General features: G+C 54.7%; 56 protein-coding genes. 24 read left to right on the top strand and 32 right to left on the bottom strand.

Annotated features, from left to right (window positions below; all coding sequences use genetic code 11):
- On the top strand, positions 1 to 577 hold a 577-nt coding region (locus PanJK_RS23305), incomplete at its 5' end, for an AraC family transcriptional regulator (RefSeq protein ID WP_265303422.1).
- 244 nt (positions 578 to 821) lie between these two features.
- Positions 822 to 1,262: a GNAT family N-acetyltransferase gene (locus PanJK_RS23300; protein WP_265303421.1), complete on the top strand. Its 441-nt coding sequence runs from the start codon at positions 822 to 824 to the stop codon at positions 1,260 to 1,262.
- 133 nt (positions 1,263 to 1,395) lie between these two features.
- Here PanJK_RS23300 and PanJK_RS23295 read toward each other — a convergent pair whose 3' ends face one another.
- Entirely contained in the window at positions 1,396 to 1,770 is a 375-nt protein-coding gene (locus PanJK_RS23295) for a VOC family protein (RefSeq protein ID WP_265303419.1), read from the bottom strand.
- A gap of 355 nt (positions 1,771 to 2,125) precedes the next feature.
- Between PanJK_RS23295 and PanJK_RS23290 the strand changes: the two genes are divergently transcribed.
- The gene (locus PanJK_RS23290) at positions 2,126 to 2,473 is read left to right on the top strand and encodes a cupin domain-containing protein (protein ID WP_179452957.1); all 348 of its coding nucleotides are present in this window, start codon (positions 2,126 to 2,128) and stop codon (positions 2,471 to 2,473) included.
- A gap of 289 nt (positions 2,474 to 2,762) precedes the next feature.
- A complete protein-coding gene (locus PanJK_RS23285) occupies positions 2,763 to 2,978 on the top strand; it encodes a YdgH/BhsA/McbA-like domain containing protein (protein ID WP_008102115.1) in 216 nt (71 codons plus the stop codon).
- Between the two features lie 105 nt (positions 2,979 to 3,083).
- On the opposite strand, the gene PanJK_RS23280 is transcribed toward PanJK_RS23285, so the two are convergent.
- Together PanJK_RS23280 and PanJK_RS23275 are read right to left on the bottom strand one after the other, a co-directional pair.
- Positions 3,084 to 3,440 carry a DUF4440 domain-containing protein gene (locus PanJK_RS23280; RefSeq protein ID WP_265303418.1) on the bottom strand — a complete coding sequence of 119 codons (357 nt, stop codon included), beginning with the start codon at positions 3,438 to 3,440 and terminating at the stop codon, positions 3,084 to 3,086.
- An 89-nt stretch (positions 3,441 to 3,529) separates the two neighbouring features.
- Positions 3,530 to 4,000: a DUF1203 domain-containing protein gene (locus tag PanJK_RS23275; protein ID WP_265303417.1), complete on the bottom strand. Its 471-nt coding sequence runs from the start codon at positions 3,998 to 4,000 to the stop codon at positions 3,530 to 3,532.
- 643 nt (positions 4,001 to 4,643) lie between these two features.
- On the opposite strand from PanJK_RS23275, the gene PanJK_RS23270 reads away from it, so the two are divergent.
- Complete coding sequence (locus PanJK_RS23270; RefSeq protein ID WP_265303416.1) at positions 4,644 to 6,344, top strand: ABC-F family ATP-binding cassette domain-containing protein; 1,701 nt, start codon at positions 4,644 to 4,646, stop codon at positions 6,342 to 6,344.
- A gap of 26 nt (positions 6,345 to 6,370) precedes the next feature.
- Here PanJK_RS23270 and PanJK_RS23265 read toward each other — a convergent pair whose 3' ends face one another.
- The 3 genes from PanJK_RS23265 to PanJK_RS23255 are packed head-to-tail and all read right to left on the bottom strand — an operon-like array spanning position 6,371 to position 8,238.
- Positions 6,371 to 7,162 carry an anti-sigma factor family protein gene (locus PanJK_RS23265; RefSeq protein ID WP_265303415.1) on the bottom strand — a complete coding sequence of 264 codons (792 nt, stop codon included), beginning with the start codon at positions 7,160 to 7,162 and terminating at the stop codon, positions 6,371 to 6,373.
- On the bottom strand, positions 7,159 to 7,674 hold the full coding sequence (locus PanJK_RS23260) for a sigma-70 family RNA polymerase sigma factor (protein ID WP_265303424.1): 516 nt from the start codon (positions 7,672 to 7,674) through the stop codon (positions 7,159 to 7,161). Before PanJK_RS23260 ends, PanJK_RS23265 begins: the two co-directional genes overlap by 4 nt.
- Before the next feature lie 27 nt (positions 7,675 to 7,701).
- The gene (locus tag PanJK_RS23255; protein ID WP_256698594.1) at positions 7,702 to 8,238 is read right to left on the bottom strand and encodes a tetratricopeptide repeat protein; all 537 of its coding nucleotides are present in this window, start codon (positions 8,236 to 8,238) and stop codon (positions 7,702 to 7,704) included.
- 207 nt (positions 8,239 to 8,445) lie between these two features.
- Here PanJK_RS23255 and PanJK_RS23250 point away from each other — a divergent pair, with 207 nt between their 5' ends.
- Positions 8,446 to 9,621, top strand: coding sequence for an efflux RND transporter periplasmic adaptor subunit (locus PanJK_RS23250; RefSeq protein ID WP_265303414.1), 1,176 nt, complete (start codon positions 8,446 to 8,448; stop codon positions 9,619 to 9,621).
- Positions 9,618 to 11,555 carry a MacB family efflux pump subunit gene (locus PanJK_RS23245; RefSeq protein WP_265303413.1) on the top strand — a complete coding sequence of 646 codons (1,938 nt, stop codon included), beginning with the start codon at positions 9,618 to 9,620 and terminating at the stop codon, positions 11,553 to 11,555. Before PanJK_RS23250 ends, PanJK_RS23245 begins: the two co-directional genes overlap by 4 nt.
- Positions 11,556 to 11,612: 57 nt before the next feature.
- Here the strand turns inward: PanJK_RS23245 and PanJK_RS23240 are convergent, their stop codons facing one another.
- On the bottom strand, positions 11,613 to 12,440 hold the full coding sequence (locus tag PanJK_RS23240; protein WP_265303412.1) for a MurR/RpiR family transcriptional regulator: 828 nt from the start codon (positions 12,438 to 12,440) through the stop codon (positions 11,613 to 11,615).
- A gap of 154 nt (positions 12,441 to 12,594) precedes the next feature.
- Here PanJK_RS23240 and PanJK_RS23235 point away from each other — a divergent pair, with 154 nt between their 5' ends.
- A complete protein-coding gene (locus tag PanJK_RS23235) occupies positions 12,595 to 14,154 on the top strand; it encodes a PTS transporter subunit EIIC (protein ID WP_265303411.1) in 1,560 nt (519 codons plus the stop codon).
- Positions 14,151 to 14,840, top strand: a complete 690-nt coding sequence (locus tag PanJK_RS23230; protein ID WP_265303410.1) for an N-acetylmannosamine-6-phosphate 2-epimerase — start codon at positions 14,151 to 14,153, stop codon at positions 14,838 to 14,840. Before PanJK_RS23235 ends, PanJK_RS23230 begins: the two co-directional genes overlap by 4 nt.
- A gap of 208 nt (positions 14,841 to 15,048) precedes the next feature.
- Here the strand turns inward: PanJK_RS23230 and PanJK_RS23225 are convergent, their stop codons facing one another.
- From PanJK_RS23225 to PanJK_RS23205, 5 genes are all read right to left on the bottom strand, one after another.
- Positions 15,049 to 15,360, bottom strand: a complete 312-nt coding sequence (locus tag PanJK_RS23225; RefSeq protein ID WP_256698588.1) for a cupin domain-containing protein — start codon at positions 15,358 to 15,360, stop codon at positions 15,049 to 15,051.
- 142 nt (positions 15,361 to 15,502) lie between these two features.
- On the bottom strand, positions 15,503 to 15,718 hold the full coding sequence (locus PanJK_RS23220; protein ID WP_007890153.1) for a YdgH/BhsA/McbA-like domain containing protein: 216 nt from the start codon (positions 15,716 to 15,718) through the stop codon (positions 15,503 to 15,505).
- Positions 15,719 to 15,913: 195 nt separating this feature from the next.
- On the bottom strand, positions 15,914 to 16,129 hold the full coding sequence (locus tag PanJK_RS23215) for a YdgH/BhsA/McbA-like domain containing protein (RefSeq protein WP_007890154.1): 216 nt from the start codon (positions 16,127 to 16,129) through the stop codon (positions 15,914 to 15,916).
- Positions 16,130 to 16,250: 121 nt separating this feature from the next.
- Positions 16,251 to 17,144: a dihydrodipicolinate synthase family protein gene (locus PanJK_RS23210; RefSeq protein ID WP_265303409.1), complete on the bottom strand. Its 894-nt coding sequence runs from the start codon at positions 17,142 to 17,144 to the stop codon at positions 16,251 to 16,253.
- 118 nt (positions 17,145 to 17,262) lie between these two features.
- Positions 17,263 to 18,351: a YncE family protein gene (locus PanJK_RS23205; RefSeq protein ID WP_265303408.1), complete on the bottom strand. Its 1,089-nt coding sequence runs from the start codon at positions 18,349 to 18,351 to the stop codon at positions 17,263 to 17,265.
- Positions 18,352 to 18,801: 450 nt separating this feature from the next.
- Here PanJK_RS23205 and fhuE point away from each other — a divergent pair, with 450 nt between their 5' ends.
- The gene (gene fhuE / locus PanJK_RS23200; protein WP_265303407.1) at positions 18,802 to 20,955 is read left to right on the top strand and encodes a ferric-rhodotorulic acid/ferric-coprogen receptor FhuE; all 2,154 of its coding nucleotides are present in this window, start codon (positions 18,802 to 18,804) and stop codon (positions 20,953 to 20,955) included.
- 62 nt (positions 20,956 to 21,017) lie between these two features.
- Here the strand turns inward: fhuE and PanJK_RS23195 are convergent, their stop codons facing one another.
- Positions 21,018 to 21,569, bottom strand: coding sequence for a C40 family peptidase (locus PanJK_RS23195; RefSeq protein ID WP_256698584.1), 552 nt, complete (start codon positions 21,567 to 21,569; stop codon positions 21,018 to 21,020).
- 239 nt (positions 21,570 to 21,808) lie between these two features.
- Positions 21,809 to 22,786 (bottom strand): isopenicillin N synthase family dioxygenase, encoded by a 978-nt coding sequence (locus PanJK_RS23190; RefSeq protein WP_265303406.1) that lies wholly within the window; start codon positions 22,784 to 22,786, stop codon positions 21,809 to 21,811.
- A gap of 507 nt (positions 22,787 to 23,293) precedes the next feature.
- Between PanJK_RS23190 and PanJK_RS23185 the strand changes: the two genes are divergently transcribed.
- A complete protein-coding gene (locus PanJK_RS23185; RefSeq protein WP_414858964.1) occupies positions 23,294 to 24,262 on the top strand; it encodes an ABC transporter substrate-binding protein in 969 nt (322 codons plus the stop codon).
- A 7-nt stretch (positions 24,263 to 24,269) separates the two neighbouring features.
- Positions 24,270 to 25,685 carry an amidohydrolase family protein gene (locus tag PanJK_RS23180; RefSeq protein WP_265303405.1) on the top strand — a complete coding sequence of 472 codons (1,416 nt, stop codon included), beginning with the start codon at positions 24,270 to 24,272 and terminating at the stop codon, positions 25,683 to 25,685.
- 5 nt (positions 25,686 to 25,690) lie between these two features.
- On the opposite strand, the gene PanJK_RS23175 is transcribed toward PanJK_RS23180, so the two are convergent.
- On the bottom strand, positions 25,691 to 27,211 hold the full coding sequence (locus PanJK_RS23175) for an MDR family MFS transporter (protein WP_265303404.1): 1,521 nt from the start codon (positions 27,209 to 27,211) through the stop codon (positions 25,691 to 25,693).
- Positions 27,212 to 27,290: 79 nt separating this feature from the next.
- On the opposite strand from PanJK_RS23175, the gene PanJK_RS23170 reads away from it, so the two are divergent.
- From PanJK_RS23170 to yahO, 8 genes are all read left to right on the top strand, one after another.
- On the top strand, positions 27,291 to 27,956 hold the full coding sequence (locus tag PanJK_RS23170) for a TetR/AcrR family transcriptional regulator (RefSeq protein ID WP_265303403.1): 666 nt from the start codon (positions 27,291 to 27,293) through the stop codon (positions 27,954 to 27,956).
- A 149-nt stretch (positions 27,957 to 28,105) separates the two neighbouring features.
- Positions 28,106 to 28,348, top strand: a complete 243-nt coding sequence (hipB, locus tag PanJK_RS23165) for a type II toxin-antitoxin system antitoxin HipB (protein WP_256698578.1) — start codon at positions 28,106 to 28,108, stop codon at positions 28,346 to 28,348.
- A 20-nt stretch (positions 28,349 to 28,368) separates the two neighbouring features.
- Entirely contained in the window at positions 28,369 to 29,655 is a 1,287-nt protein-coding gene (locus tag PanJK_RS23160) for a type II toxin-antitoxin system HipA family toxin (protein WP_256699126.1), read from the top strand.
- A 93-nt stretch (positions 29,656 to 29,748) separates the two neighbouring features.
- Positions 29,749 to 30,315: a peroxiredoxin gene (locus PanJK_RS23155; RefSeq protein WP_265303402.1), complete on the top strand. Its 567-nt coding sequence runs from the start codon at positions 29,749 to 29,751 to the stop codon at positions 30,313 to 30,315.
- Between the two features lie 15 nt (positions 30,316 to 30,330).
- Positions 30,331 to 31,560 carry a protein-disulfide reductase DsbD family protein gene (locus tag PanJK_RS23150; RefSeq protein WP_265303400.1) on the top strand — a complete coding sequence of 410 codons (1,230 nt, stop codon included), beginning with the start codon at positions 30,331 to 30,333 and terminating at the stop codon, positions 31,558 to 31,560.
- A 17-nt stretch (positions 31,561 to 31,577) separates the two neighbouring features.
- On the top strand, positions 31,578 to 32,135 hold the full coding sequence (locus tag PanJK_RS23145) for a sigma-70 family RNA polymerase sigma factor (RefSeq protein WP_256698575.1): 558 nt from the start codon (positions 31,578 to 31,580) through the stop codon (positions 32,133 to 32,135).
- A complete protein-coding gene (locus PanJK_RS23140) occupies positions 32,122 to 32,754 on the top strand; it encodes a DUF1109 domain-containing protein (RefSeq protein ID WP_265303399.1) in 633 nt (210 codons plus the stop codon). Before PanJK_RS23145 ends, PanJK_RS23140 begins: the two co-directional genes overlap by 14 nt.
- 99 nt (positions 32,755 to 32,853) lie before the next feature.
- Positions 32,854 to 33,123: a DUF1471 family periplasmic protein YahO gene (gene yahO, locus PanJK_RS23135; RefSeq protein WP_256698573.1), complete on the top strand. Its 270-nt coding sequence runs from the start codon at positions 32,854 to 32,856 to the stop codon at positions 33,121 to 33,123.
- A 155-nt stretch (positions 33,124 to 33,278) separates the two neighbouring features.
- On the opposite strand, the gene PanJK_RS23130 is transcribed toward yahO, so the two are convergent.
- From PanJK_RS23130 to PanJK_RS23120, 3 genes are all read right to left on the bottom strand, one after another.
- Positions 33,279 to 34,415, bottom strand: a complete 1,137-nt coding sequence (locus PanJK_RS23130) for an HlyD family secretion protein (RefSeq protein WP_265303396.1) — start codon at positions 34,413 to 34,415, stop codon at positions 33,279 to 33,281.
- 3 nt (positions 34,416 to 34,418) lie between these two features.
- The gene (locus PanJK_RS23125) at positions 34,419 to 34,733 is read right to left on the bottom strand and encodes a DUF3302 domain-containing protein (RefSeq protein ID WP_008101941.1); all 315 of its coding nucleotides are present in this window, start codon (positions 34,731 to 34,733) and stop codon (positions 34,419 to 34,421) included.
- A gap of 472 nt (positions 34,734 to 35,205) precedes the next feature.
- Positions 35,206 to 36,273, bottom strand: a complete 1,068-nt coding sequence (locus tag PanJK_RS23120) for an SDR family oxidoreductase (RefSeq protein WP_265303394.1) — start codon at positions 36,271 to 36,273, stop codon at positions 35,206 to 35,208.
- A gap of 100 nt (positions 36,274 to 36,373) precedes the next feature.
- Here PanJK_RS23120 and PanJK_RS23115 point away from each other — a divergent pair, with 100 nt between their 5' ends.
- The gene (locus PanJK_RS23115) at positions 36,374 to 37,276 is read left to right on the top strand and encodes a LysR family transcriptional regulator (protein ID WP_256698570.1); all 903 of its coding nucleotides are present in this window, start codon (positions 36,374 to 36,376) and stop codon (positions 37,274 to 37,276) included.
- A gap of 117 nt (positions 37,277 to 37,393) precedes the next feature.
- On the opposite strand, the gene PanJK_RS23110 is transcribed toward PanJK_RS23115, so the two are convergent.
- The 7 genes from PanJK_RS23110 to PanJK_RS23080 all read right to left on the bottom strand — a co-directional run bounded on the left by PanJK_RS23110 (position 37,394) and on the right by PanJK_RS23080 (position 45,524).
- The gene (locus tag PanJK_RS23110) at positions 37,394 to 38,044 is read right to left on the bottom strand and encodes a methionine ABC transporter permease (protein WP_265303392.1); all 651 of its coding nucleotides are present in this window, start codon (positions 38,042 to 38,044) and stop codon (positions 37,394 to 37,396) included.
- The gene (locus PanJK_RS23105; protein ID WP_265303390.1) at positions 38,028 to 39,128 is read right to left on the bottom strand and encodes a methionine ABC transporter ATP-binding protein; all 1,101 of its coding nucleotides are present in this window, start codon (positions 39,126 to 39,128) and stop codon (positions 38,028 to 38,030) included. The genes PanJK_RS23110 and PanJK_RS23105 overlap by 17 nt, the downstream gene beginning before the upstream one ends.
- 2 nt (positions 39,129 to 39,130) lie before the next feature.
- Positions 39,131 to 39,937, bottom strand: coding sequence for a MetQ/NlpA family ABC transporter substrate-binding protein (locus PanJK_RS23100; RefSeq protein ID WP_265303388.1), 807 nt, complete (start codon positions 39,935 to 39,937; stop codon positions 39,131 to 39,133).
- 20 nt (positions 39,938 to 39,957) lie between these two features.
- Positions 39,958 to 41,319 carry an LLM class flavin-dependent oxidoreductase gene (locus PanJK_RS23095; protein WP_265303386.1) on the bottom strand — a complete coding sequence of 454 codons (1,362 nt, stop codon included), beginning with the start codon at positions 41,317 to 41,319 and terminating at the stop codon, positions 39,958 to 39,960.
- A complete protein-coding gene (locus PanJK_RS23090; protein WP_265303385.1) occupies positions 41,316 to 42,518 on the bottom strand; it encodes an SfnB family sulfur acquisition oxidoreductase in 1,203 nt (400 codons plus the stop codon). The genes PanJK_RS23095 and PanJK_RS23090 overlap by 4 nt, the downstream gene beginning before the upstream one ends.
- A gap of 9 nt (positions 42,519 to 42,527) precedes the next feature.
- Positions 42,528 to 43,733, bottom strand: a complete 1,206-nt coding sequence (locus tag PanJK_RS23085) for an SfnB family sulfur acquisition oxidoreductase (protein ID WP_265303384.1) — start codon at positions 43,731 to 43,733, stop codon at positions 42,528 to 42,530.
- 366 nt (positions 43,734 to 44,099) lie between these two features.
- The gene (locus PanJK_RS23080) at positions 44,100 to 45,524 is read right to left on the bottom strand and encodes a hypothetical protein (protein ID WP_265303383.1); all 1,425 of its coding nucleotides are present in this window, start codon (positions 45,522 to 45,524) and stop codon (positions 44,100 to 44,102) included.
- Between the two features lie 276 nt (positions 45,525 to 45,800).
- Here PanJK_RS23080 and PanJK_RS23075 point away from each other — a divergent pair, with 276 nt between their 5' ends.
- Positions 45,801 to 47,195, top strand: a complete 1,395-nt coding sequence (locus PanJK_RS23075) for an amidase (RefSeq protein ID WP_265303382.1) — start codon at positions 45,801 to 45,803, stop codon at positions 47,193 to 47,195.
- Between the two features lie 118 nt (positions 47,196 to 47,313).
- A complete protein-coding gene (locus tag PanJK_RS23070) occupies positions 47,314 to 48,261 on the top strand; it encodes a helix-turn-helix domain-containing protein (protein WP_265303381.1) in 948 nt (315 codons plus the stop codon).
- Here the strand turns inward: PanJK_RS23070 and PanJK_RS23065 are convergent.
- The 7 genes from PanJK_RS23065 to PanJK_RS23035 form a co-directional block, all read right to left on the bottom strand.
- Entirely contained in the window at positions 48,250 to 48,828 is a 579-nt protein-coding gene (locus PanJK_RS23065; protein ID WP_265303379.1) for an ANTAR domain-containing response regulator, read from the bottom strand. The genes PanJK_RS23070 and PanJK_RS23065 overlap by 12 nt on opposite strands.
- Positions 48,829 to 49,113: 285 nt before the next feature.
- Positions 49,114 to 49,818: an ABC transporter ATP-binding protein gene (locus PanJK_RS23060; protein WP_265303377.1), complete on the bottom strand. Its 705-nt coding sequence runs from the start codon at positions 49,816 to 49,818 to the stop codon at positions 49,114 to 49,116.
- Positions 49,811 to 50,542, bottom strand: coding sequence for an ATP-binding cassette domain-containing protein (locus tag PanJK_RS23055; RefSeq protein ID WP_256698559.1), 732 nt, complete (start codon positions 50,540 to 50,542; stop codon positions 49,811 to 49,813). Before PanJK_RS23055 ends, PanJK_RS23060 begins: the two co-directional genes overlap by 8 nt.
- Entirely contained in the window at positions 50,539 to 51,570 is a 1,032-nt protein-coding gene (locus tag PanJK_RS23050; RefSeq protein ID WP_265303373.1) for a branched-chain amino acid ABC transporter permease, read from the bottom strand. Before PanJK_RS23050 ends, PanJK_RS23055 begins: the two co-directional genes overlap by 4 nt.
- Positions 51,570 to 52,439, bottom strand: a complete 870-nt coding sequence (locus tag PanJK_RS23045; protein WP_265303370.1) for a branched-chain amino acid ABC transporter permease — start codon at positions 52,437 to 52,439, stop codon at positions 51,570 to 51,572. Before PanJK_RS23045 ends, PanJK_RS23050 begins: the two co-directional genes overlap by 1 nt.
- 11 nt (positions 52,440 to 52,450) lie before the next feature.
- Complete coding sequence (locus tag PanJK_RS23040) at positions 52,451 to 53,692, bottom strand: ABC transporter substrate-binding protein (protein WP_265303368.1); 1,242 nt, start codon at positions 53,690 to 53,692, stop codon at positions 52,451 to 52,453.
- Between the two features lie 326 nt (positions 53,693 to 54,018).
- On the bottom strand, positions 54,019 to 55,131 hold the full coding sequence (locus PanJK_RS23035; protein ID WP_265303366.1) for a lactonase family protein: 1,113 nt from the start codon (positions 55,129 to 55,131) through the stop codon (positions 54,019 to 54,021).
- A 389-nt stretch (positions 55,132 to 55,520) separates the two neighbouring features.
- Here PanJK_RS23035 and PanJK_RS23030 point away from each other — a divergent pair, with 389 nt between their 5' ends.
- The gene (locus tag PanJK_RS23030) at positions 55,521 to 56,159 is read left to right on the top strand and encodes a LysE family translocator (protein WP_265303364.1); all 639 of its coding nucleotides are present in this window, start codon (positions 55,521 to 55,523) and stop codon (positions 56,157 to 56,159) included.
- The last annotated feature ends 128 nt before the right edge of the window (positions 56,160 to 56,287 follow it).

Below are 56,287 nucleotides of genomic sequence, written 5' to 3'. Positions count from 1 at the left end.
TGGAATGCAGGGCCTGGGTAAACTGATGCCGCAAGCCATCGTGGTTGAGGCAAACGAACAAATTTATCCGGGGCTGGTTCCCGTTCTGGGCGCGATGAAATCGGAAATCTGTTCCGGACGCGCAGGCTTTGCGGGCATTCTGGCACGCCTCGCAGAAGTGGCGGCGGCCATGATTGTGCGTGGATGGATCGAAAACGGTAGCGAGAACGCCGCAGGCCTGATCGCTGCGTTACGTGATCCACGACTTGCCCGCGCCATTCTGGCCATTCATCGTGATACAAGCCGGGAGTGGTCTGTTGCCGAGCTTGCTGCCCAGTCGCATGTGTCGCGTTCTGTTTTTGCTGAACGCTTCAAGTCAATCATCGGCATACCTCCCCTGCGCTATGCAAGAGAAGTGCGAATGCGCATCGCGGGTCACTGGATTACTCACGATAAGATCTCAATTGACACCGTTGCTCTACGTCTTGGCTATGCCTCGCAGGCAGCGTTTAGCAGAGCGTTCAAGCGCATCAATGGCTATCCGCCGGGCGCTATGCGTCAGCGATCAGAGAGAGGCGCTAATACTGTAAATGAGTGAATGTTATTTTTATCATATGCTGGGTTAACTTTAGGAGGCCGTTCTCTACATTAAAAACTGAGCGGTTCAATAAGTGTGTTGCATCCATCGGTTGAATTCACATCACAAAGCGGCCAAGCCCGAGGAAAACGACGTCTGCTGTGAGCGAAAAGCTGACATAATTTGCCGCCTTAAAGTGTATATTCCGTTGATTTTTTTTTGACATTATTATCAAAATTATTTCGTCATACATGGAGTAAGACTAATGAGTTTCCACATAAGAACAGCTCGACTTTCTGATATCGAGGGAATGTTCGACGTCAGAACATCGGTAATCGAGAATCACCTGAGCCGTGAAGAGATGCGGCAGATGGGTATTACCGAAAGCGTGGTAGGCGATATGGTTGAAAAAAGTCTTTGCGCATGGGTTGCGACTGAAAATAATAAAATCATTGGCTTCTCCATGATATTTCCGGATGAAGGCTGTCTGTTTGCGGCCTTTGTTCTGCCTGAATATGAAGGCAAAGGAATAGGTCGCAGGCTTGTTATGCTCGCCGAGCAGGAGTTATTCCAACATCATGATATTGCCTGGTTGGAAACCGATAAGAATAGTCGCGCGGCGAAATTTTATATGCAGCTCGGTTGGGGTAATGAAACAGATCTCAATGGCACTGACATCAAATTAGAGAAATCTCGTGACGTTTAATTCACAGAATTTTCATCGATGTCCGCTCATGGCCCTAAGCGAACAACTAATTTGAACACCGTCCGCTGTGAGCGAGGAGCAGACCGTCAGGTTTGCAACTAGACGGCCAGTGGACTGGCAATAATAATTGAAATTATACCCATGTCTTATTTTGGATAACCACTCTGTATCCATCTGGGTCAACAAATGTCCTTCCGTTGATATCCCAGTAAGGGTTAAATGAGTTCGTCATGTTGAATCCGGCTTCTATCATCCTTGCACAGGCATCTATCCACGCATTTTCATCTGAATAATAAAGAACGAGTAAATCCTCCTGAGTTTGCAAAGGTTGAATGGGATGACTAAGGCAAAAGGTGAATTCAATGTGCCAGTCTAAGCCCTTCCGTCCTAACATCAGTCCATTGAAACCGTCATGATCATTGAATTCAGCTAATTTGTGTAAATCCAGTCCCTGACTATACATCAGAAAAGATCGTTCAAGATTGGAGACGGGTTTGGCAATACGCATATGAGTAAACAATTAGATGTTCTCCGCTGAAGTTTTTTTCTTGAGCGTTAAAATTCAGCTCAAGTTTACACATGATCATATTCTCAATTTATCCAGGAGAGCTTACAAAATGTCCGCTATTGACGCGAAGCTGACCTGTGCGCTGCACGGTCTGCAATGAGCGAAGAACGGACGTTACGGTCCTGCCTGGACACTGCTATAACATTTCATTCATGACGGCCAGATAGGTTGAATGATGCAGTTCGGGACTTAAAGGAATTAACAAAAAGCATAACCTATTGTGAATCTAAAGAATCTCTCGGTATAACCTTCTTAAGGTATAGAGAGACGCACACAGGTATAGAGGAGAAGGATAATGATTTCAAAGGATAATGCAGAGCATTATGTCTGGGGCGACGATTGCGACGGTTGGTATCTGTTAAACCGCCCGGACATGCTGGTTATTCATGAACAAATGCCGCCAGGCACTTTTGAAAAACGACACTTTCACTCCGTTTCAAGGCAGTTTTTCTTTGTTATTACTGGCATTCTTTCCATGGAGTTGGAAGGAGAAATTCATAATATTAAGGCTCTGCAGGGCCTGGAAATCCCACCGGGTTCAAAGCATCAAGCCAGAAATGACACTGGGTCTCCCGTAGAGTTTATTGTAATTTCGCATCCGACAACACGAGGGGATCGTTCTGACCTTCCTTCACCCTACTGACAGCTCGCGAGTATTTGCCAGTCCGCTTCTGGCACGAAGCGGTTATCTGCCAGACCTGAAGGTCCACTGTGAGCGAATAGCAGACGTCAAAATGATAGCTACAGGGATGCTCTCCGCATTAAACATAATAACCCAGCGCCGAACCATTCATCGAGTACACCTATTGCCTTGATAGTTAGCACGATCACAATATCAGCACTTATTGTTAATGTGATAATAGTAACCTTGGTTATCATTATCTCATCGAAAGCAAACACGCTTTCAACCATAAAAACCAAGGATAAAGACCATGAAAACTATCAAAGCTATGTCTATCGCCGCAGTTGCAGCTCTTTCACTGATGTCAGCAGCCAGCTTCGCGCAGAGCGTTACCGCAACGTCCCTGACTATGGACGGTGCCGAGGCCAAAATCGCCGCGCAGGCCCAGCAGCAGGGCGCGCAGTACAAAATCATTGAGGCCAGCAACGGCAACGTCGTTCACATGACCGCTGAGCTATACAAATAACGGATGGTCGCAAAAGGAAGTGCCAGGAAAGGTCGCCCACGGGCGGCCTTTTTTGTATCTGAACCCTTATACAGGCAAATTGAACAGAACATCTCAGCAGCGATCCTAAGCAGTGTCTTCAGCTGGCGTTCCCTGGTGAAAAACCAGAGTCCAGTGTCCTTTATCCGAATATAGCCAGCAGGAAGAACGCAATGCAGGACGACTGCCGTCATCATAAGACGTCCGGTAGTGAAGCATGGCGCAGCCTACCCCCATTTCGGTGAGTCGGAAATTACTGCTGATAATAGGTGATGCAGTTTTCTCGTTTAATAGCGACGTGATCGTCTCTGCACGATCAACCATCACGCCTGACCTTGTGATTTCCAGGAATTCAGGGTGGAGAAGCCACTCAAGCCACTCCCGATCGTTTCGCCTGTCATCGTGAAGGCTGCATTCCAGCAACCTGAGCTTTTCCAGAAGCATTCTGCTTATCCTCAAGTGATCCTACCGGATGCTCTCTTCTAACATGAAAGTCCTTCACTGAACGCTGTAGGCTCTTCTATTTTGTAATTTCATTTAAAACGCTCAGCCAAACATGCGAAGCATCCCTGTTTCGCATTGTGTATCTGGATATAGCTAATCTGTGGGTCGGCAAAGAAAATATCTATGAAATTTTCTACAGATTGGCCCTCGCAAATTTCTGCCTTAATTAGAGAGTGCTTTTCGTTATATGCTCGTAATGAAAGGACTCTGCCATTCATAACTTCAGGTAATTCGTTGATATAAATTCCTTGCTCGGTACATCCCTCCCAAATATATATTGCATGAGAGCCGCGATAAGGTGTATCTGCTGGCTGATAAATGTGGTTGATAAGTAGAGCGGTTTCGCCAACAGGTATATCGCATAATGAGATTCTGTCGGGATAACCTGGGTAACTAGTGACAATTTGTCTTACGGCTCCGTATCTTCCTAGATAGCCATTACTACGCCCAAAAAGATGAGTAAACTGCTCGGCTCTAAGGCCAGAAATTCTATATTTCATGATGCCTCCAGTGGTATCAGCATCACCTTAGTGGTTTTTCTAAGAAGAAACTCGCTGTTTCCGGTCAGGGAAATATTGGTTATTGGCGAGTATGAAATTTCGCATAATGGCCGCTCCCCTTTGATCAACACAGATTGTTGTTAGCTACTTCAGCTCTTGGCTCGAAGCGGCATTCCCCACTTTATTTTGATCTGCCATCTAGTAAGAAAACTCAAGCCTAAATGCAGCTTATTTTTAACCAGTTTTGCAGAAGAGTTTTGCTGGAGTTTTGCAGAAGACCTCTGAAGGCGATTTTCACCGACCAGGCTCATTATCGATGCCAGCACCCTGCCCGGCACGTCATAGCGATCGCCGCCACATCTCTGGCATTTTTCACTGGAAAGTGCCGCTTTTCGCCACTATTATCAGCTTACATATTCACCCACTGATAACTAAGGAGGATTACTATGCTGCTGTGTGAATTGTTTCTTTACTCACACTTTTATAGTAATTGGCCGCGTTCAGGCATTTCCGCACTCGTGCTGCGATAATCCGTCCTGAGCGAAGTTTACTGAAAATCTAATCCCTTCCTCCGGCTTACCGGGTTGTCGTCAGCGATTTCTGACGTCAGGCTTTTTTGCGCCTGCAACTTATGAGTAAGCACATGAGCACACTATTATCTGCCCACGATGTTGGCTTTGATAACGCCTTCGGCACGCTGTTTCACGATATCCATTTCAGCCTGAAAAAAGGCGATCGCATCGGTTTACTGGGTGATAACGGCACCGGTAAAAGTACCTTATTGAAAATCCTCAGTGGCGATCTGGAACCCAGCCACGGCAGCGTGACATCGGCTAATCACTGTTTACTGGCGCGCATCGAGCAGCATCTGCCTGCAGAGCTGCATAATGATTCGCTGCTGAATAGCGTAATGGCGCGCCTGCCGGAACAAAGTGATCGCTGGCGTGCCGAAGCGCTGTTGGGCAGCCTGGGTTTCACGGCTGAGCAACAAGCGCAAACCGCTGCGACTCTGAGCGGTGGCCAGCATATGCGCCTGCTGCTGGCGCGCGCGCTGATCCTGCAGCCTGATCTGCTGCTGCTCGATGAACCCAGCAACCACCTCGATCTGCCGATGCTGTTGTGGCTGGAGAATTTCCTTAACGGCTGGAGCGGCAGCTTTGTTCTGGTTTCCCATGACAGCACCTTGCTCGATCGGGTGACCAACTGCAGCTGGATTCTGCGCGATCGCGGTCTGCAATTCTTCCGTCTGCCCTGCAGCGCGGCGCGTCAGGCGCTGGATGAGCAGGATGACGCGGATGCGCAGCGTTATCAGGCTGAGCAAAGGGAGATTGAGCGCGTTGAGAAAAGCGCTAAACGTCTGGCGATGTGGGGCCGCGCTTACGATAACGAAGGGTTGTCGCGCAAGGCGCAGCAGATGGAGAAACGCGCCGGCTGGTTGAAAGAGGCACAAACCACGCTGAGCGAGGGAGCGCTGTGGCGGCTGCAACTGCAAGGTGAAGCGCTGGATGCCGATCGCGTTTTAGCGTTGCCGGAGATGTCGATTCATCCAGCCGATGACGCACCTGCGCTGTTTTCACTGCCGATGTTGCAGGTGAAAAGTGGCGATCGCGTAGCGATTGTTGGTCGCAACGGTTGCGGTAAATCGTCGCTACTACGGCATTTATGGGAGGAATATCAACACACAGATAGCCCGCTGTTTCATCCCCGCGCGCGCCTAGGCTATTACGATCAAAGTCTGCATCAGCTGCATGATGAGGAGACGCTGAGTAACGCGCTGGCGCATTTTGCTCCGCTCAGCGATGAGCACCGCAAGATGGCGCTGATTGGCGCGGGTTTTCCCTATCTGCGTCATCAGCAGTTGATTGGCTCACTCAGCGGCGGCGAGCGCTCGCGCTTGCTGTTTGTTGGGCTAACGCTGGCGCGTTATTCGCTGCTGCTGCTCGATGAGCCCACCAACCATCTGGATATGGTGGGCAAAGAGGAGCTTGCAGAAGCGTTAAACCAGTTTGAGGGCGCGGTGTTGCTGGTGTCGCACGATCGTCAGTTAATCGCCAACAGCTGCAACCGGTTCTGGCTGATTGAGGATCAGCAACTCAGCGAATGGCACGATTTTGACGCGGTAACCGAGCGCTTGCGTGCTGATCAGGCGACAACAACGTCAGACTTTGTCGCACCTGCTGCGACGGCAACAGCGTTGGATGAAGATGCATTACTACTGGCGCTGCTGGAGCTAGAAAGCAAGCTGGATGAGGATCTGACGCGCAAGCCAAAGCATCAGAAACCCGCGTTGCAGGCGCAGTGGCGTGAGGAGATTGCGTTGCTGAAAGCCCAACTGGATCTGTAGTGAATGGGTCGCCATGAATGGCGACCCTAGGCCAGCATTGCCTGTATTAATGCCTGCGCGGTCTTTTTCAACTGCTGCGCAGGATTTCGGCCAATCAATACAAATTGATACCCCGCCTTGTGCCACCACACCACATTCATCCCCTGCCGTTTCTCCTGTGCCACATCCGTGGTTTGCTGATGATCTTCGCGCGAAATACACAGCGCCATTGGGCCGTAACTGCTGTGATTCCAGGCAATCTGCGTAATCAGCGCATCGTCATAACGCAGCATGCGCACACTTTTCAGCGTCGCTTCCGGTAGCGTTAACTGCGCCGGCGTGAAATGCAGATCGAGATCGCGCGCGGTACGCGCCAGCGATTGCTGCAACACCGGCGGTGAACTGTCGACGTCGGCCAGCGTTTCCGCGCTGTACAGCGACATATATTGTGCTTCCAGCTCGCGGATCTTTTCGCTTTCGCCCAGCTCAGCTTTTATTGCCGGTCGCACCAGAAAACCGATGCCGCTGCCCACCAGCAAAAAACTCACCGAAGCGGCGATCAGCGCGCGGCGGCTGACCTGCGGCGCGGACGGTGTGGTTGCCAGCAGATGCGCCAAGCGCGGCGACATGCGCTCCAGCGGTGCGTCATCCAGCATTGGCGCAAAGGCCTCAGCAAAAGGTTGATTGCTTTTCATCAGCTCGGCAGTGCGCGCCGACAGCGCTTCGCTGCGCTTAAGTTCATTTTCAAACGCCAGCGCTTCATCCGCGCGCATCTCGCCATCCAGCCAGCCGACGATGGCCTCGTCCGCATAAGGCGAACTAAAACGTGCAGCCTTCACAAACGTTTCTCCTGTCCAGCCGGGCGCGAAGTGGCTGCGCTGGCTAAGGTGGTGCGCGCCGCTGCAAGGCGACTCATGATGGTGCCAATCGGCACCGCCAGCGTATCGGCGGCTTCCTGATAGGTGAATCCTTCGACGTAAACCAGGAACACCGCGTTGCGCTGCGCTTCGGGCAATTGACTCACCCGCTGCATCACTTTGGCGTATTGCCGACGTTGCTCATCATGTTGTTGCTGATCCGCCGCAACAAGCTCGTCGCTGTCGACAAAGCCTTGCCCGAGGCGCACTCGCTGCGCGCGCAGTTCATTGATCCACACCGAATGCAGTACGCTAAACAACCAGCGATCGATACGCGTGCCGGGCGTGTACTGGGCGCTGCGTTCCAGCGCCCGGACACAGGTCGATTGCACCAGTTCTTCGGCGACATCGCGGTTGCGTGACAGCACCATGGCGTAGCGCCACAGGCGGGCCAGATGCGCCGCTAAATGCTGGCGGACTTCAGTGCTGGTGATGTTTTCGTCCTCTAAACGCGGCGTTCATCAGGCTTCCGGATGGCCCTGAATCGCGGCATTGAGATCGCGATACTCTTCGCAATCCACGCCACACAGCGATTTAATGATGGTGAGCTGCTCTTTCGCCAAATCTGGCCGCCCTTTGATCATCCAGGCTTCACCCAGATATTCGCGCACTTTGGCATATTTCGGATCGAGCGCGATCGATTTCTGATAATAGGCCATGCCTTCGTCGGTTTTACCCAGCTTACGCGTGGCATACCCGCGATAGTTCCACGCTTCTTTGGTGTTCTGATTATGCAGCGTATCCAGCAAGTTGATTGCCGCTTGATACTCGCCCTTTTTCGCCAGGTGATAAGCGTAATTGGTTTTGTCGCTGTCACTTAGCATGCTGGTTTTCTCCGGCACGCAGGATTTAGATTTGCTGTCGTAAACCTGGCCTTTCGGGCAATCCGGCGTCTTTTTGTCGCTGTCATCATCGCCCATTGCCAGGGCAGCAGGCGCATGCAGCGTCATCAGTAATACGGGCAGTGCTAACCAGCGTAATTTCATCATTGTATACATGGTTGATCCTCATGGCGTGTTATGGATGGAACTCAGTGCTGAGGCAACAAGTGACTCAGATACGCTGTAAACAACTCAGCCGCCATTTCTATTCGGAAAAATTTAATCATTTTTCAACCAACGCACGTTACTCAGATAAATCCGGCGAATTTTCTCCAGTTTGTTGCCTGAAGTGATTATGATTCTCACTTCATAAAAGGGACGCTTATGCTCAATATCTCGAAAAAGTGGCTATTCGCCACGCTGACTGTGGTCATTCTCCTGCTGTTGATCTGGCATTACGCCGGTTCACGCAATAAACCCAACGCGGTGGTCACCGCCGAAGTGCGCAAGGGCAATATCGAAAACGTAATTGCCGCCACCGGCAAAATGGATGCGATTGAACGCGTTAACGTCGGTGCGCAGGTTTCCGGGCAGGTTAAAAAACTCTATATCAAAGCGGGCGATAGCGTCAGCAAAGGCCAGCTGATCGCCGAAATTGACGATCAGCCACAACGCAGCGACTTGCGTAATGCGCAAGCGGCGCTGAGCGTGGCGCAGGCCGATCTGGAAACCCGCGAAGCCGCGCTGGTGCGACAGCAAGCGCAATATCAGCGTTTGCAGCAGATGATTAAAACCAATGCCATCTCGCGTCAGGATTTTGATACCGCCGAAGAAGATTGGCGCAGTGCACGCGCCGAGCTAACGGCGCAAAAAGCGCGCGTGATTCAGGCTCAGATTGAGGTGGATAAAAAGCAGCTCGATCTCGGCTATACCCGCATCATGGCGCCCATGGATGGCACGGTCATCGCCATTGTCACCAAGCAAGGCCAAACGGTGAACGCGGTGCAAACGGCGCCGACCATCGCTAAACTGGCGCAACTCGGTACCATGACGATCAAAGTGCAGATCTCCGAAGCCGACATCAATAATGTGCAGCCCGGTCAGCAAGCATGGTTCACCACCTTCTCCAATCCGGATAAACGCTACAACGCCACGCTACGCAGCCTCGAACTGGCACCCGAATCGGTGATGAAAGATGACGCGCTAATGGGCAATAGCGAGAGCACGTCGAGCAGCATCTCCAATGCGGCCGTCTATTATAACGCCCTGCTGGATGTGCCAAACCCGGACAACGCGCTGCGCATCTCCATGACCGCGCAGGTCAATCTCATTCGTGATGCGGTGAAAGATACGTTGCTGGTGCCGGTGCAGGCGACGAAGAAAGATGCCGACGGCAAAACCTATGTGGAAATCCCGGATCAGGATAACCAGCCGGTGAAACGCATTATCACCATCGGCATCACTGACAGCGTTGATATTCAGGTGCTGAGCGGCTTAAAAGCCGGCGAGAAAGTGATCCTTGCCACGCAGACGGCGGGCGCTGACAAGGTGGTGATGTGAATATTATCGAACTGAAAAACATTCAGCGCAGCTATGTTAACGGTTCACAATCTCTGCATGTGCTGAAAGACATCAATCTGAGTATCGCCAGCGGCGAGTTGGTGGCGATTATCGGGCCGTCCGGTTCGGGTAAATCGACGCTGCTGAACATTCTCGGCTGCCTTGATGCGCCGGATAGCGGTGACTATTTGATTAGTGGTCAGAACACCGCCACGCTGTCGCCGGATGCGCTGGCGAAAGTACGCCGCGAACACATCGGTTTTATCTTCCAGCGCTATCATCTGATGCCCGATCTTAGCGCCCTGAGCAACGTTGAAATCCCGTCTATTTATGCCAATCTGCAGGGCAAAGCGCGGCAGCAGCGTGCGGCGGATCTGCTGGCGCGTTTAGGTTTGCAGGGCCGCGAACATCATAAGCCGGGCGAGTTGTCCGGCGGCCAGCAGCAGCGCGTCAGTATTGCGCGCGCGCTAATTAATGGTGCCGAAATTATTCTTGCCGATGAACCGACTGGCGCGCTGGATTCACACTCCGGCGAAGAGGTGCTGCGCATCCTGCACGATCTCAATCGCGAAGGTCACACGGTGATCATCGTGACGCATGACATGAAAGTGGCGCAGCACGCCGATCGCATTATTGAGATTCAGGACGGCGAGATTGTTGCCGACAGCGGCCGCAAACCGGATGCCACGCGTGCGCAATATGCTCCCGCCGCGCGTAAAAGTCAGAGCAAACTGCGCGGCTTTCTCGATCGCTTACGCGAATCGCTGCGCATGGCGCTGAATGCGATGAACGCGCATCGGCTGCGCACCGCGCTGACCATGACCGGGATCATTTTTGGCATTGCGGCAGTGGTTACCGTAGTGGCGCTCGGCCAGGGCGCGCGGCAAAAAACGCTGGAGAGTATTTCCGGGCTCGGCACCAACGTGGTGTCGATTTATGCCGGCGGTGATTTCGTCGAGGATGAAGCGCATCCAGTGCTGACGCTGGTGATGGCGGATGCGGATGTGATTGGGCGTCAGCAGTTTGTTGCGGCGGTCAGTCCGGAGATGATCGCCAATCAGCCGATTCGCTATCTTTCCAACGCATCCAAAACTTCGGTGTATGGCGTCGGTAAAGAGTATTTCCAGATTCAGGGCATCAAACTGCTGGAAGGCAGCAACTTCAGCGATGAGCGTCACGCGCGTCAGGAGATCATCATTGATACCAACACGCGCAATAAACTGTTCGGCGAACAGGGTCAAAGCCCAATTGGCAAGATGATCGTGTTGGGTTCGGTGCCGGTGCGGGTGATTGGCGTGGCGGATAACAACGATGGCATGTCGCCCAATCGCCTCAGCGTGTGGCTGCCGTGGAGCACCGTGATGTATCGCATCAGCGGGCAAACCGCGTTGACCAGCATCAGCATTAAACTCAAGGATGATGTGGTGAGCGGCCCGGCGGTGGAATCGCTGACGCAATTATTGACCGCGCGTCACGGCACCAAAGATTTCCTGGTGTTCAACCGCGACAAATACCGTAAAGCGATTGAAGACGCCGCCGCAACCTTAACGTTGCTGATTCTGCTGGTCGCCTCGATTGCGCTGATGATTGGCAGCATCGGCGTGATGAACATCATGCTGGTGTCGGTAACCGAGCGTACCCATGAAATCGGTGTGCGTATGGCGGTGGGCGCGCGACGCGGCGACATCATGCAGCAGTTTATGATCGAAGCGGTTCTGGTCTGTCTGGTGGGCGGATCGCTCGGTGTCGCGTTAGCGCTGGTGATTGGACCGATTATCAGCCTGCTGGCGGGCGGCATGATTACGGCGATCTTCTCGTGGCAGTCGGCGGGCGCGGCCTTTGCCTGCTCCACCATCATCGGCATGATTTTTGGTTATCTTCCGGCGCGCAAAGCCGCGCGCATGGATCCGGTAGCGGCGTTAGCCAGCGAATAATCAAATCTCACGCCGTAGGGTCGCCATTCATGGCGACCTTCCCCCATCCCGCTCAAATCACATCAACATCGGCAATGTCGCCGTTGCCGTTTGCTGGCTCGCCGCCAGATAGCGTACATCGTGCGTCATCAATTCGTTAATCAGCACTTCCACCAGCAGCATCGCGCCCACTTTGCCGCTCAGCGCACCGGCGTTGAACGGGCCTTCCGGCCTTGCAGCCACCAGCAGCATATCGGCTAAGCTGCCCATCGGGCTGCGCAGTGTATTACTCAGCATCAGCACGCGCGCGTTTTGCTTCTTCGCCACCTTCACCACATGCATCACATCTTTGGTTGAACCGGATGCAGAGATGGCGATCACCAAATCGCCCTCTTTTAGCATCGAGGCATTCATCGCCGCGCGATGCATATCACCAAACAGCTGCGCCGATTTACCTAAGCGCAACAGGCGATAGTGCAGATATTCACCGGTAATCGCGCTGGCCGCCACGCCGTAAATCTGGATGGTTTTAGCCTGATGCAGCGCTTCCACGGCTTGCTGTAACACTTCGCGATTGATGAATTTCCCGGTATCACGCAGCGCCTGCACCGTTTCCTCTACCAGCATGTCGATGCTGTCACCGCTGGTAAGTGCAGCGGGCTGATTGTGTTGCACATCCAGCGCCAGCGCCATTTTGAATTCGGTATAGCCTTTGCAGCCGAGATGACGACACAGCCGCGTCACGCTCGCTTCGCTGGTGTCGGTCTCACGCGCCAGTTCGGTGATGGTGAGATACAGCACTTTCTGCGGGTCGGTGAGGATGAAATCGCCCAGCTTTTGCAGCGTTGGACTGTAGCCCGGCAAACCCTGGCGCAGATGCAGCAAGATGTTTTCATTGTCCGTCATGGCGGTCTCTCTGATTCACGGCATTAATGGCGCACAGTGTGCAGCAGATTAGGGCATAAGTGAAAGCTATCACAATAATGATGGAAATTTTCACCTGATGAATTAGATTGTGGTAATAATTTTTACCACAGCATCACTTCAGGAATAAAAATTTATGTCATCCATTTTCAGCGGTGCCTCATCCGGAGGTTGGTTCGAAAAAGCTCAGCGTTTTGGCAAGTCGTTCATGTTACCGATCGCCGTGCTACCGGCTGCCGGTTTGCTGCTGGGCATTGGCGGTGCACTCTCCAATCCCAATACCATCAAAGCCTATCCGTTCCTCGATGTCGCCTGGCTACAAGGCGTGTTTACCATTATGGCCAGCGCCGGCTCAGTGGTGTTCGCCAACCTCGCGGTGCTGTTTGCGGTCGGCGTAGCGGTAGGCTTAGCTAAAAGCGACAAAGGCACCGCTGGACTGGCCTCGCTGCTGGCTTATCTGGTGATGAACGCCACCATCAATGCGCTGCTGACGTTAACTGGCGTGCTGGCGCAGGGCAATCTAAGCGCGGTGGGACAAGGCATGGCGCTTGGCATTCAAACGCTGGAAACTGGCGTATTTGGTGGCGTGGTGATCGGGCTGGTGACGGCCATGCTGCATAATCGCTACAACAAAATTGCTCTGCCGCAGTTCCTTGGTTTCTTTGGTGGCTCGCGCTTCGTGCCAATTATCAGTTCCCTGGTCGCCATTCTGGTGGGCGCGGCGATGACCCTTGTCTGGCCGCATTTTCAGAAGCTGATTTTTGGCTTGGGCGGATTAGTCGATGCCACCGGCTATTTCGGCACCTTTATCTACGGCTTCGTGCTGCGCATGCTTGGCCCGTTCGGCCTGCATCACATCTTCTATCTGCCATTCTGGACCACCGCGCTCGGCGGCAGCGAAGTGGTTAACGGACATCTGGTGGAAGGCACGCAGCGCATCTTCTTCGCCCAGCTTGCCGATCCTAATACCCAGCAATTCTACCTTGGCACCGCGCGCTTTATGTCTGGGCGCTTCATCACCATGATGTTTGGCCTGATCGGCGCGTGTCTGGCGATGTATCACACCGCCAAACCGGAAAACCGCCAACGCGTGGCCGGATTGCTGCTGTCGGCAGCGCTGACCTCTTTCCTTACCGGTATCACCGGACCGATTGAGTTCTCGTTCCTGTTTGTTGCACCGGTGCTGTATGTCATCCACGCGCTGTTTGATGGAATGGCATTTATGATCGCCCACATCCTGCACATCACCATTGGCCAAACCTTCTCTGGCGGCCTGATCGATTTCATTCTGTTCGGCGTATTACAGGGCGAAGCGAAAACCCATTGGTGGTATGTCCCGCTGGTTGGCGTGCCGTGGTTCCTGCTCTATTACTTTACTTTCCGCCTGCTGATCACCCGCTTCAATTTCAAAACGCCGGGCCGTGAAGATGCCAGCATTGAAACAGCGCCGATGGTCGCCGGAGAACGTCCACTGCAGGTCATCGCGGCTTTGGGTGGCAAACACAACATCGCCGAACTGGATTGCTGCGCCACGCGTCTGCGCATCACGCTGATCGACAGCAGCAAGCTCGATGAAAACGCATTGAAAGCCACCGGCGCACGCGCCGTGATCCAACGTGGCAAAGGCGTGCAGGTAATTTATGGCCCGCACGTCACCATTATCAAAAATGAAGTAGAGGAGTTACTCGCGCTATGAAAGTACCGATGCTGGCACAGATTCAGGGAAAACTGGTGGTCTCGTGTCAGGCTCTGGAAGATGAGCCGTTACACAGCCCGTTTATTATGTCGCGCATGGCGTTGGCGGCAATGGAAGGCGGCGCAGCAGCGATTCGCGCCAACAGCCTGCTCGACGTGCAGCAGATTATGCAAACGGTGGATTTGCCGATTATCGCCATTATTAAACGCGACTATCCCGGCAGCGATGTGTACATCACCGCGACGCTGCGGGAAGTGGATGAGTTGATGGTGGCGAATCCGGCGATGATTGCGCTGGATGCCACGCTGCACACGCGTCCTGGCGATTTGCAGCTGCCGGCATTGGTGGCGGCGATTCGCCAGCGCTATCCGCATTTGCTGCTGATGGCTGATATCGCCACAGTGGAAGAAGCGCGTCAGGCAGCGGAATTAGGTTTCGATTGCGTTGGTACCACGCTGCACGGGTACACCGCAGAAACGCAAGGTTGTTATCTGGCTGCCGATGATTGCCGCTTCCTGCGTGACGTTTTAGCTGCGGTAGAAGTGCCGGTCATCGCCGAAGGGAATGTCGAAACGCCGGAAATGGCGGCGCACTGTCTGGCGCTGGGCGCGCATGCAGTGGTGGTCGGCGGCGCGATTACGCGTCCACAGCAGATAACGCGCCGCTTTGTGAATGCCATCAATTAATTTTTGAGGTCCACATTAAGGGCACCTTGCTGAAGGTTATCCACAATCCCCGTGTGTAGAGTCGCCGTTAACCTGTGGATAAAACTCGCCTCTCACCACACAGCGCCCGATGCGCGCAGACGGTTACTTTTCGCACGATTGTGAATTTCCAACGACCGGTTTGACACACTTGATGCGTTAGCGTGTTTAGGTGCGTCAGTATCAGGCTTTAAACCGAACCCTCTTTTTCGATCACTAATACGCGCGCTTCGCCTTGCGGGTGCGCAACATGCTCGGTGCCAATGCTGGCGTAAAAAATGTCGCCAGTATTGAGCAGCACTTTTTTCACCTCGCCCGCATCGCGGTAATGCATCTCTACCGCGCCGTTCAGCACCACAAATACTTCTTCGCCATCATTGATGTGCCATTTGTAAGGTTGATTGGTCCAGTGCAGACGCACGCTAGTGCCGCCAAAGTTGGCGATGTCTAGCGCATCCCAGGCTTTAGCAGGTGAGAAGTTTTTGCTGACGTAGGTTTTCATGCGATATCCGTGTGGAGGAGAACTGCGTTGATGATACACAGAGCGCGAGCGGACGGCGGGACATGCGCAGGCCATTTACGGACATGCAGATACAACAAAGCCGCCCGGAGGCGGCCTTAATACAACGTCTTGTGCGATTAACTTATTTGTACAGTTCTGCAGTCATGTGTACGCGGTTATTCGTGTTGGCTTCAGTAATTTTGTACTGCGCACCCTGCTCTTGTGCCTGTGCAGCGATTTTTGCTTCTGCGCCATCAAGAGTAGAAGACTCAACAGAGACGCTCTGCGCAAAGCTAGCAGCAGACATCATTGAAAGAGCAGCAACAGCGGCGATAGACAGTGTTTTGATAGTTTTCATGGTCATAATCCTTAGTGGTTTAATTAGAAGACTGTGTGCCTTCGATGAGAATAATAATAACTGATGTTATCGTTTCAATATTAACCATTAGTGCGATCACGATAACTTACGTAACTATACAGTTCCCGATGCTTTATCGACAAAAAAGGCCGCCCGTAGGCGACCTGTTCTGGCACATCCGTATGCAACCATCCGTTATTTGTAAAGTTCTGCGGTCATATGTACGACGTTACCGTTGCTTGCTTCCAGAATTTTATATTGCTCACCATTCTGTTTAGCCTGTGCAGCGATTTTGGCTTCAGCACCATCCAGCGTCAGAGAAGTAGCTGAAACGGTTTGAGCGAAGCTAGCAGCAGACATCAGTGAAAGAGCGGCAGCAGCGGCGATAGTCAGAGTTTTGATAGTTTTCATGGTCGTATTCCTTTAGTTGTTTGATGTGAAGGCTGTGCGCCTTCGATGGAAATAATAATAACCATTGAAACTATTATCAGATTAACTATTAGTGCGATCACAGTTAATCAACTCATTATCACTACGCCAACTCGAGATCTGTAATCACCCTCTTCACTTCCACCACATCCGCCGCCGACAGCGAACGCAGTGGGCGCGGCAGGCAATCATACTCAGCGAGGCCCAGCGCACTGGCCGCTGCAGCGATGACGCGGATACTGCCGCCGTGTTGCGTAAACAGCGCCCAAAGCGGTGCGAGCCGCTGTCCCTGTTCGGCTACCGCCGCAAAATCTCCCGCCATCGCCGCATCCGTCATTGCTTTAGCGGTGTGCGGGAACAGTCCGCCGCACACTGAATACCACACTTCACAACCAGCGATTAGGCCTGCTGCGGCAAAGGCATCGCCGCTAACACCAATCGTGACGTCTTGCGGTAATTGATCGCGCAAAGCGTTTACCCGTTGCGTCGCCGCCGCAATTTCGGCTGGCACGCCGGGAATTTTGATGGAAGCGATGTGCGGCAGCGTGGCGATACGCGCATGCAGCGCATCGGAGAAGACAAAGTGGCTGGTGCCGGGATTGTCATAAATGCACACCGGCAGCGAAACGTGGCGCGTGACATCCTGATACAGGCCAAACACCTCGTCATCAGTGAGTTTCTGATAGGAAACGGCGGGCAGCAGCAACGCGCTGGCGCCGGCTTGTTGCGCATCCTCGGCAAGTCGCAGCACTTCATCGGTGCTCACCGCGCCAATGCTGACCATCACCGGAATAGCGCCCGCATGCTGCACCGCCAGCGTCGCAATGCGCTTGCGCTGTTCGCGCGTGAAATAGGCGTAGCTGCCAGTGGAACCCAGCACGCCAAGTGAATCGACTTTTACTGCCGTGAGTCGCGCAAGGATATGAAGAAAAGCTTTCTCATCAATTCCAGAAGCATTCAGCGGAGTCAGGGGAAACGCACTCAATCCTTTAAACATAGCCGGCGCCTTATTCGTCATTAACAGGGGAAAACAGCTTAACCTGCACAGTTATAAGCCATTGGAAACAAAAATGCCCTCTTACGAGGGCAGGAATTATCGTTACCGCTTGAGGGGATTATTTCAGTGCGATGCGCGCAATCTGATCCTGGCCTTTGGTTGAGGAGTCTTTGTTGAACTCTGCTTTCAACGTTACGTACAACGTGTTGTTGTCTGGGCCAATCAGCAGGCTGTTTGGATTGTTATCAAACGACCAGCTGTTTTTCACCGCGTACGTAGTGGCATCCAGTTGCAGCACTTTCTTCGATTCGCGCTGGCTGATGTAGATCTCATTACGCTTAGCATTGAATTTGATAGCCAGCGCATCGCCTTCAATACGTTTGATCACTTTGCCGGTACGCTCATCAAACACCAGCGTGGCTTTGCCTTTCGAATCGTCGGTAACGAACAGGCGACCGGTTGCCGGATCTTCCGCCATATTCAGGAACAAGTACTCTTTACCGTCGCCCGCCGTCCAGCGCTTCTCAATTATGTGCGTGCGTGGATTGATGACCAGAATCTCGCCCGCGCCGTTAGTCGCATAAATGCGCTCAGTCAGCGGAGAATAGATGATGCCGGTTACCCATTTTCCTGCATTCTTGATGGTGGCTTTCAGCCTGAAGGTTTTCACGTCAACCACCGAGATGTACCCCGGATCGGCCACGCGACCGACATACAACTCGTTGCCGTGCCACAGCACTTCACGCGCGCCCGCCGGATAACCTTCTTTATCTTTCTTACCTGGGAAGACTAAACGTTCCAGCACTTTGCCGCTTTGCGCATCCACTTTCGAGATGGCGCCATCCAGCGAGTTGGTGGTGTAGAACACGCTACCCGCTTCATCGATCGCCGTACCAAAGTTTTTCAGATCGGTATGCGTCACGCCTTTAGTTTCCAGCGTGGTTGGGTCGAGACGATAAATCACACCGCCGTTCACGTCTTTAAAGCTCTGCGCGCTGGCAACGTATAACGCTTTCGCCGCAGGCGAGTACGCCATTTCATACAGGCCATCGCCCAGGGTGCGCTGGGTCAGAGAAGTATCAACTGGCTTGGCAGCAGCGGCTGGCGCTTCGGCTTTTTTAGCCGGAGCCTGGCAAGCGGTCAGGCTGAAAGCAGCGACGATCGCTGCAGCTAAGGCGGCTTTGCGCGGGCTAAATAACGATTTCATGCTCAACTCCATTAATGGATGAACGGCTCCGTTGCGCGTGCGCGCGTACGGAAAATACAAGAAGAATGAGAATCATACGCATTAGCATAAAGTTAGCAACTTTCTCGACGATCTTCTTTACTTTGCCGTGAATTCTGTCTTGCTAGCCGCACACCTTTCTTTGCCTAAAACGTCCAGATATCGCTTTAAAAACACGAAAACATTAGCAATTAACAGGTTATTTTCACCTGTAAACCATTGATTAATAGCCCGCTTACACATTATTACAATTGCAGTTGAAACCTTCCGCAGATTCTTTAAAGCAAATGATTATCATTGGCTTTCTCAATAAATGCGCAGTGGCAGTTTGCGTGCCTGCTCTTCTGCCCTTTTCGGCGGATAAGTCACACCGTAAACGATAAAAAACGAAGCAAAACAGCTTCCTATAACACGATTTTTACAGGAAATTTTATGTCTGGCATCAGGAAAACCTTTAACGTCTCACTGCTGGCGGTGACGATTCATGCGCTGCTTACGCCAAACATGGCGCAGGCGGCCAGCGACACGCAGCAGGATTTGGTGGTCGATGCATCCGCAACCGGCGACAGCGATAATAACGAAAAGCAGGATTACGCGGTGAAAACCACGCGGGCGGGCACCAAATTGTTGCTAACGCCACGCGATGTGCCGCAGTCGATGAGTGTGGTGACGCAGCAGCGCATGCAGGATCAGAACCTGCAATCGGTGAACGATGTGCTGACCAACGCCACCGGCATCTCCACCAACCTGATGGACAGTGAGCGCTCGGAATACTATTCGCGCGGCTTTAAAGTCACCAACTTCTCCTTTGATGGTATCCCCACGTCGGTTAATGACAGCTGGAACTACGGCGATGCCGCCTCGGATACCGCCATTTATGATCGTATTGAGATCGTACGCGGTGCCACCGGATTGATGACCGGCGCGGGCAGCCCGTCAGCGTCGATCAACATGATACGCAAACACGCCGACAGCAAAACCTTCACCGGCGCGGTCAGCGCCAGCTACGGCAGCTGGAACAAACAGCGTTATGTTGCCGATCTCTCTGCGCCGTTGAATCAGGATGGCAGCCTGCGCGGCCGCGTGGTGACCGGTTACAGCGATGAAGACAGCTGGCTCGATCGTTACCACAAAACCAAAAAGTTCCTTTACGGCGTGATCGATGCCGATATCACCGAGCACACCACGCTGTCGCTGGGCTACGACTACGAAGATGCCAACACCGGCAATCCAACGTGGGGCGGTTTGCCGATGTTCTACAGCAACAACGCCACCACGCATTACGATCGCAGCCTCAACTCCGCCGCCAACTGGGCACGCTACAACACCAATTCGCGCAAAGTGTTCGCCGACATCGATCATAACTTCGATAACGGCTGGAACATCCACGTCAACGGCACGCACGCGGAGAATACCTTCAACGATAAGTTGCTGTATGTCACGGGCAGCCCTGATCAGGACAGCGGCGAAGGCACCACCGGCTACGGCAGCATGGATCGCGGTAAACGCCAGATGGATTCGTTCGATGGCTACGCCAGCGGCCCGTTTGAGCTGTTAGGGCGTCAGCATCAGTTGATGGCGGGCGTGAGCTACAGCCGCCAGCACAATGCGACTTACAGCCAGGATGGCGTTACCGATCTGGAAAACTACGATATCGCCTCAGCCGATATGGGCATTTTCAACAACAGCTGGAACGGCAACATCGCCGAGCCGCAGTGGCAAGGTTGGTATCAGAATGCTGACGATACCCTCCGCCAGAAATCCGCTTACACCGCCGCGCGCTTCTCGCTGGCCGATCCGCTGTCGCTGATTATTGGTGCGCGCTACACGCAGTGGAGCACCAACGGCAGCAGCGGCGACATGACGAAAAATAACACCACGCCTTACGCCGGTTTGGTGTACGACATCAACGATACCTGGTCAGCATACGGCAGCTATACCTCGATCTTCCTGCCGCAAACCTACCGCGATACCAGCGGCAAATACCTGTCGCCGATTACCGGCAAAAGCTATGAAACCGGCCTAAAGTCCGCCTGGTATGATGGTCGATTAACCGCGACGGTTGCGGTATTCCGCATTGAGCAGGATAACGTGGGTCAGGCGATTGCTGGCGTCTACTTGAGCGGTAACGAGCAGGCTTATGCGCCCGCTAAAGGTGCAGTCAGCAAAGGTGCGGAGTTTGAGCTGAACGGTGCGCTAACGGATAATCTGCAGCTGACGTTCGGTGCCACACGCTACGTGGCGCGGGATAAAGATGGACGCTTCAACAGCTATCAGCCGCAAACTTCCTTCAAACTGTTCACCCGTTATCAGCTACCAATGTTGCCGGATCTGACGGTTGGCGGCGGCATCAACTGGCAGAACCGCGTGTTTGAAGATGCCACCAATGCCAGCGGCGATACCGTGCGCGTTTATCAGGGCAGCATACCACTGGCATCGCTGTTTGCGCGTTATCAGGTGACAAAGCAGGTGGCGGTGCAGGCGAACATCGATAACCTGTTTGATCGCGAATATTACAGCTACATGAACAGCTATGTTTATGGCGCGCCGCGCAGTGTTTCGATGAGCGTTTCGTATCAGTTTTAATTAACCGTAGGGTCGCCATTCATGGCGACCCTTTCGAGCATTCACGCATTAATGCGCACTCATCAAACCTTGTTTTTATAATTGAAACTGATCTGCGAATTCTGTTCTTTCGGCAAACGTCGTGCCTCTAAATAAACCGATTTCCAGTACGGATTATTGAGCGAAGAGCGCATCACGCCCTGACTCACCGACGCGTGTAGGAATTGATGATCGGTGTCATAAAAGCCGACGTGCAGCTCGCGCTTAATGCGGAAGAACACTAAATCACCGGGTTGCAGATGCGCCTGATCCACCGGTTTGCCCATGGCGATTAACTCTTTGGTGGTGACGCGGTCCATCGGAATATTGAAGCGATCTTTCAGCGTGCGCCAGACAAATCCCGAGCAATCGACGCCGGTTAATTGCGTACCGCCCCACTGATATTTAGTCCCTTCCCACGAATGCATTTGATCGTGCAGCGCAGCAATCACCGGAATTAAATCGGGCTGCTTGCCACCGTCAGCCGAGGTATCCACGTTGTCCTCTGCAGGCGCATGCGAAGACTTAGAAGAACAGCCGGCCAGAGTAAAAAGAAACAGGCAGGCGATAACTTTGCTGGCGGCAGAATTGATCATGTGTTGGTGTTTTCGCTGAGGGAGACAGTGGTTAGAGATTTATACCGTAAAAAAGTTGCAGAAATAAATAGGCGCGCGGTGAAATCTTTTATTTGCCGGTTGTTTTTACCTAAGTTTACGCAACGGTAACATCTTGTATTTGAGTTAAAAATCTATTTCCCGCGCTGCGCTTTTTCTGTGCAGGAGAATATTTGCGCTCCTGCACAGAATGACATCAATTTCGACTTACAGCTGTACGTTTAATACTTGCCGGAGAAATTAGCGCTAATACGCTGCGCCAGATAATCCTTCGCGGAAATAGGCGGATATTTTTTCTCCGGTCCTTCAATAATCACGTCTTCGTTCGCCTGGCAGAAAAACGCCAGGCTGTAGCGTGCCGGCACCGATTCACCCGGCAGCGGATTGCTGACGCGATGGAAATTCGACGGCAACTTGTCATCACTCCAGCGCATCAACATATCGCCGATATTACAGGTAATTAAGCCTTCCAGCGGCGCGATCGGCGTCCAGATTTGCTCCTCCATCTCTTTGCCCGGACACACCTGCAAACCGCCCTGCCCATCACGCTGGAACAGCAAGGTCAGGCAATCGAAATCGGTATGCGCACCCGCACGCCACAGGCCATCTGGCTCACCGCTAATAGCAAAGTAGTGCAGCATCCGCAGAGTGCTTTGATAGGTTTCGCGCGAGGGCTCATGCGCTTTGGCAAAGAAATCATCGGGAAATCCCAGCTTCAGGGCAAAACAGGAGAGCAAACGCATGCCCACTTCCCAACACTGACGCTCAAACTTCAATACATCATGTTGGAAGCCGGGCAAAGTGGCATCATCCGGCCACAAGCCTTCCATGCGCGGACGTGTCACCTGATACGACTCTTTTTGGTCCGGTTTGCCGGTGGAGGGACGAATCTGTGCGCGATATTCCCAGCCGGCATTGCGGCTGAGTGGATGGCGTGCTTTGTCACTTTGTGGCAGCGCAAAAAAGCGCTCGGCGTTAGCAAAAGCCGCATTGATGTCGTCGAGGGGAATACCGTGGCCGGAAACCTGGAAGAAGCCAATTTCAGTGGCGGCTTGCCATAGCTGATCGGCTATTTCGGCTTTACGTTGGTCGAAATCGGAGAGATCGATGATGCGCACATCACGCGCTGCTTCCACGCCGCGCGCGCCCATCCGCGATTCTTTTGCCAGTTCATGCATGTCATAAGTGGTCTTTTCCATTGGTGCACCTCGTTATTGAGCGATAACGGATGACCCACCCGCTGTGTGGCAGTCATCCCCGCGCCTGCTTTACGTGCAGGCGATCGAGCAATGACCCACCGGGTGAAACCACGGTTGACAGCTTCTACTCATTTTCAGTCAAGCAAAGCCTGTGCCAGCTCACAGTACTACGTAAAATCAACAAGTTAAGCCATCTTGCGCATCATACCTGCACAACGGAGGTGCAAAAATGGGCGCCTTGCATCATCAACGATCAGCGGATGACGCAAAATCTCATCACATTTCAGATTAAACTCAATATTTTCATCGTGTTACATTAATGGCATGCGCTTTGCTAAATCCACATTGAGTATAAGCGGTCAGCGTGACAGCAGATTCACGCAGGACATTGCTCTACAGCATTAGCTGTACCTCGTCAGGGGACGATGCGAATCACGCATCGTGAGCACGCCATGCGCCGCAACGCCCCTGATGACGACAACAAACTCAACGTTTATTGGGGGTTTTATGACAATGTCGCGTTTCCGTTTCTCGTTATTCGCTGCTCTGCTGAGCACTTCTGCCCTGTCGCACGCCGCCGACAAACTGGTATTACAAACCACCTGGGTCGCACAGGCTGAACAAGGCGGCTATTACCAGGCGCTCACCACTGGCATCTATAAAAAATACGGGCTGGATGTTGAGGTGCGCTCCGGCGGGCCGCAGCTGAATAACATGACGCTGCTGCTGGCGAATCGTGCTGATGTCATCGTCAGCTACGATCTGCAAGTGCTGCAGGGCGTTGAGCGCAACTTCCCGCTGAAAGCCATCGCCGCGCCGTTTCAGTTTGATCCACAAGGCATTGTCACCCACGGCGATGTGCAGTCGCTGGATCAGCTGAAAGGGAAAACCGTGCTGGTATCAGCCAGCGGACAAGCCAGCTGGTGGCCGTGGTTGAAAGGCAAATATCAGCTGCAGGATGGTCAGGCGCGCCCTTACACCTTCAACATGCAACCCTTCCTCGCCGACAAAAATACCGCGCAGCAAGCTTACGCCACCTCCGAAGTGCAGCAAATCAAACAGGTGCAGCCGGACAGCAAATTCTATCTGTTTGCCGATTATGGCTACCCGGCGTACGGCGGCATTCTGGTGACGCGCGACGATTTACTGCAAAAAGAGCCGGACGTCATGAAGCGTTTTGTTGCGGCATCGATGGAAGGCTGGCAATCCTACCTCGCCAATCCGGCTGCCGGTAATGCACTGATCAAAAAAGAGAACCCGCAGATGACCGACGCAATTCTCGCCTTCGGCGTGTCGCAAATGAAAGCGCTGCACCTGATTGACGGCGGTGATGCGGCGAAACAAGGTTTAGGCGTGATGACGGATAAGCGCTGGCAGGCAACGCGTGACTTTATGGTCAACGCCGGTCTGCTCAAAGCGTCCACCGACTGGCAGAGCGCGTTTAGCACGCAGTTTGTCGCGGCCAAAGCGGAGTGAATTGCTCATGAGCCAACTGTTAATCAAACACTGCGCCGCGATCCTGACCGGCGACAAACAGCAACCGCGCAGCAGCGCGCGCGATATTCGCATCCGCAATGGCCTGATTGAGGAGATGGGCGAGCTCAATGCCGCTGCCGATGAAACCGTGATCGACGCCCGCGATTGCGTGGTCTATCCCGGCTGGGTCAATGTGCATCATCATCTGTTTCAATCGCTGCTCAAAGGCGAGCCGCAAGGGATCAATCTCAGCCTGGGCGGCTGGCTGGCTGCGACGCCGTATCGCTTTCGCGGTGCCTTCGATGAACAGACGTTTCGCATTGCCGCGCGCGTTGGCCTGGTCGAGCTGGTGCGTTCTGGCTGCACCACCATTGCCGACCATCACTATCTCTATTGGCCCGATATGCCATTTGATGGCGCAGAAATCCTGTTCGATGAAGCCGACAAGCTGGGCGTGCGCTTCGTGCTGTGTCGCGGCGGTGCCACGCAAAGTCGCGGCTTAGAGAGCGACTTGCCCACCGCGCTGCGCCCGGAGAGCTTTGACAGCATGATGGCCGATGTCGAGCGGCTGGTGGCGCGCCATCACCAACCGCAGGATAGCGCGATGCGCCGCATCGTGATGGCCCCCACCACCACGCTGCACTCCACCACGCCGCAGGAACTGCGCGAAAGCGCGCGCCTGGCGCGTCAACTCGGCATTCGTCTGCACAGCCATCTATCGGAAACCGTTGATTACCTTGACGCCGCACGCGCGAAGTTTGGTATGACGCCGCTGCAGTTTTGCGCCGAACACGACTGGATCGGCGACGACGTATGGTTTGCGCATCTGGTGAAACTGCTGCCGGAAGAGATCGCCATGCTGGGCGCGGCGGGCAGCGGTATCGCGCACTGCCCGCAAAGTAACGCGCGTCTCGGCAGCGGCATTGCTGATTTGGTGGCGATGGAGCACGCGGGCGTGAAGATCTCGATTGGCGTTGATGGCGCTGCCTCGAATGAGGCGGCGGATATGCAAAGCGAAACCCACGCCGCCTGGCAGCTTCAGCGTGCACGCAAAGGCATGCTGGCGCAGCCGTGCTATGCCGGTGGCACCTTTGAAGGCGGTGGCGATGCCGCCAGCATCGAAGATGTGGTGCGTTGGGGCACATCTGGCGGCGCGCAGGTCTTGGGATTGAACACCGGTCGCCTCGCACCCGGCATGGCCGCCGATATCGCCGTTTATCGGCTCGACGATCCACGCTATTTTGGCCTGCACGATCGCGCCATTGGCCCGGTGGCCAGCGGCGGACGCGCCAGTTTAAAAGCGCTGATCTGCGCAGGAAAAGTGCTGATGCAGGAGGATGTGATAGCCGGAGTGGATTTGTCGGAACTGGGCCGCGACGCTGCGCAAGCGGTAAAAACCTTGCAGCAGCGCGCGGCGGTGTGACCGCGTTAAGCCGCTGCGTCTTTCTTGCGCAGCGGTGATTCTGGCAGGAACAGCGACAGCACAAAGGCCAGCAACATCACGCCCGCCGCCATTTGAAAGGCTGAGTGCACCGCATCGCCAAACACCTGCAAATAGGCTTGTTGTACATCATGCGGCAAACGATGCACCGCTTGCGGATCGAGCGCGCGCGGCAGCTCTTTGCCCTGCTCCACCAGCGTGGTTAAACCCGATTTCAGCACCTGACTGAACACCGCGCCAAACAGCGCCACGCCAATCGCCCCCCCCACCGAGCGGAACAGCGTCACCGACGACGTCGCGACGCCGATGCGATCGGGCGTCACGGTGTTCTGCACCGCCAGCACCAGCACCTGCATCACCATGCCCATTCCCATCCCTAACACGCAGGCAAACAGGTAGATATGCCACAGCGGCGCATCGAGGGTAAGCGTGGTGAGCAGCGCCATACCGATGGTCGCCAGCAAAGTACCAAAAATCGGGAACAGCCGATATTTACCGGTGCGGCTAATAATGCGTCCGCTGACGATGGAGGTGATCAGCAATCCGCCCATTAGCGGCAGCAGTTGCAAACCGGCTTCAGTGGGCGTGGAGCCTTTGACCACCTGCAGATAAAGCGGTAAAAACGTCACGCTGCCAAACAGCGACATGCCGACAATAAACGCCATTAAACTGGCGAGCGAGAAGCTGCGATTGTGGAACAGCGACAGCGGAATAATTGGTTCCCAGGCGCGACGCTCCTCGTAAATAAAGCCGATCACGCCAATCACACCAAATGCCAGAACGCACCACAGCAGCGGATCGGACCATTCACGTAACGTGCCGCCTTCGCTGGTGAACAGCGTAATGCCCACCAGCGCCAGGCTAAGAAACACCGCGCCCGGATAGTCGATTTCATGCGGCTTACGCTTGTTATCGGTCTTGAACACCGCATTGATGATCACCAGCGCAAACAAACCGAGCGGCAGATTGATGTAGAAAATCCAGCGCCACGATGCATGCTGCACGATAAAGCCGCCCAGCAGCGGACCAATCACAGTCGCCAGACCAAATACGCCGCCGAACAGGCCCTGATATTTACCGCGATCTTGCGGTGGAATCACATCGGCGACCGCCGCCATGCTCACCACCATCAAACCGCCGCCGCCTAAGCCTTGCAGCGCGCGGGTAAAAATCAGCTGCTCCATGTTCTGCGCCAGGCCGCACAGCGCCGAGCCGATCAGGAATAGAATCACCGAGATTTGCAGCACGGTTTTACGGCCAAACAGATCGCCAAATTTGCCGTACAGCGGTACGACAATGGTGGAAGCCAGTATATAGGCGGTGACGATCCACGACAGGCGATCGAGCCCGCCCAGTTCGCCGACGATGGTTGGCAACGCGGTAGAGACGATGGTCTGATCCAGCGCCGCCAGCAGCATCACCAGTAATAAAGCGCTCATCAGCAGGCGGACGGAAGGAGGATTCTCCTGCCCGCTGCCCGACTGCGGCGCGAGTGTTTGGGGTTTCATAACAGACACCAATTGAAATTAATTAAATACCCAATTAATATTGATCGCAGTCTGACACGAATCAAGTGAGCGAGTAAAGATGACCGCACGAAAAGTCCCTGCTGACGAAACAGCCAACGCCGCCAAACCTCGCCGTCCTGGCCGACCACGCGGTGACGCCATCAACGTGCAGCAGCGCGAACTACTGCTCGACATCACCTTAGCGCTGTATGCCGAAAACGGCATCGGCGAAACCTCGCTCAACGCGATTGCGCGCAAAGCGGGCGTCAGTCCGGCGATGCTCAATTACTATTTTCAGTCGCGTGAATCGCTGCTTGATATCGTGATTGAGGAGCGGTTTTTGCCCTTACGCCAGCGCCTGGTGGCGCACTTTATGGAGGAACCGCGTGACCCTGTCACCACCTTCAGCGCCTTCATCCGTGAAGTGGCGGATATTGTTACCACACACAACTGGTTCGCACCGCTGTGGATGCAGGAAGTGATGCAAGGTGAAGGCGGTTTAGGGCAGCACATTAAAAAACGCTTTGGTCACGGCGAACGCGATCAGGTGAAAAAACTGATTGAAGGCTGGCAGCAGCAAGGATTACTCAACCCCGATCTGGAGCCGCAACTGCTGATGACCTCGATTCTCAGCCTGGTGCTAGTGCCCTTCACCCGCTTTGCCAACGATCCCGCTTATCACCGCGAAATCATTGTGCAGCATACGTTGAGTTTATTTTGCAAAGGCATTCAGCCCACCCCGTAGGGCCGCCATTCATGGCGGCCTTGAGTCATGCAGCATTTATCCCCCACAAAGGATAAACTTGACATTATCCCCCCCAAGGGATAACGTCACAAATATCCGCATAAAAGGATAATCCAGGCTTTCACATCGACTCCAAATGAGAATAAGCGATGATTTACAGTCCGCGCCAACTTGCAAATCATGTCAGACTGATTCGCCAAAAAAACCAATGGACGCAAAGTGAATTGGCGAAAAAAGTCGGCCTCAAGCAATCCACCATATCTCACTTTGAAAACAATCCCGATCTCACCACTCTCGCAACTTTGTTCAAAATTTTGCAGTCACTTGAGCTAAAAATGGACGTGCAGGAAAAAGCCCCCTCTGCGATTACAGGTCAGGAGAATGACTGGTGAAGCAGGAATTAATCGCCTGGATGAACTGCGAGCGCGTAGGCATCCTCACGCGCAACACTAACGGTGCGCATACTTTCCAATATGATCCGAGCTGGTTAAACAATCGTCTGGCCAGGCCGCTATCTATTTCACTGCCATTACAGTTGCCGGTGATCTCATCCGCCGCAGTGCTCAACTATTTTGATAATTTACTGCCTGACAGCCCATTAGTACGCGATCGCATTGTTGCGCGCTATCAGGCGAAATCACGCCAGCCTTTCGATCTGCTGCGTGAAATCGGCAAAGATAGCGTCGGTGCCGTCATGCTATTGCCACCAGATAGCACACCCGCCGATTTAGGATTGAACTTCGAACGGTTGGATGAACATAAGCTGGAACGTGTCCTGTCGGCTTATCAGGCGGATATTCCGCTGGGCATGATCAGTGAAGAACACGATTTCCGCATCTCCGTTGCGGGTGCTCAGGAGAAAACCGCGTTGCTGGCAACGGACGATGGCTGGGCCATTCCGCATGGTGCAACGCCAACATCGCACATCATTAAATTACCCATCGGTGAAATAAAACAACCCTTTGCCACTTTGGATATGCGTGAAAGTGTCGAGAATGAGTACCTTTGCTTGGCATTGGCAAGAGCGTTGGGATTTGCTGTGCCCGATGCCAGCATCATTCACGCTGGCAAAATGAAGGCTTTGGCCGTGCAACGCTTTGACCGGCGCTGGAATCACCAGCAAACACAATTGCTACGTTTGCCTCAGGAAGACATGTGTCAGGCATTCGGCTTACCATCAGCACTCAAATATGAATCTGACGGTGGATCTGGCATCGCCGACATTATGCAGTTCCTGATGGGCTCCAGTAATGCGTTAGAAGATCGCTATGCGTTTATGAAATTTCAGGTATTCCAGTGGTTGATTGGCGCAACCGACGGCCATGCCAAAAATTTCTCGGTCTTTATCGAACGCGGCGGAAGTTATCGGCTCACGCCTTTCTACGACATCATTTCTGTCTTCACCTCCATGGGCGGAAATGGCCTGAATATTCGCGACCTGAAACTGGCCATGAGCTTGAAAGCCAGTAAAGGCAGAAAAAATCAAATTGATAAAATTTTCCCTCGTCATTTTTTAGCCACGGCAAAGCAGGTTAATTTTGATCAGAATAGTATGATCGCGATCATCGATTTCTTTATTGCTGAAATGGGAGCCGCGATTGAGCGTGTAAGCAAAACATTGCCGCCGGGTTTTCCTGAACGTATCGCTGAACACCTGTTTGAAAACAGCTTGCGCATGTTGGCACGCCTGCAAAAATAATTTTCCACCTCACCGAAACTTTCCTCCCTGCTTCAGCGAACTGAATTACTGAGACATCCAAATCGGAACTCCCATTCATCGCAGGAGCAGAAAATGAAACGCATCAAATCCCTCGTTTGTACCCTGACCATGACCGCCGCATTGGGTCTGTCCGCCTTTAACGCCGGTGCCGCACTGCCGGTAGGCGCGAAAGCACCGAACTTCGAACTGCAGGGCGCGTTAGCTGGTAAGCCGTTGACCTTTTCACTGCAAAACGCCTTAAAGAAAGGCCCGGTGGTGCTCTATTTCTTCCCGGCGGCGTTCAGCGCAGGCTGCACCATTGAAGCGCACGATTTCGCTGAAGCCACCGATAGCTTCGCCAAAATGGGCGCAACGGTGGTGGGGGTAACTGCCGGTAATACCGATCAGGTCAGTGATTTCTCCAAACTGGAGTGCCGCGATAAATTCACCGTCGCCGCCGATCCAGGCGCGAAAGTGGCGGCACAGTATCAAACCACCATGCAGATGAAAGGCAAAACGCTGTCCGATCGTACCTCTTACGTGATCGCGCCCGAAGGCAACATTCTGCTGAGTTACACTGACAGAAACCCGGACACGCACATTGAAAAAGCGATGGCCGCCGTTAAGCAATACGACGCTTCTCACCCGCAAACTCACTAAATAAAGAGGCCAGCGATGTTAACCGCCATGCTGGCCGCCTTCATCGGCGGCATCATTCTGAACTTAATGCCCTGCGTGTTTCCGGTGATCTCACTGAAAGCGCTCGGCCTGTTGCGCCATACCGATAACGCCGCCAGTGCGCGTCGTGAAGGGATGGGCTTTTTACTTGGCGTTGTGGTGACCATGATGGCGCTGGCGGGCATCCTGCTGGCGGCACGCGCCGGTGGTGCGGCGGTTGGCTGGGGTTTCCAGCTGCAATCACCGCTGGTGATCGCCTTGCTGTCGTTAGTGATCCTCGCCGCCGCGCTCAATCTGCTCGGTGTGTTTGAAGTGGGCTTATCGGTACAACGCGTCGGATCGGTTGACGTTGGTCGCGGTGCGTTTACGCGTTCCGCCTTAACCGGTGCGCTGGCGATTATCGTCGCCACGCCGTGCGCCGCACCCTTTATGGCGAGCGCCATCGGTTATGCATTGGTGCAGCCGCCCGCCGTCGCCTTAGTGATCTTCTTTGCGCTGGCCATCGGCTTCGCCGCGCCGTTCACGCTGGTATCACTGTTCCCGGCGCTGGCTAAATTCCTGCCACGTCCCGGCGCATGGATGGACGTGTTAAAACGCGGCCTGGCGTTCCCGATGTTTGGTGCTTACGCCTGGCTGGTTTGGGTGCTGGCGCAGCAAGCGGGAAGCGCGGCGCTGGCAACCTTACTGGCCGCCTCGGTGATAGTGGCCTTCGCCGGCTGGCTGTACGGCATGGCGCAACATCGCCACTTTGCCGGCAAAAGTCACAAGGTGCTGTATGCCGTTACGGCGGTGCTGATCATCGCCGTCATCGCCCCGCTTCCTGGCCTTATCAAACCCGGCGCAGGTCTGGCAGGCGATCAGCTGACGGCGGAAGTGACCAAAGCCAAATGGACGCCGCAAGCGGTTGAAGCGCAGCGCGGTCACGGTAAAGCGATCTTTGTCGATTTCACCGCGTCCTGGTGCATCACCTGTCAGGTGAATGAGAGAACCTCGCTTTCAACCCAGGCCGTGAAAGAGGCCATCGCCAAAACCGGCACGCTGTACATGGTGGCAGATTCCACTAAATTTAATCCGGACGTGGATGACACCATGAGCGAGTTCGGTCAGGGCGGATTACCGATGTATCTGGTTTACCCTGCCGATGGCGGACCGCCGAAAGTGCTGCCGCAGGTGCTGACACCGAATATTGTGGTGAACGCGCTGAACCAGGCGAGCAAGAAGGCGTAAGAACAACAAGGCGGATTATGCAAACAAGCGATAGCGCGCGCGAAAGTTGGCCCGCGCTAATGGAACAGGCGCAGGCGGGCGATCAGCTCGCCTACACCCGACTGCTGAAAGCGCTGGTGCCAGTGATTCGTGCGCAAACACGCAAACAAATTACCGATAACGCACTGGTAGAAGATGTGATTCAGGATGTGCTACTCACGGTGCATCGGGTGCGTCACACCTATGATCCTGCCTACCCTTTTTTACCCTGGCTGATGGCGATTATTTCGGCGCGCGCGATTGATGCGCTGCGGCGACGTGGCCGTCATCAGCAGTGGGAAATTAACGACGACGCGATGCCGGAAGTGGCCAGTCCGCCCGACGCCCCGCAGCAGGAGACGCAGGAAGAGCTGGCCGGCTACCTACGCCAGCTGCCCTCGCGTCAGCGCGACATTGTCGAACATGTTCATCTGCGCGAAATGAGCCTGACGGAAGCCGCCGCGCATAACAATCTGAGTGTTGCAGCGGTGAAATCGCTGTTGCACCGCGCGCTGACGAATCTGCGCCGTTTTGGAGCCAATCATGACCGATCATGACCTGTTAATTGAAAAACTCGGGCGCGAGATGCAGCCCGTTAAACCGCTGCGATCCACTGGCAGGCGTGTCTTCACCTGGCTGCTGCTGGCGTTACCTTGTGGCATCGCCGCCAGCTTTTTGGTGCAGCGCAGTTTCACCGACTGGGCGCAGCCCGGCGCGTTGCAGGCAATCTTACAACTGGTGCTGGCGTTTATCCTCGGCACGCTGACGATTCGTAGCGCCTTCAACATGAGCATCGCCGGACGCCGCAGTATCAGCTGGAAAGCGCTGCTGCCGATTGGCTTGTTGTGGCTCGGTATGAGCATCAGCCAGATTCCCGGTGAGGTGCCGATCGAACATGACAACGACAGCGCGCGCTGCTTTACCTTTCTGTTGGTGGTGAGCACACCGATGATGGCGCTGATGATCGCCAGCCTGCGCCGCACTCGCGCACTGCATCCAGTGCGCAGTTTGGCGATGGCGGGCTTGGGCGTTTCCTGCATGGCAGTGACGTTGCTGGCGTTTTGCCATCCGGTGCATCTGCATCCGCTGGATTTTGTCATGCATCTGGCAGCAATAGTAACGATAGTGGCGTTAACCGTGCTGGTGGGGAAACGTTGGGTGACTTTCGATTCATAAGCCTATAAAAACGTAATGACTTGCTTCAGGTTGTAAATGTTTCGCTTCTAAACTATACAATAATAGCAACTCATCTTTTTCTCTAACCCAAGGAACAGTATGAAAAAGTTAATTTTAGGCTTAGTTGTAAGCGCTTTATCATTCAGCTCATTTGCCGCGCAACTGATGACCAAGGTCGAGTTTGAAAAAGTAAAAGATCAGTATGTCGAGGTCGGCAATATTTCCACATCAGGCGAAACGGATGCCGCCAGTGCAAAAGAAGAGCTGTCCAAACTGGCAGATGAAAAAGGCGGCGACATCTATATCGTGACGTCCGCGAATACCAATAACAAAATTTATGGTACTGCAATCGTCTACAAGAAAAAGTAATTTAAAAACTGCCTCAGCATGAATATGAATTATGCTGAGGCAGTCGTTTTCAAATGAAATAATCTTACCTACGCCCTCCGCCAAATCACGTAGGGTCGCCATTCATGGCGACCAATGCAAGCTTGACTAACAAGCATTAAATAATATCTTTTTTATTAATGGTCAAGATACAAATAATGAACCCAGCTGGTCATGCGCAGCAATACTTTACGCATTACTGAAACATGCGAAAAGTGATCGGAATAAACAGCAACCTGCGCAAAAATACCATCCGGCAATGCATCGACTGCCGCATCAGGATCCAATTCAACCACTGCCAGCACGCCATCCGAACCGGGATCAATCGTCAAAGATTGCAAGGTTCCCTGAGCCTGATATGTACCGCCCGACACCACCGGAATAATTCTCAGCAGTTTTGCGCTGAATACTTGCCCCGGTAGCGCATTAAATACCACTTCCGCTTCATCACCGGGCGCTAAACGCAACAATGAATTTTGTCGGAATTGCGCAATAACCTGACGCTTCTGTTCGGGTATAAAAATCATCACTGGCCGCAGTGGCAATGATGAGGCGAAAGAACCGGGACGAATTAATACCTGCGTTACGTATCCATCACTCGGCGCACGAATAATTGTTTGATCAAGGTTATATTGCGCCTCAGCTAACTGGGCTCTCAGGCTAACAATCTGCGATTGCTCGCCGCCGACCATGCTATCCAACTGGCTTTTTATCTGCCGTTGTTCAGCAACCGAGCCTTTTACCAAAGCATCCTGCGCGAGATAGTTTTGCCTTGCGTCATCAATATCCTGTTCAGAAAACGGATTTACGCGGGCTTTACTGCCGGAAAGATAACGTTGGTAATTTTTATATAACCGGTCTCTTTCCGCACTCACATTTGAGGTATTCGCCAGGGATTCCTCTAATTGTCCACGTAATACCTGAATATTATGGATTGCAGTGACGAGGTCAGCATTCAACCTGTCGACGCGCGCTTTAAACAAGGTTTGATTAAGGCGGAAAAGCATATCCCCCTTTTTAATCCGCATATTTTGTTTGTCAGTGACTTCGGTGACAATACCGGTCACTTGCGGTGTCACAGGGATGGCGATAACGGCTTTTTGTGCCAGCGAAGTATAGGGATGATTATAATTCATTAACAATATCAAGCCGCTGACCAGCACAATACCGCCCAATGCTGCTGTTGGGACTGTCCATTTATTTACCGGTATTCTGAATATTTTGAAAACGGCCCAAGCCAGGGCGACATAGGTCAATATAATCAGTAAGTCCATATGTCACCCCTTCGGAGAATCCCGGTCTGCCGTCACCTTTTGTTCCAACGCCGTTATGCGTTGTTCCAGTGACGCGTTCCTACCTTCCATTCCCCAGCCCCGATCTGGCCGGTAAAGCGTGGCCCAAATCCATAAAAAGGGCCATAAGACGTGGAGTGTAAACAGGCTTACCCAGCCGGCGACGTGTATTGCATCTGCGTGCGGATGATTACGTGATTTTGCAATGAGATAGGGGATATCGTGCAGCACAATTATCCCGTAAAAGATGACAAGAAAAACAAAAACTAAAACCCCAAGCGCAAAGTAGTTAAGAAACATACCAGCCTCGAATTTAAGAAATGCGTAGGATCAATATAGACTGCATTATTTTTCCTGAACATTTAATTGGAAAAATAATTTATTCGGCGATCATAATAAATAGCAGGCTATGAATTTAATATGTACAAGGTGATTTATATTGTACAACTTAAACTGCAAAAGTGAGGATCGTGAAGATAGGAATAAAATCAGTTGAATGAGCATGTTAATGAATAAAAAATCATTAATTACTTACAGGAATATAAAACTAATCATAGGCAGGATGTGACTTAGGTGATTTATATTTTTCACCTCAACGCGTTTAATGCAGGTTTTGCGCTCAATGCCTGATTTTATGTATATAGGTGCGCATGAATGCGCACCCTACGAAAAACGCGCCAAACCTTTGTAGGGTCGCCATTCATGGCGACCATTTTACGCTTTACTGGCGTGCATCAGCCCCGGCAAGCCGCCCTTTTCAATCAGCAGAACGTTACTGCGGAATCACCTTCTCCGCTTTCAAGCGATCAAACAGCTGGGTAAATGAATCCAGCGTTGAACGATAACCGGTGAAGCCCGCTTTGCGGCTCTTGCTCATGTCGGTGAACGCTTCCATCGGACGGCCCAAATCTGCGTCGGTGTGCCACCATGATGCCAGTTTAGTGATATCAGCCTCACGCAACTGATAACGCGCCGCCACTTCGCGCCATGCTTCAGCGGCATCCTGCATGCGCCCTTCCAGCGGCATCATCTGCGCCGGATACGCTGCCGCTTCCACGCCAAAATAGGCCGCCAGTCGAGGCCACAGCCAGTTCCAGCGGAACACATCGCCGTTTACCGCGTTGAAATCCTGATTGGCCGCTTCTGCCGCAGTCGCGGCCCACAGCAACTGTTCCGCCAGTAAACCGGCATCGGTGACATCGGACACACCATTCCACTGCTCGGGCGAACCTGGGAAAATAAACGGCAAGCCTTGCTCGCGGCACAGCGTGGCATACACCGCCAGCGTCTGGCCCATATTCATCGCGTTACCCAGTGCAAATCCAACGATCGAATGCGGACGATGCACGCTCCAGCGATAGCCATATTTCTCGGCACCGGCAAACACTTCGTCTTCCTGCGCGTAATAGAAGTTATCGACCGGCTGACGTCCCTGCTCTTCGCGGAATGGCGTCACCGGCACTGCGCCTTTGCCATAGGCTTCGAATGGGCCGAGATAATGTTTCAGGCCGGTCACCAGCGCCACATGCGAGCCATTCAGACGCTCGCCCAGCGCTTCAACCACATTACGCACCATCGCACCATTCACGCGGATATTCTCTTTCTCATTTTCCTGGCGCGACCAGACACTAAAGAACAATGCATCCGGCTTCTCTTCAGCCAGCGCAGCACGCACTGCGTCGGCATCTGTCAGATCGGCGGTCAGGCTGCGGCAACCTTCCGGCACCGCGCCACGCCCGCGTGATAAACCGCTCACCTGCCAACCTTCGCGCTGTAATTTTTCTGCCAGCGCACGTCCAATTACGCCGCTGATGCCAACAATCAATGCCTGCTTTTGCATTTCAATTCTCCTCAGTTTCAGTAATGATGAGTTTAATAGAGAATTTAATTCCCATCCCTGGCATTAATTCACGGCATTCACAACCTGAGTTCACGAATATATGCACGATCAGCGCCTGAAAGATATCGTTCCCTTTGTTGCCAGCGTCGAGAGCGGCAGCTTTGCCGCCGCTGCTGAGCGCTTGCATCTCACCGGTTCGGCAGTGAGCAAAAGCGTCACGCGGCTGGAAACCCGTCTCGGTTCACGGCTGCTGGAGCGCACCACCCGCAGCCTGAAACTCACCGATGCCGGTAACGCCTATTACCAAACCTGTTTACGCATTATGGAGGAGCTGGCAGAAGCCGAAGCGGTGCTGGCGGCGCAGCGCACCATTCCTTCCGGGCGATTACGCTTGGCGGTGCCAAACACCTATGGTCGCCTTGGCGTGATGCCGCTGCTGATTCCGTTTTGCCGTCAGCATCCGGATGTGGAGCTCAATCTGACGTTCTCGGATCGCTTTATTGATCTGTTTGATGAAGGGATTGATGTTGCGGTGCGCATTGGTGGCTCGCCGGATCTGCCCGCCTCGCTGGGCTGTCGTCAGATGGGCCGCGAACGCATGGTGTTTTGCGCGGCACCGGATTATCTGGCGCGCGTGGGGCGACCCAACAGCGAAGCCGAATTGTTGCAGCATCAGGCGATCATGTATGAACGCGTCGATGGCAGCACCAAGCCGTGGCTGTTCACTACGGAAGATGGCTATCCGCACTGGCGCAACCTGCCACACCGCATGGCGTTGGGTGATGTGGATGCGCAGATGCAGGCGCTGTGTGCCGGATTGGGCGTGGCGCAGATGCCATCGTGGCTGGTACGTGAACCGCTGGCGCGCGGCGAGCTGGAGATTATTCTGCCCGAGCAACAGCCGGACGGTTTAGCCTTAACGCTGATTTGGCCGCGCCGCAAACAGCTGCTTCCCAAAGTGGATGCGCTGCTGGCGGCGTTGGAAGGATTACAGATTAGGTAAATCGCGGCCATTTAAACGGTGCGCATAAATGCGCACCCTACGAAAATACCACATCATCGTCATGCATATAACTCGCCGTAGGGTCGCCATTTATGGCGACCTGGCCAAACACCGCACCTAACGATGATTCAACCTGCGCGACAACCTGTCGCCAAAAAACTGCAGCATCGTCACCAACGCCACCAGCACCACAATCACCGTCAGCATAACCTGCATATCAAAACGCTGATAACCGTAGCAATAGGCCAAATCCCCCAACCCACCCGCGCCAATCGCGCCCGCCATTGCCGAAGCATTAATCATCGTCACCAGCGTAATGGTAAACCCGCTAACAATGCCGGGCCGCGCTTCGGGCAGCAATACATGCCAGATAATATGCCAGCGATGAAACCCCATCGCCTGCGCCGCTTCGGTCAGCCCTTTATCCACTTCGCGCAGGCTTACCTCGGCGATGCGCGCAAAGAACGGCGTCGCAGCCAATGTCAGCGGCACCACTGCCGCCCACACGCCGTAGGTGGTGCCGACGATCCAGCGGGTAAACGGAATTAGCGCCACCATCAGAATCAAAAACGGGATCGAGCGGAACAGGTTCACCACCCAACCCAGCACGCGATTCAGCAGCGGGCTGGGGAACAGATCGCCGCGTCCGGTTACCACCAGAATCACCGCCATCGGTAATCCCAGCGCCAACGCCAACAGCGACGACACGCCGACCATCAGCAGCGTATCCAGCAGTCCAATCCATAAACGATCAATAGCCAGTGACATAGCCCGAAATCTCCAGTTGGTCCGCAATCGGGGTTAACCGCGTCCGCGCGGCGTCCGCGTCATGCTGTGCATCGAGCAGCAACAACATTTGCCCGGTCGGTTTGCTATCCACCCACTCCACCGCGCTATAAATAAGCGTCAGCTCCCCGCCCACCCGCGCACTCAGGGCCGCCAAATCCGGCTGCGCGCCTTGTCCGGTGTAGCGCAAGCGCACCAGCAAGCGTGAATCGCCATGCTGACGCATCGGCGTCAGCAGCGGTTGAATGGCGTCCGGCAACGCGCTGAACTGCGGATTGAGCAGCTGGCGCGTGGTCTCTTGCTGTGGATCGCTATACACCTGCCACACCGGTCCGCGCTCAATGATTTCGCCCTCATCAATCACCGCCACCTGATGACAGAGGTCGTGCACCACATCCATTTCATGGGTGATCAGCACGATAGTGATGTGCCGCTGTTGATTAATCTTTTTCAGCAGCGCCAGAATCGAACGCGTGGTTTCCGGATCGAGCGCCGAGGTGGCTTCATCACACAGCAGCAGTTCCGGATCGTGCACCAGCGCGCGCGCAATGCCGACGCGCTGTTTCTGCCCGCCGGATAGCTGCGCAGGCCACGCGTGCTGGCGCTGCTCAAGGCCCACCAACGCCAGCAGTTCATCCACTTTGCGCCGCCGCTCCGCCGCAGGCACGCCCGCCACTTTCATCGGCAGCTCGATGTTTTCCCGCACCGTTTTTGCCGACAGCAAATTGAAGTGCTGAAAAATCATGCCGGTACCGCGTCGCCAATCCACCAACTGACGATCGCTCAGCGTGCTGAGATCGATACCGTCAATCACCACCTGACCGCGAGTGGGATTTTCCAGCCGATTGAGGCAGCGAATCAGCGTCGATTTACCGGCACCGCTGCGCCCAATGATGCCAAAAATCTCGCCGCGCTTAACCTGCAAATCGACCTCCTTCAGCGCGTCCTGAGTCTGTCCCGGATAGCGCTTACTCAGGCCACGAATCTGCACGTGAATTTTCCCTGCCGTCTCAGCCGTCGGTGACAGCAACGCATCGCGCTCGCCAGGTAGCGTCAGGCTCACCATACTTACTGGCTCCAGCCCGGCTGATACAGCTTGCCGTAGAAGTCATCAAGTTTGGCGCGCACCACCGGCGAATGCTGGTAGATATCAACGAACTTCGCCAGGCGTGGATCGTTCTGATGACCGTCGCGGATCACGAACTGAATCACGTATTCCGGATGCTCCAGTCCATCGAAAAGCAGCGCATTGTTCGGATCGATGGTCTTCGACAGGCGCAGATAGTGCGGATAACCCTGCGCTAAATCGACTTCATCCAGCGAACGCGACAGCTGCACCGCTTCCACTTCGATAATCTTCAGATGCTTCGGATTGCTGACAATGTCATCCACAGTAGACTTGAGGCCCGCACCTGGTTTTAAGGTAATCAGCTTGGCTTTTTGCAGCAGCAGCAGGCCGCGCGCGCCGTTGATTGGATCGTTGGCAATCGCCACCGTGCCGCCATCAGGAATCTGGTCAATCGCGGTATGTTTTTTCGAATAGAGGCCGATGTTATTGATGATAGCTGGCGCGAACGGCACCAGATGGAATCCGCCCTGCTGATTGGCGTTTTCAAGGAACGGCTTGTGCTGGAACAGGTTCACGTCGATATCGCCGTTTTCCACACTAACGTTCGGCGCGGTCCAGTCGGTGAACTCCACCAGCTCAACGTTCAAGCCTTGTTTCTTCGCCTCGACAACCGCGGTTTCCAGCGGTGGCGCAAAGGCGGCAGTGGTGCCAACTTTCAGCGGGCCGCTGTAGTTTTCGGCGGCGACGGCGCTAAACGCCAGCAGTGCGACGCTGGCAGCCAGCGCAAAATGACGTGCAATGTTCATATCAGATCCCTGAGGTTAAATTAACGAAGGTTAACGCCGTCGCGCCAGCGCGCCGCCGGATGGCGATCGGGCAAGCGGTCCTGCTGTTGAAAAATTTTCTGGCGTAGCGAACCGGGTTGATACGCGGTCTTGAAGCGGCCGCGCTGCTGTAATTCCGGCACCACCAGATCGATAAAATCGCGGTAGCTCTGCGGATTGAGGATGCGCGTCAGGTTAAAGCCGTCGATATCGCCTTCATCGATCCACGTAATCAATGCATCCGCGACCTGGCTCGGATTGCCGACGATCAGCGGATAGCGGCTGCCCATCGCGTGCTGCTCCAGCAAACGGCGGCGCGTCCAGCCGCTGAAAGCTTTGCTCACTGATTCAATGGCGCGCGTGTCGCCGGTCTGAATCGGCTCATCAAGTTCGAACGCCGCCAGATCCAGGCCAATCGAGCTGGAGAAGTGCGCGATCCCCGCTTCCGGGCTGGCGTATTCGAGGTAGCTTTTATGCTTCTCCTGCGCTTCGCGTTCGGTTGGCGCGACAATCACGCTGACGCCCATAAAGATACGCAGATCGTCAGGATGGCGTCCGGCCTCCACCGCCGCCTGGCGCAGGCGCGTCGATTGCTCGCGCATCGCGGCGGGTGACGCGGCATTGACAAAGCTGCACTCGGCGTGACGTCCGGCGAACTGCACGCCGCGCGCCGAGGAACCGGCCTGAAATAGCAGCGGCGTGCGCTGCGGTGACGGGCTGCTCAGGTGATAACCCTGCACCTGATAAAACTCGCCCTGATGATTGATTTGATGGATTTTGCTGGCATCGGCGTAGCGCCGATGGGCTTTATCCTGCACCAGCGCATCATCCTGCCAACTGCCTTCCCATAACTTGTAGGTGACATCGAGAAACTCATCGGCCTGATCGTAGCGGCGGTCGTGCGCCAGCAGCTGTTGCTGCCCCATGGCACGCGCGGCGCTATCGAGATAACCGGTGACGATGTTCCAGCCGATGCGCCCTTTGGTCAGGTGATCGAGCGTGGAGAGGCGGCGCGCGAACGGATACGGCGCTTCATAACTCAGGTTGGCGGTCACACCAAAGCCCAGATGCTGCGTGACGCTGGCCATGCCGGAAATCAGCATCAGCGGGTCGTTGACCGGCAGCTGAATCGACTCTTTAGCGGTCAGGCCAATACCTTGCTGATAGACGTCATACACGCCGAGAATGTCGGCGATAAACAGCCCATCAAACAGTCCGCGCTCCAGCAAGCGCGCCAGATCCAGCCAGTAATCCAGCGAGTTGAAATCAACAGAACGATCCTGCGGATGGGTCCACATGCCGTGATGAATGTGCCCAACGCAGTTCATATTGAAGGCGTTAAGCAGAATCTGTTTTTGACTCATATCGTCCCCCGACGCGGCGGCAACACGCCATTCAGCAGGTAGTTGCCGATTGCCGGATATTTCCAGCGCACCGGATCGTGCAAGGTATGCGTACGCGCATTGCGCCAGTGGCGGTCGAAGTTGTGTTCGCGCAGGCTGGAACGCGATCCGCCGAGTTCAAACAGCAGATTGCTGGCTTCCAGCGACACTTCTGTGGTCCAGGCGCGCGCCTTCGCCACTTCCACCGACGCCAGCGCCACGTTTTCGGCACTGGGATCGCGCTGCGCGACGTCAACCGCATCACCGGCAATCGCCAGCAGTGCATCGCCCGCACTTAGACGTGCGGCCAGACGACCGGTACGATCGAGCGTCAGCGGATCGTCGCTGGCACGATCCACGCCGCTTTCCGGCCACGGACGCGCGCGCAGACGCAGGAAATCGAGCATGTCTTCAAACGCCGCCCGCGCAATGCCCTGATCGATAGCCGCATGCATAATCTGCGCAAAGGGCCCAACGGTGCTCGGACGCTCGAACGCGGTCTGGAATGGCACCACATCTTCCGGCGCAATCGCCACATCGCGGAACTGCACGCTGCCGCTGCCGGTGGTGCGCTGACCAAAGCCGCTCCAGTCATCAATCACGTTGACGCCGGACTGATGGCGCGGCACAAACACCAGCTGCTCTTTGCCATCATCGGCAATCGCCAGCGTCGGAATACGGTCGGCATACAGCGCGCCGGTGCAGTAAAACTTGTTGCCGTTGAGGCGCAATCCTTCGGCCTGTTGCGAAACCGCCGTAGAACGTTGATGCGCGGCAGGAGAACTGAATTCCGCCAGCGCATTACCGTGATGCACCCCTGCCAGCACTTCGGCGTAGAGCCGCTGTTTCTGCGCCTGGCTACCGTTGATGCGCAGCACTTCCAGCGCATAAAAATGGTTCTGCGGCACCTGACCAATCGATCCGTCGGCGGCGCTCAATATCACGAAAATCCCGGCCAGTTCGGCGGTAGAAATCTCAATGCCGCCAAAGTCACGCGGCACGGTGATGGCACCGAGCCCGGATTGAAACAGTGCCTGCAACTCGGCGTGCGGCAGTTCACGTTGGCGGTCGCGCTGGGCGGAACCGGCACGAAAACGTTCCGCCAGTTCCTGCGCCACCTGCAAGGCCTGTTGGGCGTGGGTGATGCGCGATGCGCGCTGTTTAGGCGATACCTGCGTCATGGTTGCTCCTTAAATCCACGCATGACGCGCAGGCAGCGCATCATTGAGGTAATAGTTGCCGATGGCGTGGGTTTTCCAGCGCACCGGATCGTGCAAAGTGTGAGTGCGCGCATTGCGCCAGTGACGATCGAGTCCGTGGCGCAGCAAAGTGCCGCGACTACCGCCCCATTCCAGCAGTTTCTCGCTGGCACGCAGCGCCACTTGGGTGGTGAGTACTTTGGCTTCCGCTACCGCAATCGAGGCGCGCGCGCAGTTTTCGGCGGTCAGCGCCTGCTGATCGATGCTGTCGAGCACGCGGGCGGCCCGCGTCAGGAGTGCGTTGGCGGCGCTCAGTTCGGTGCTGATGCGGCCAACATCGGCGAGGATGTAAGGATCGTCGGCATTGCGGCTGACATTGGCATCGACCCAAGGTCGCGAGCTGCTGCGCACAAACTCCAGCGCCTCATCCAGCGCGCCTTGCGCAATGCCTGCATCAATCGCCGCCTGAATCAGTTGGGAAACCGCACCGCGCAGCGTCGGTTTTTCGGCTGCGGGCAGCGACATTAATAACGCCGGATCCACCGCAACCTGCTGCAGTTTCACCGTGCCGCTGGCGGTGGTGCGCTGGCCGATACCCGACCAGTCATCAACAATCTCCACGCCCGATGCTGGCAGCGGAATAAAGGCCATCTTCGGCTGCTGATCGTGCATCGCGGTGGTGACCAAAATGTCGGCGAACAACGCGCCAGTGGAGTAGAACTTCTCGCCGGTGAGCTGCAGGCCCTGTGACGTTGTCACCAGCTGTGCCTGCACATCACGCGTATGTTTGGTGTTTTTCTCCGGCCCACCGTTGCCCAGACGCTTGCCCTGCACCACCGCGCTCAGCAGTTGCTGCTGTTGCGCCGCCGAACCTTCGCCGAGGATGAACTGAATCAGACCAAAGTGGTTTTGCGGGATTTGCCCCAGCGACGGATCGCTGGCGGAGATCAGACGAAACACCTCGGCCAGGGTTTGGTACGACAAACCTGCGCCGCCAAATTCGCGTGGCACACTGATGCTGCCAAGGCCCAACGCGGTGAACTGGTTGAGCAGCGCGATAGGATAGATGCGTTGCTGATCGCGCTCGACTGCCCCGCCTTTCGCCTGCTCGGCCAAATGGCGTGCGGCGGCGATGGCTTGTTCATCGCTATTTAATACCGCCGCGCGGTTAATAATCTCGTCACTGTTTTGCGTCATAGCTGATTTCACTTTTACTGCACAGCGAAGGGTAAGCCTGCACTGAAAAAATTCAGCAGGCCGTGGAATGAATAACGGATTGAAAGCGATGATAATCAGCGGGGTTAAAGCAAGTAAATAGCGCGGTTATGCTATATCCGGCTATGCGTTGCCATTATTAAGCTATGGATTTAATTAAGCACAACAACAGGCTAGCTGCGGCGCTGCGGGCAATGAGCGAGTATAAAAAAGCGACGTGTAATTCTTAAGATCAAATAACGCAATCAAAATTTAAATAATGCATATAACGTAGGGTCGCCATTTATGGCGACCTTGTGGAATTGTGCGGGATTTTATAAGGTCGCCATTAATGGCGACCCTACGATTTTATATTTGCGTATTAAACTGCGCGGCGGCGAAACTGCGGGTGAATTCGTTTTTCACGCTGTGCGGGATCTGTACGCTATCAATCAACTTCGCCAGCTGATAGGTTTGCACCGTCTCATTTTGCGTCAGCTGCTGGGAATAATTCGCGGTCAAATCGCCTTTCTTATTCTGCGCCACCGATGTCTGGCTTCGCTCTTCGTCATCAATCAAATGGTACTTATAATTTTGTGACGACTTCTGTTCGGTCAATTTCACCGCCGAGGCAGAATCCAGCGCGGTGTGGAAGCTGGCCTTGAGTTTAAACAGCGTTTGCTGGGTCAAATCCTGGGTATCGCCATGCGTCTGGGCAGCGGTTTTTTGCGCCACGTTAAGTGAGAAGGTGTCTTGCTCTTCCGGCTTATACGGATTACCGGAAACCGGCGTCTGCTGATACGTAGCCGAGAAATCTGCCAGTCCGCTGATCGCACCGTTCTTCGCTGCATTGGCATCAATCGACTTCACACGCTGCGTGTTGATGCTTTCCGCCGCTTTACCTTCGGTAGTGTTCAGCGCGCGGAAACTGTCCTTAAACAGCGCCAGCATGTCACTATCGCCATGGCCGCGCGAAGCCGCCTGATCGAATTTGCTGCTCCACTGATCCAGTGCCGCCGCCTGCTGCCCCGCGCTGCCAGCCTGCGTCAGTTTCGACATATCAGTATCAAGTTTGATGCTGACATCGCCGTTATGGAAACCAAGCCAGCGCTCCTGATCGTCGGCATGCAAGTTCAGCGACTGCGTGACGTTATTGCCATTCCGCAGATCGGTCTTCAAATCGACGCTTTTCAACACGGAACTGTCGAATTTCATCAGATCGCTGATATCGAGCTTGGTGGTGCTGCCATCCAGGCCATCCAGCGCTTTTTGCAAGCCTGCTGACAGTTGCCCCATCGCCGCCGCTTCATCGTTGCTCAGCTGGCCGCCGCTGGTTTTCAACTCCACCACCATGCCGCCCTGTTGGCGCGTCATCTGCAAACTCACCTGCACGCCCGATTGCGTGGTGATGATCAGTGCCAGCGCGCTTTGGCTGCTGCTCTTTGCGCCGCTCACCGCTTCGGTGGCTGGCACGCTCAAGGTCACGTCGCCGCGATGGCTGGCCAGATTACTCAGTAAGGTGCTGCCGAGACCGTTCATGCCGACGCCGCTGGCATGCGCGGCACCGTTGAGCTGCGCTTGCAGGCTGCTGGTGACATCGACGGAACTCTTAACCTGCGCGGGTTCGATTTTATAGATAGCGGCGATGGCATCGCTCGCCTCACTGAAGGTGACTTTGGTGGACGCTTCCGCCGTCAGGGGGTTTTGCACGGATTTGTTGTTCACCGCTGGCGTCACCACCGCATTCGATGCGATTAAATTTCTCAGTACGCTGCTGCCAATCCCATTTAGCATGAAAATAATCCTCGTTGTGTACTATTCCTGAGAGTTATCGGCGAAATGTTCAGCAGCTTTAATGGTTTTTGCCCTCACCCTAACCCTCTCCCATAAACGGGAGAGGGAACCGATTGTGCACCGTCTGCTCCCTCTCCCGCCTGCGGGAGAGGGCTGGGGTGAGGGAAATGCATTGGCAGTTCTGACATACCATCTGTCCGCCTAAACACAGCCGCACTTCACGCGGTGACTTACGTTATTCATCAACACATCTCTCACTCACGAGGTAAGGTCACGATGGATAATCTGCATTACAAAAGCTTGCTGGAAATTGGCCGCTTGATTCAGTCGGGCGAAATCTCTTCGGTGGAGGTCACACAAACCCTGCTGACGCGCATCGATACGCTCGATCGCGACTTACACAGCTACTTCTACGTGATGCGCGACAGTGCGCTGCAACAGGCGGCTGAAGCCGATGCCGAAATTGCGCAGGGAAAAATGCGCGGTCCACTACACGGCGTACCGATTGCGCTGAAAGATCTGATCTGGACCAAAGACGCGCCCACCAGCCACGGCATGATCATCCACAAAGATCGTTACCCAACCGAAGACTCCACCGTGGTGGAGCGCTTCCGCGCGGCGGGTGCGGTGATTCTCGGCAAACTGACGCAAACCGAAAGCGCCTTCGCCGATCACCATCCCGATATCACCCGCCCGAATAATCCGTGGGGCAATGCGCTGTGGACAGGCGTCTCCTCCAGCGGATCCGGCGTCGCCACCGCCGCAGGTTTATGCTTCGGCTCGATTGGCACCGATACCGGCGGTTCAATTCGTTTTCCCTCCAACGCCAACGGTCTGACCGGTATTAAACCGACGTGGAGCCGCGTCACGCGTCACGGTGCCTGTGAACTGGCGGCATCACTGGATCATATTGGTCCGATGGCGCGTAACGCCGCCGATGCCGCCGCCATGTTGCAGGCCATTGCCGGTCGCGATGACAAAGATCCCACCTCCAGCAGCGAGCCGGTGCCGGATTATCTGGCGCTGATGACGCGCGGCATTAGCAAGATGCGCATCGGCGTAGATAAAAGCTGGACGCTGGAGAAAGTTGACGAGGAAACCTGCGCCGCGCTGCAATCGGCGATCGCCACCTTGAGCTCGCTCGGCGCGACCATGGTGGATATCACCTTGCCTGATACCGAAAAAGCCGCCGCCGAGTGGAGCGCACTCTGCGCCGTGGAAACTGCGCTGGCGCATGAAGAGACCTATCCAGCGCAGAAAGATCAATACGGTCCCGGCCTGGCTGGCCTGTTGGATCTTGGCCACAGCGTCACCGCGCTGGCGTATCAGCGCTTGCTGCTCAGCCGTGCAGCGCTGCGTGGCGATATCTCCGCGCTCTTTACTCAGGTTGATCTGATTCTGGCACCGGCCACCGCGTATGCCGGATTGACCTGGGAAACCATGACCCGTTTTGGTACCGATCAGGCACTTTTTAACGGCGTACTGCGCTATACCAGTGCATTCGACGCCAGCGGACATCCCACCATCACCTTGCCGTGCGGCAAAACCGCCAGCGGCGCACCGATTGGCTTCCAGCTGGTGGCGGCACATTTCGCCGAAACCACCATGATCCAGGGCGCGTGGGCCTTCCAGCAGGTCACCGACTGGCACAAACAGCATCCTGCGTTGTAATTCCGCCGCCTTTACCGCCCCGACCGCAACGGGGCGGTCATTTCACCCGCTCATGGCCTGAAACTTGCTTTAACTCCCTGACTTCCGCCCTTTTTCGCCATGTTTAGGGGATGCTGATATGAAAGAGCTTTTCACCACCGACGATCTCGATAACCGTCATCGCTTCGATGCCTGGCGTGATGCGGTGTGTTCGCGTCTAATCAAAGCCGAAGCGCGCCAGATGCACTCAGGCACTTTTTCCGGCAGCTTTGCCTATTCGATGCTCGGTCACATGGATATTGCCAATCACGTTTCCCACACTGCGCTGATGTGGCAACGCACGCCGGAGTGCATCCGCCGCCATCCTAATCACGATTTCTATCTGGGCTACGTTTGCGCTGGCAGCGGCACGCTGCGGCAGAATGGCAACCATTCACGCGTCAGCGCCGGCGACGTGGTGATTTACGATGCCGCCACGCCGTTTGATTTTTCGATGGAGAATGTGGCGATCAATATCGTGCATCTGCCGCGCCACATTATGGAGAAGGAAGCGCCTGCCACCGCCAAACTGGCGGGCAAAACGCTGGATCTTACGCGCCCCGGCATGGCATCGCTTAAGCTGCTTTTACAGGAAGCCTTTGTGTTTAATCCCGACCGCGAGAATCCGTTTCTGGCGGAGCAGTTTGCCAACACGCTGCTGAATATGATTTCGGTGAGCGTCAATTTGCAGCACAGCGAAGAGGCGCTGAAACCGGATCTGTATTCGCGCGTGGTGAGTTTTCTGCGTCACAATCTGCAGGAGCCGGAGCTGTCGGTGGCGCAGATCGCCAATGCGCATCACGTCTCGCCGCGCACCATCAGCCGGGTGTTTGCCGCCCACGGCACGACGCCGATGAACTTCCTCTGGCAGGAGCGTTTGCAGGCGTGCCATCGCGTTCTGGCCGAAGGCAAAGCGCGCAATATCACTCAGGTGGCGTTGGATCATGGTTTCAGCGATATGTCGCACTTCAGCCTGGCGTTTCGCAAAGCCTTTGGTTATACGCCCAGCAGCCTGTTACGGCAGCCGGACGCGCCGTTACTTTTGTAACGTGGTGATCACGCGCTCGGCGGTGTATTCCATGCTGCTGCGCGTGTTCATTGCTTCACTGCGCATCAAGCGATACGCCCCCGATTCATCCAGCCCGAAGGTTTGCATTAGCACGCCTTTGGCCTGCGCCAACCTTTCCCCACGCGCTTTACGCGCCTGCTGCACCGCACGCAACCGCTGGTGATGACGCACGGTTTGTAGCGTGCCGATCATCTGCACAATCATGGCAAACGGATTGAGCTCACGCTCGGCGATGGCGTTCGGCTGGAATTGCAGCAGTAGCGGAAACAGCCGCGCGTTGTGGCTATCCGCCAGCGCGATAATGGGAATATCCTTTTCGCGCGCGCTGTTGAACAGAGTGGATAAAGGCTGCTGCTGATGCACATCAATCGCCACCAGCAGCAGCTGTGTATCCACAGGGATTGATGCAGCAGGCGGCCAGCTGTGCTGCGCGTGACAACCTAACTGCGTCAGCGAAGCGCAAAACGCGCGCACGCTCTGTGAATCAGGATGGAAAATATGCAGCCGGACACCAGAAAGCGTTGCCAGTAATGTTTGTTCAGTCATGGTTCACCCTATGCGCATCCCGAATGAGGAAGCCTCACGGTAAGCGAGCGGCTGAATCCGTGCTTTGCTGATGCTGCCGGGTGCTGTGTCAGGGCGGACAACGTCCTCTGCGCGCTGATGCCCTCACCCCGGCCCTCTCCCACAGGGAGAGGGAGACGCTGCCACATGCTCCATCGGTGCCCTCTCCCACAGGGAGAGGGCGACGCTGCCATATACAAGCCCGCTCAATCTGTCCCCTCTCCCGCCTGCGGGAGAGGGCTAGGGTGAGGGCAATGGCAATACAACTCAAACATGAAACCCCAAAAACTGCTCTGCCACGCTGGCACTCGACTGGGTTTTCGGATTGATCCGCTGCACAATCTGCCCCTTTTCAATCACATGAATCTGGTCAGACAGCGCATAGAGAAACTCGATATCCTGCTCCACCAGAATGATCGAAATATCCATCTCGTGGCGCAGCCGCCGCAACGTCTCAATGATCTCCTCGCAGATATTCGGTTGAATCCCTTCCGTTGGCTCATCCAGCAGCACCAGCTGCGGCTGGCCGCACAGGCAACGCGCCAGCGCTAATAGCTGCTGCTCGCCGCCCGATAGCGCACCGCCCGGCTGCGCCAGCAGGCGTTTCAGGCGCGGAAAGTACTCCAGCATCTGATCGATAATCTGCCCGGCGCGGGAGAAGTGTTTCACGCAGCCCATACGCAGATTCTCCTCCACCGTCAGCTGCGGGAAAATCTGTCGTCCTTGCGGGACAAAACCGATGCCCGCCACCGCACGCTGGTGCGCCTGATAACCGGTAATATCGATGCCGTTCAGCGCAATGCGGCCTTGCCAGGCTGGCAGTTCGCCCATAATGGTGCGCAGCAGCGTGGTTTTGCCCATGCCGTTGCGGCCCAGCACGCCGGTGAACGACTTCGCGCCGACAAACAGCTCGGATAAGTTCAGCACCGGAATCTTGTTGTAGCCCGAAACCATCTCTTTTATTTCAAGCATGTTTAATCTCCAGATTGCCGAGATACGCCTCTTTCACCAACGGATTTTGCGTCACCTCGCGGAAACTGCCTTCCGCCAGCACCGCTCCCTGGTTAAATACCGTCACCTGCTGCGCAATCATGCTGATGAACTCCATGTCGTGTTCCACCACCACCACCGTGCTCTGCTGATTAATCGCCTTGATCAGTTGCGCGGTTTTACGCACTTCCTGATGCGTCATGCCCGCCGCCGGTTCATCCAGCAGCACCAGCTGCGGTTTGGAGATCAGGATCATCCCCAGTTCCACCCATTGCCGCTGACCATGCGCCAGTTCCGAGAGCACCGCGTGTTGCAGATCAACCAGACCGATATCCCCCAGCACCTGTTCAATCGCCGCTGGCAGCGCCGCTTTCGCCAGCTTATTGGCTGCCGCCTGCCACAAGTTTTCCCGCACGCTTAACCCCTCGAACACACTCGGCACCTGGGTTTTGATGCCAATTCCCAAACGCGCGATCTCCCAAGGTCGTTTGCCGGAGATCACCTGTTCGCGATAGCGACACTCGCCGCGCGTCGGCGTCACCTGGCCGCTCAACATCTTGAAGAAGGTGCTTTTGCCTGCGCCGTTGGGGCCAATCAGGCAGCGCAACTCGCCTTCACGTAAGGTGAAATCCACCTCTTTCACCGCATGTACGCCGCCAAAACTGACGCCCATTTTGCGGGTTTCCAGTAACACGTTGGTCGTCATTGTTTCACCTCACTGACCTGCGCGCGGCTGGCGGGCGCAGCGGCGGGACGCTTGCGCCGCCACAGACGCTGCAACGTCGGCAAAATACCGCCCGGAATCAGCAATACAAACACCGCCAGGATTACGCCGAGCACTAAATTGACATCCACGGTTTGCTGCGCGCCCAGCCGCGTCACCATCCACTGCAACAGCACGCAGCTGATCACCGGCCCAAGTAGCGTGCCGCGTCCACCGACAATCACCCAGATGATGATCTGCGCCGACTGGCTGATGCTGAACACGCCGGGACTGACAAACGCGCCCCAGTTGACGTACAAGCAGCCCGCCAGTCCGGCAATGGCTGCGCCGATGGCGAAGGTCGCCAGCTTATGCGCCGGCACGTTGTAGCCGAGCAATCCGGCGCGCTGCTCGTTCTCACGAATCGCCACCACGGTTTTGCCAAAGCGGCTCAGCAGCACGAACTTCAGCAAGGCGTAGCAGAGCGCCAGACAACCGGCGGTGACCATAAAGATCGCCTCGGGCGATAAAAAGGCATCCGGCTGGAACGGCAGGTTGAGCGTCGGCACCGAGGGAATGCCGTTAAAGCCGCCCAGCAGTGCTTCGCCGATGTGATATTCGCTGCCAGAAGTGGAATTAACCCAGTTGAACAGCACCAGACTCACCGCCAGCGTGATCGCGCCGAGATAGACATCGCTGACGCCGCCATAAAAAATCACATAGCCGAGCAGCAGCGAGAACAGCGTTGGCAGCAACACCGCCATCACCACTGCCCAGGTCGAATCGCCCCAGTTGATGGCGCAAATCGCATAGGTATAAGCGCCTAAACCAAAAAACGCCGCCTGACCGAAGCACAGAATGCCGCCGTAACCCCAGATAAACGCCAGGCTGAGCGACAACAAGCCCATCACCAGAAACACCGTCAGTGACAGCAAGGTGTAGAGCTCAATCGCGCCTGACAGCCACAGCGCTACCAGCACCATCGCCAGAGAAGTGACGACAATCTGGATCTTTTCCGAGAACAGTTTCATTACAGCGATCTCCTGAAGAAGCGTCCGGTGATGCCCTGCGGCAGCAAGCGCAGCAGCACAATGGCGCTCAGCAACAGCGCAACCGCACCAAATACCGGCGTGGAGAAGTAGGTCACCAGCTGCGAGATGGTGCCGAACAGCGTGGAGGCGGAGAGCGTACCGGCGATGATGGCGCTGCCACCGCCAATCACCGTGATAAAGGCTTTGGCGATAAAACTGACGCCAATGGTTGGGATCACGCCGGTAATCGGCGCTAATAGCGCGCCGCCCAAACCCGACAGCGCCGCGCCGAGGCCAAACGTCAGGCTGTAGATCTTGCCCGGATTACTGCCGAGCGCTGCAGCCATGCGCGCATTCTGCATGGTGGCGCGCGCGCACAGACCTAAGGTGGTAAAGCGCAGCAGCAGCCACAGCGCGCCGAGCAAGCCGACGGCAAACACAATCATGAACAGCGAATAACCGCTGGTGCTGTAATGGCCGATGCTGACGCTGGGCAGCGGCGAACTGATGCCCAGCGTGGTGTTGCCGAACAGCATGGTGGCGGCACCGATCAACGCCAGACTCAGCCCCCAAGTCGCCAGCATGGTATCGATCATCCGCCCATACAGATGGCGGATAATCACGCGCTCAATCACCGCGCCAAACACGCCCACGGTGAGCGGCGCGATCACCAACATGGAGATCCAAATCGGCACGCCCCACTGATTGGTGGCCAGAATGGCGCTGTAACCGCCCAGCATCATGAATTCGCCGTGCGCCATATTGACGATTTTCATCATGCCGAACACCACCGCCAGCCCAACGCTCATGATCACCAGCACGGCGATGGCATTGAGCACTTCAATGGCGTAGATAATGAACAGATCCATAGCGGCTCCTGTTACAGCTCAATTTGATACTGTTTGGTATCGCGCGGATTTTTCTTCAGATCGCACACCATCGCGGTATCCACTGGCGCTTGATCGGTGAAGGTTTCCAGAATTTTCATCTGATGGTTTTCCACTTCAGCGATATGCACATCCAGCGAACAGTGATGCGTGGCCGGATCAACGCTCAGCTTGCCGCTCGGCGAGGTCAGCGTGACGCCGGACTCCAGCGCCTCAATCACTTTCATGCGATCGATATCGCCCGCTTTGCGCACCCCTTCCGCCCAGATCAACATGCCCTGATAAGCGCCCATCGCGAGGTCGCTGATGTACGGCGTATTCGCGCCGTAACGCGCATGGAATCGTTCGACGAACGCTTTGTTTTCCGGCGAGGGGATTTCCTGCATATAGTTGGCGGCCACCAGAATGCCGTTGCTCTCTTCCGGTGACAGAATGATGTGTTCGTTGCCGCCACCAAACACCGTGGAGGCAATCGGGATCTTGCCGCTCATACCGGCCGCATGCCACTGGCGATAGAAGGAGATGTGCGCGCCACCGACCAGCGCTGACCACACCATGTCGGGTTTGGCGCTCTGGATTTTGGAGATGGCCGCACCAAAATCGGTGACATCCAGCGGGAAGAATTCAACCGCCATCACTTTGCCGCCGTTATCGTGCACCGACTTTTTCACCCACGCCGAGACGATCTGCCCGTAGTTATAATCCGCCGCCAGCACGTAGACTTTTTTGCCCCACTTCTTCACCGCATAAGGCACCAGTTTTTCCACGGTTTGCGCCGGAGTAGAACCGGAAGAGAAATAGTTGCGATCGCACACGCCGCCTTCATATTGCGCCGGGTAGAAATAGAGCGAACGAAAACGATCCAGCACCGGACGAATAACCTCGCGCGAAGCCGAGGTAATGCCGCCGTGCACCACCGCCACTTTATCTTTCAGCGCCGCCTGCTGCGCATATTGCGCATAAAGCTGCATGTTGGATTGCGCATCGTAATTAATCACCTGCAACGGGCGACCTAATAAACCGCCCGCTGCGTTGATCTCTTCTGCCGCCAAATTAATCGCGTTCGACATCGGTTTGCCATAGATATCGAGCCCGCCGGATAAGTCGAGAATACTGGCGATTTTAATCGCGTCTTTGCTGTCGGCGGCGAAAGAAAACTTAGGCGCAACGCCCGCCGCCAAACCTAATGCCGAAACTGCTGAACCCTGGATAAATGAACGACGACTAATAGCCATAGCAACCTCTTGAAAGGGAAGGGTCAAATTGGATTGTTTCCGGGAGGCCGGAGAGAAAAAAAGCGATCGGCAGACGGCGCTGTCTGCGTTAACAAGAGGGTTGCCACATCGTTGGGGCGTTATTTTGTATAAAGCAAGAAGTGGGCCAAATAATTAACAGGCCGCAGATTGGCGTAATGGGGAGATTAATTGCGCTGCTATGGGAATGTACGCACTGCTAAAAAGCATTGAGCACTAATAAGGTGCAGGTCGCCATAAATGGCGCCCCTACGAATGATTATCACCGATTTGTAGGGGCGCCATTTATGGCGACCTCAATTAACCACTCAATTAAAAAACTTAATATCCGTAGGCGTGGCAATCTTCGCCACTTCGCCTGCGGCTTTTAACACACCGCTTTCAGCATCGAAATGGAACATCGTAATGTTATTGGTGAACACGTTCGCCACATACAGGTATTTACCGCTGGCATCAAAGGCGAAAGCACGCGGTTCAATGCCATCCGCTTTGTAGCGCACCGGCGTTCCCAGTGAACCATCCTGCTCAATTTTAAACACCACTAAGCTGTTATCCGATCCGCGATTAGCCGCAATCACAAACTTGCCGTTCGGGCTAAGGATAATGCCGCCGCCGCTGCGATACTCGGCGCTGCTGTTTTCCGTGTTCAGTTTGACCTTAGCCTGCTGCTCCAGACGATTGTCCTTCACCGCAAACACCACCACTTCACCGGCCATTTCGGTAATGACATACGCGTGTTTGCCATCCGGGGAAAACACCATGTGGCGCGGGCCAGAACCGGCTGGGAAGGAGACATCGCGTGAAGTATCGGCTGCCAGCGGCTGAGTTTTGCCCGCGTGATAGGCATAAGCGTGCAGTTTGTCGCCGCCGAGATCTGCGGCGTAAAGGTATTTGCCATCATGCGTAAAGGTGGTGGAGTGCGCGTGGCCGCTATCCTGACGATCTTTTACCGCACCGCTGCCGCTGGCAAACGGGAAATTCTGCGCCTGCTCGCCGAGCGAACCGTCATGATGTATCGGGAACACCGCTACGCTGGCGCCGCCTTTGGCCACCGAATAGTTGGCGACAAACAGGAACTTTCCGTCCGGGCTGACGGTGGCATGCGTCGGCTGCTGGCCGTGGCTATCCACCGCGTTAATCACCCGCACCTTGCCGCTGTGATCAATCGCTAGCGCAGTTACCGCACCGGCGTTCTCTTCATTGGTGGTGTAGGCAAAACGCCCATCATGCGATTTCACGATCCACGATGGGCTTTTCATTTTGATGAAATCGAGCGGCGTCAGCGTGCCGTCGCTATTGACCTTCAAACGGTACAAGCCTTCGCTGGGATGACCTGGATTTTGCACTAACGGCGCATCCGGGATGCTGGTCCATGTGCCCACTAAGGCCGTTTGGTTGTGATGTTCCGCTGCAGTTGCCATTGCACTTCCCGCTAATGTGAAAACAGCTAGCGATAATGCCACGCTTAAACGTGACGCCAAACCGCCAGACACGGATTTATTGTGATTTTTCATTGTAGTACCCACCATAATCGGAATGTTCTTGATAAAAAGCGTTAGTCGCGTTGGATTTTTTATTGTGCTTGCGGCCGATGTTGCAGACCGCTTTACGACTATAGTGGGATTGCTTTGATTCGCGTCGAACGGGCGTGATCGTGTTCACATTATCGGGGATTTATCCGCCGTTAGAGCACGATTACCTCCAAACTTAACAGCCCAAATACCTCAAATGCGTAATTCTTATTATTACTGCGTTTTCCCGGCATGCTTTAATGAAGCCCTCTTAACATGCCAGGGATGCTGATGTTGCTATGCTGCAGTTTTCAAATGGTTTTCTGCTGAGTTTGTCGTTGTGCCTTGATATCGGTCTCGCCAATATCGCCATGATCACGCTGGCGATGCAACGCGGCTATTTTCACGGTTTTTGGTTGGGGATTGGCACCTGCATTGGTGACTTAATCTATGCGCTGCTGGCGCTGGCGGGCATGGCGATTGTGTTGCAGTTCACCGCCGTGCGCTGGGTTTTATGGATTGGCGGCGGCGTGATGTTGCTGTGGTTTGCCGGGAAGATGCTGCATGCGGCGTTGCAGAAGCAGGCTGCACTGCCGGAAACCGCACAACAGCCCTATCGATCGCTGCTGCGCGAGTTCAGCCGTGGCGTGATGCTGGCGATGTCGTCGCCGACCGCGATTTTGTGGTTTGCCAGCGTCGGCGGTGCCTTGATTTCACGCATGGGACACGGCAGCGCGGCGGCAACGTCATCCTTCCTCGGCGGTTTCTTTATTGCGGGCGTGGTATGGACCTGCGTAATGTGCATGGTTGGCAGCATGGGCGGCAAGCTGCTGGGGCAGCGTTTGTTGAAGTATTCCTATCTCGCTTCCGCATTGATTTTTGTCTATTTCGCGATCTATGTGATTTGGTCGGGTTATCGGGAGTTTATTCTGGTTTGATAGGAGGTCGCCATAAATGGCGTAATGCTCGTCAGTTAAGACTTAATCATGCCGGAACGCATAGCGTTTCGGCTTCTTTTTCACCGCTCGCGGATAATGTCTCGTCCGCCGGGTTGGCAGCACGAAGC

This window comes from Pantoea sp. JK (assembly GCF_026130245.1).
GTDB lineage: Bacteria > Pseudomonadota > Gammaproteobacteria > Enterobacterales > Enterobacteriaceae > Pantoea > Pantoea trifolii.
This window is presented reverse-complemented; position numbering and strand designations above follow the sequence as displayed.

What these genes read in the sequence shown, in the direction of transcription:
- PanJK_RS23160 (WP_256699126.1), top strand. Translation starts at nt 28,369, where the DNA reads ATGAACTGCGAGCGCGTAGGCATCCTCACGCGCAACACTAACGGTGCG.
- PanJK_RS23240 (WP_265303412.1), bottom strand. Translation starts at nt 12,440, where the DNA reads ATGACGGACAATGAAAACATCTTGCTGCATCTGCGCCAGGGTTTGCCG.
- PanJK_RS23230 (WP_265303410.1), top strand. Translation starts at nt 14,151, where the DNA reads ATGAAAGTACCGATGCTGGCACAGATTCAGGGAAAACTGGTGGTCTCG.
- PanJK_RS23050 (WP_265303373.1), bottom strand. Translation starts at nt 51,570, where the DNA reads ATGAAACTGTTCTCGGAAAAGATCCAGATTGTCGTCACTTCTCTGGCG.
- PanJK_RS23155 (WP_265303402.1), top strand. Translation starts at nt 29,749, where the DNA reads ATGAAACGCATCAAATCCCTCGTTTGTACCCTGACCATGACCGCCGCA.
- PanJK_RS23185 (WP_414858964.1), top strand. Translation starts at nt 23,294, where the DNA reads ATGACAATGTCGCGTTTCCGTTTCTCGTTATTCGCTGCTCTGCTGAGC.
- PanJK_RS23130 (WP_265303396.1), bottom strand. Translation starts at nt 34,415, where the DNA reads ATGGACTTACTGATTATATTGACCTATGTCGCCCTGGCTTGGGCCGTT.
- PanJK_RS23085 (WP_265303384.1), bottom strand. Translation starts at nt 43,733, where the DNA reads ATGACGCAAAACAGTGACGAGATTATTAACCGCGCGGCGGTATTAAAT.
- PanJK_RS23280 (WP_265303418.1), bottom strand. Translation starts at nt 3,440, where the DNA reads ATGCTTCTGGAAAAGCTCAGGTTGCTGGAATGCAGCCTTCACGATGAC.
- PanJK_RS23275 (WP_265303417.1), bottom strand. Translation starts at nt 4,000, where the DNA reads ATGAAATATAGAATTTCTGGCCTTAGAGCCGAGCAGTTTACTCATCTT.
- PanJK_RS23115 (WP_256698570.1), top strand. Translation starts at nt 36,374, where the DNA reads ATGCACGATCAGCGCCTGAAAGATATCGTTCCCTTTGTTGCCAGCGTC.
- PanJK_RS23075 (WP_265303382.1), top strand. Translation starts at nt 45,801, where the DNA reads ATGGATAATCTGCATTACAAAAGCTTGCTGGAAATTGGCCGCTTGATT.
- PanJK_RS23060 (WP_265303377.1), bottom strand. Translation starts at nt 49,818, where the DNA reads ATGCTTGAAATAAAAGAGATGGTTTCGGGCTACAACAAGATTCCGGTG.
- PanJK_RS23285 (WP_008102115.1), top strand. Translation starts at nt 2,763, where the DNA reads ATGAAAACTATCAAAGCTATGTCTATCGCCGCAGTTGCAGCTCTTTCA.
- PanJK_RS23125 (WP_008101941.1), bottom strand. Translation starts at nt 34,733, where the DNA reads ATGTTTCTTAACTACTTTGCGCTTGGGGTTTTAGTTTTTGTTTTTCTT.
- PanJK_RS23030 (WP_265303364.1), top strand. Translation starts at nt 55,521, where the DNA reads ATGCTGCAGTTTTCAAATGGTTTTCTGCTGAGTTTGTCGTTGTGCCTT.
- PanJK_RS23215 (WP_007890154.1), bottom strand. Translation starts at nt 16,129, where the DNA reads ATGAAAACTATCAAAACTCTGACTATCGCCGCTGCTGCCGCTCTTTCA.
- PanJK_RS23220 (WP_007890153.1), bottom strand. Translation starts at nt 15,718, where the DNA reads ATGAAAACTATCAAAACACTGTCTATCGCCGCTGTTGCTGCTCTTTCA.
- PanJK_RS23205 (WP_265303408.1), bottom strand. Translation starts at nt 18,351, where the DNA reads ATGAAATCGTTATTTAGCCCGCGCAAAGCCGCCTTAGCTGCAGCGATC.
- PanJK_RS23225 (WP_256698588.1), bottom strand. Translation starts at nt 15,360, where the DNA reads ATGAAAACCTACGTCAGCAAAAACTTCTCACCTGCTAAAGCCTGGGAT.
- PanJK_RS23120 (WP_265303394.1), bottom strand. Translation starts at nt 36,273, where the DNA reads ATGCAAAAGCAGGCATTGATTGTTGGCATCAGCGGCGTAATTGGACGT.
- PanJK_RS23270 (WP_265303416.1), top strand. Translation starts at nt 4,644, where the DNA reads ATGAGCACACTATTATCTGCCCACGATGTTGGCTTTGATAACGCCTTC.
- PanJK_RS23255 (WP_256698594.1), bottom strand. Translation starts at nt 8,238, where the DNA reads ATGTATACAATGATGAAATTACGCTGGTTAGCACTGCCCGTATTACTG.
- hipB (WP_256698578.1), top strand. Translation starts at nt 28,106, where the DNA reads ATGATTTACAGTCCGCGCCAACTTGCAAATCATGTCAGACTGATTCGC.
- PanJK_RS23170 (WP_265303403.1), top strand. Translation starts at nt 27,291, where the DNA reads ATGACCGCACGAAAAGTCCCTGCTGACGAAACAGCCAACGCCGCCAAA.
- PanJK_RS23095 (WP_265303386.1), bottom strand. Translation starts at nt 41,319, where the DNA reads ATGAGTCAAAAACAGATTCTGCTTAACGCCTTCAATATGAACTGCGTT.
- PanJK_RS23180 (WP_265303405.1), top strand. Translation starts at nt 24,270, where the DNA reads ATGAGCCAACTGTTAATCAAACACTGCGCCGCGATCCTGACCGGCGAC.
- PanJK_RS23110 (WP_265303392.1), bottom strand. Translation starts at nt 38,044, where the DNA reads ATGTCACTGGCTATTGATCGTTTATGGATTGGACTGCTGGATACGCTG.
- PanJK_RS23150 (WP_265303400.1), top strand. Translation starts at nt 30,331, where the DNA reads ATGTTAACCGCCATGCTGGCCGCCTTCATCGGCGGCATCATTCTGAAC.
- PanJK_RS23070 (WP_265303381.1), top strand. Translation starts at nt 47,314, where the DNA reads ATGAAAGAGCTTTTCACCACCGACGATCTCGATAACCGTCATCGCTTC.
- PanJK_RS23190 (WP_265303406.1), bottom strand. Translation starts at nt 22,786, where the DNA reads ATGGAAAAGACCACTTATGACATGCATGAACTGGCAAAAGAATCGCGG.
- PanJK_RS23250 (WP_265303414.1), top strand. Translation starts at nt 8,446, where the DNA reads ATGCTCAATATCTCGAAAAAGTGGCTATTCGCCACGCTGACTGTGGTC.
- PanJK_RS23045 (WP_265303370.1), bottom strand. Translation starts at nt 52,439, where the DNA reads ATGGATCTGTTCATTATCTACGCCATTGAAGTGCTCAATGCCATCGCC.
- PanJK_RS23140 (WP_265303399.1), top strand. Translation starts at nt 32,122, where the DNA reads ATGACCGATCATGACCTGTTAATTGAAAAACTCGGGCGCGAGATGCAG.
- PanJK_RS23195 (WP_256698584.1), bottom strand. Translation starts at nt 21,569, where the DNA reads ATGATCAATTCTGCCGCCAGCAAAGTTATCGCCTGCCTGTTTCTTTTT.
- PanJK_RS23065 (WP_265303379.1), bottom strand. Translation starts at nt 48,828, where the DNA reads ATGACTGAACAAACATTACTGGCAACGCTTTCTGGTGTCCGGCTGCAT.
- PanJK_RS23100 (WP_265303388.1), bottom strand. Translation starts at nt 39,937, where the DNA reads ATGAACATTGCACGTCATTTTGCGCTGGCTGCCAGCGTCGCACTGCTG.
- yahO (WP_256698573.1), top strand. Translation starts at nt 32,854, where the DNA reads ATGAAAAAGTTAATTTTAGGCTTAGTTGTAAGCGCTTTATCATTCAGC.
- fhuE (WP_265303407.1), top strand. Translation starts at nt 18,802, where the DNA reads ATGTCTGGCATCAGGAAAACCTTTAACGTCTCACTGCTGGCGGTGACG.
- PanJK_RS23040 (WP_265303368.1), bottom strand. Translation starts at nt 53,692, where the DNA reads ATGGCTATTAGTCGTCGTTCATTTATCCAGGGTTCAGCAGTTTCGGCA.
- PanJK_RS23290 (WP_179452957.1), top strand. Translation starts at nt 2,126, where the DNA reads ATGATTTCAAAGGATAATGCAGAGCATTATGTCTGGGGCGACGATTGC.
- PanJK_RS23210 (WP_265303409.1), bottom strand. Translation starts at nt 17,144, where the DNA reads ATGTTTAAAGGATTGAGTGCGTTTCCCCTGACTCCGCTGAATGCTTCT.
- PanJK_RS23175 (WP_265303404.1), bottom strand. Translation starts at nt 27,211, where the DNA reads ATGAAACCCCAAACACTCGCGCCGCAGTCGGGCAGCGGGCAGGAGAAT.
- PanJK_RS23080 (WP_265303383.1), bottom strand. Translation starts at nt 45,524, where the DNA reads ATGCTAAATGGGATTGGCAGCAGCGTACTGAGAAATTTAATCGCATCG.
- PanJK_RS23035 (WP_265303366.1), bottom strand. Translation starts at nt 55,131, where the DNA reads ATGGCAACTGCAGCGGAACATCACAACCAAACGGCCTTAGTGGGCACA.
- PanJK_RS23295 (WP_265303419.1), bottom strand. Translation starts at nt 1,770, where the DNA reads ATGCGTATTGCCAAACCCGTCTCCAATCTTGAACGATCTTTTCTGATG.
- PanJK_RS23235 (WP_265303411.1), top strand. Translation starts at nt 12,595, where the DNA reads ATGTCATCCATTTTCAGCGGTGCCTCATCCGGAGGTTGGTTCGAAAAA.
- PanJK_RS23145 (WP_256698575.1), top strand. Translation starts at nt 31,578, where the DNA reads ATGCAAACAAGCGATAGCGCGCGCGAAAGTTGGCCCGCGCTAATGGAA.
- PanJK_RS23090 (WP_265303385.1), bottom strand. Translation starts at nt 42,518, where the DNA reads ATGACGCAGGTATCGCCTAAACAGCGCGCATCGCGCATCACCCACGCC.
- PanJK_RS23105 (WP_265303390.1), bottom strand. Translation starts at nt 39,128, where the DNA reads ATGGTGAGCCTGACGCTACCTGGCGAGCGCGATGCGTTGCTGTCACCG.
- PanJK_RS23055 (WP_256698559.1), bottom strand. Translation starts at nt 50,542, where the DNA reads ATGACGACCAACGTGTTACTGGAAACCCGCAAAATGGGCGTCAGTTTT.
- PanJK_RS23300 (WP_265303421.1), top strand. Translation starts at nt 822, where the DNA reads ATGAGTTTCCACATAAGAACAGCTCGACTTTCTGATATCGAGGGAATG.